This window comes from Lysinibacillus sp. TE18511, assembly GCF_054062295.1.
This window is the reverse complement of sequence record NZ_JBSSFD010000004.1, coordinates 1-57671: the sequence shown is the minus strand read 5'-3', so window position 1 is coordinate 57671 and position 57671 is coordinate 1. Positions and strand designations below refer to the sequence as shown.

Below are 57671 nucleotides of genomic sequence, written 5' to 3'. Positions count from 1 at the left end.
TCTTATGAAGAGGTGCGAGTATTCACTGAATTTATTTGTCGGTTTTTATGTGAGCAAAAACCGGACTTGTATACAATCGAGCGTTTAAAGAAGAATAGACATCAAAAATTATATTTAGATTATGTGCAGCATGCAGAAGGTAAGACGATTATTGCTCCATATTCAACTAGAGGCAATGAAAAGGGATTAGTGGCGACTCCGTTACACTGGGAGGAGGTCAATGAACAGTTAACACCAGACCGCTTTACAATTCCAGCTGTACTGGAGCGAATGAAAAAAGTGGGTAATCCATTTCGGGATTTTCGAGAAATAGGGGAGAGCCAGGATTTTCGATCTGTCCTGGATCATTTAAATGAATAAAAGAGAAGGCCAAATTGCTAAGCCTTCTCTTTAACTAAACTTGAATATTGTGAATGCAATATTACAAAAACTAAAGATTTGACAACTCTCTTAATCGTTTTATATTTTGTTGGTAAAACTCCGGTGAACTCCATTCTTTAAAGATTTCAGGGATTTCAATATTCTCATTTGGGTTGCTCTTTTCTGCAATGGAAGTTAATTTAGAAATGTAATTGAGTATTTTTGAGATATCTTCTTTTGTACCCGTTGGACCGTGTCCTGGTACCGCCACATCAATTTCTAGTCTTTCAACCTTTTTTAAAATTTTGCTCCATTTCACAGGGTCAGACTCTTCAAAAAACGTTGGGTGACAATTCACAAATAATAAGTCACCCATAAATATTACTTTCTCATCAGGAATATAAAGCATAGCATCACAAAATGAATGACCACCTCCTAATGTGAAAAGCTTTGCACAGCGTTTCGTTCCTTGTAAGGTTATTTCATTGGTAAATGTTTGGTTCGGTAATACTAATTCCAAAGTGGGTAAAGAATCTTTTAACTCACTCAGTGAATTTATTTGATATTGTATTTTGATATCGTTGGTTTGATTTAGCTGGTCTTTTAAGGATTGAATATAGTTTTTTAAGCCTTGGATATCATTTTTCTGTTTACTGAATCTAGAAGGATGCATGTCTCTTATTTTTGAGTGTGTAATTTGGCTTGAAATAATAACACTATCTTTAAATGTTTGGTTGCCTCGAATATGGTCGCCATGCCAATGACTGTTAACAACCCAAGTAACGGTTTGATTTGTAATTTTTTCTGCTATGAGTCTTAGGTCTTCAGATGCTTGTTGTGTGTTAAATGTATCAAAAACGATAACTTTATCACCTAGATCCACAAAACCCGCATTTGCCACAGCCCCGCTACCTTCTTTGGCTATTGCTGCAAAGATAGTTTTACTAATTTGCTCTAGCGTAAAGTGTTTACTATAAAATGCATCGTTCATTTAACTCACCTCGTATTTTTTAACTTACCTATATTTTCTATATTCGATCATGATTAAAACAATACCTTTTAGATAGTAACAAAGCTGTTCTGCATCTTAATAAAAAGATTGTATGCATATTCGTCTTGCACTTTAATGAATGGTGTTTTTATATGGTAAAATATGAGAAACAATTAAATTGAGTGTAGTCTATGCTTATTTATCAGGGGAGGGAGGAAAGCTTACTCTAGTTTTGAATCTTTAAAGCTCGCTGTCGATGGATATATTCACTACTACAACAATAAGCGTATTAAAAATAAACTCAAATGTAGTCCTGTGCAATATCGAGAAAAGATGGCTACATAGAGTGATAAAGTTAACATTTGAAAGGCAGGAGATTTAGATGGATAAGCAAAAGCAAGACATTACATTCTCGACTAAAGATGGTGTATTCAATATGAGGGTGGGCGCAATAATTCTCCGTGATGGTAACGTGCTGATGGTTAAAAATAGTCGTGACCCTTACTACTATTCTGTCGGGGGAAGAGTAAAATTACAGGAAACGATGGAAGAAGCCATCATCCGCGAATGCTTTGAAGAAACCAAAGTGCATTTTGAAGTGGATCGTTTAGTGTTTATTCATGAAAACTTTTTTCCCGTTCAAAGTGGTCCATATGGAGAAACGCAATTTCATGAAATATCATTCTTTTATTTGATGAAATCAATTGAAGTCGAAGTAAAAAGTGAAAGCTACACCAATGAAGGTATGGAAGAAAGATTAGAATGGTTACCTATTTCGAATCTTAAGGATGCCTTTCTATTCCCAGAGTTCTTTAAATCAGAACTTACTTGCTTGCCTGCAGAAATCAAACATTTCGTAACGATTCAAGAAAAAAGAACATAAAAGAACCGGAGAGAATTTCTCCTCTCCAATTAAGTCTAAAATACAACATTGCCAATGCTTTAATTTTTGGAATTCTTTTTCTCTAAGTAATCGAGAATCCCCATTGCCGAAACATTTGTATCGAATGGGATGGTTTGATAAACGAGATGACTTTCTTCAATGCCATTTTCCTGTAAGTAGTTGTGTAAAAGCTTCTTTAAGCGAGTATCTAGAAATTGTACTTGTTCTTTCAAATCACTTGAGACAGTTAGTGCCTTTTCCCCTTCTGCTAGAAAGAACGGTGTCCAGTAACGCACTTGTCTATAAGCTTCAGCTGGATTTTTATACGCTCCGTAATGACCGAAATACAATTCTGTAGCATGGAGCTTCTCATAAAGCTGAATAGATTGTTCCATTGTATCTGGGTCGTACTGATTTGGTGAAGCGGAAGGAATGATTAAATCAATGGCCTCTCCATCCATCTCTGGGTAACGTACACCTGTTGTATCCCCAACAAACAAACCATTCGTCGCAGAATAAAGCATGGAAACATGATGCTTTGCATGTCCTTCTGTATGATAAAACGTTAGCTGATGTTGACCTAACGACAGTACTTCCTCATGTCCAATTTCTATAATACGCTCTGCATCGATAGGAACAATTGGATCAAATAGACGATCGAATTCGTCAGTATAAACACTTTTTGCACTTGCGATTAGACGACTAGGATCAACCATATGAGAGACACCTCGTGGATGTACAACGAATGAAGCATTTGGACAACTTTGTAAAAATAATCCCGCACCTCCAGCATGGTCTAAATGGATATGCGTAACAATTACATATTGAATATCCTCTAGAGAAATATGTAATTCCTCTAAACCCTCTATTATATAGGGTATAGACGGACTAGCAGAGGTCTCGATTAATGCAATTTTTTCATCGATTAGCAAATAGGAGCTTGTACGTTGTTCCCGATTTAAATCATGTGTATCAATACAATAAAAGTTTGGTGCAAGTTGTTGGACTCTCCCCATTTAAATAAACCCCTTTCGAATGTGTGTGAAATATTCTCTAATGTGCAATTTTTATCTTAAAAATTAGTTGTTATCTTTTATAATAATAGAAATACAATCTGAGTGTCTATTCATTTTTTCAGGGAGATATTAATGGAAAGAGAAGGCTCATCATCATAAGGTGTGGTTGATTTCCGTTCCGACTGGGCGCTTTCCTGGGGGCGTCCGATGAGCCGCTTCGCTTACGCTCCAGGGTCTCGGGCCAACACGATGTTGGTCACGAAGGCGTTATCACAGGACGTGATGCTCTTAGCCTTCGTTCCCCTATCACTGATCCCCGAGGAGTCGCCCAGCCTCCACTCCAATCAACTCATATACATGGCATATGTTTTATTAAATGTCATCCACAACTTTTAGTGATGAGTCCATGAAAAGTCAATCTTGTTAAAAAGAATACAAACAAAGATAGAAAGCTGAATAACATGACTGAGCAAAATGTAACTTCCACAGACCTTAGACTAAAGTCTTTTCAGAGGAGGGTTTTTAATTGCAGCCAATACAGATAGGTGAACTACCAGATGAAATAGGAGAATATCTAAAAAACATTAACTCTATTAAGTTTCCAAGACAAGGATACACCTCGGATGTTGGGATTATTCACAATCATCAAGGCTCTTATGTTCTCAAAAGAACAAAAGGTGAATGGTTTTGTTCTTTGTTAAAAAGAGAGGTTTCAGTACTAAACTGCTTGGCCAAGGAAACAAAACTACTTATTCCGAAAGTAAAGCTATTTGTTGAACAAAAGCAAAATAGTCAATGTTGGGCACTATTTGAGTTCTTACAGGGTGATACGATCCGACTTGCTTTAAAAGATGAGAAAAATAAGGAAACAAGACAAGAAATAATATTTAACTTTGGCAAACTTTTAGCTGATATTCATTCAACGCCTTGCCCAGAGGAACTAATACCCAATAAAAACTGGCTTGAGCAAATGATAAGTCAAGCACACAATAATCTTATGAATAATGAAGTAGATGGAACGAAGGAGTTATTGGAAAAGGTTATAAAGCATAGACCAGATCATTATAAGCAGACGTTCATTCACGGAGATTATACAATTGATAACGTATTAGTTTCCAACGGGAAAATCACAGGTGTGATTGATTGGGGGAGTGGGGCATATGGAGATCCAAGATATGATGTCTCACTAGCAATTCGACCGAAACCAAATGTCTTTGAAAACGAAATCGAAAAACAAATCTTTTTTGAAGGGTATGGTGAAAATATGATTGATGACAAAATATATGATTATTTTGTTAATGGATTATATGAGTTCTTTTAACGCTAAATTTTGGAGGTTGTTTGTTTAATTATGGATATATCTATAGCTGGATTTTTTTTATTTTTAATTTTTTTAACTAATGGTGTGTTTTTATATTTCTATAAATTGAAAAATATATCATTGATACGTATTGGATTATTCGGTGCATTTTTGATACCAGTTGTTCTCCTATCTTTGGTTAAATTAATCTCAAGTATTTTTAGTATTGGTGACGATTTTACTTATATTAGTATGTTTTTCATTATTATATTTTTTTTCAATAGTTTGATTTATGTATTAGTTGGAATTTTTTCTGTTTTAATAGGCTTTTTAAAGGTTCAGACTAAAGATTGATGTAAATGGAAAGTGTTTTTAATATATTTATTTCATGAAGAAAGATGAAATGGGAGAATATAAAAATGATTAAAGGTTTATATGAAGCACATTTACCGGTTAGTAATCTAGAAAACTCGATTGTATTTTATAAAAAGTTAGGGTTAGAACTCGCATATGAAAAAGGAAAAGTTGCATTCTTTTGGATCGTTAAAGGTGAAAGCTGGTTAGGTTTATGGGAAAGTGATAGTGTCCAATTAAAATACCATCCATCAATCCGACATGTAGCGTTTAAAATTGATGAAGAAGATCTTGAGCGTGTAGCAGTGTGGTTAAATTCAATTGGAATTGAAATTCGAACAGAATTTGGTTTTACTTCCGAACATCAACCTCTAGTACTACCAAACAATCCCCATGCGCATGCTGCAATCTATTTCTCAGACCCAGATGGGAATTCATTAGAATTAATAACACCATTGAGATTAGATGTTGATGAAGAATTTAAAATGATGTCTCTTGGAGAGTGGAGAAAGCGTTAAAGCCATTTAACAGCATCCTGAAGTAACTGTAGGTAGCAAGTATTTAAGAGCCTTATACCAATGAACAGTAAGGCTCTTATATGTACTTGAAAGTAAGCATTGTGGTGACATCCTTGACATCTCGAAAAGGGAACAAATTATTGGTGTTAGAGAGACAAAAGAATTCAATTCATAATCTATATTCTTTTTTGATCGAACAGTTACATTTTCATTTCATTGCTGTCATTTGTATATTTAAATGTGATCGCAAAAATTATGGCTAAAACGAAAGTATAGGCTCCAAAAAATAACCAAATATTATGCCAATTTCTTACTCCGTCAACTGTGAAATAGTCAACTACTGTTCCGCTAAAGATAGCCCCCACATAGGCGCCGATTCCATTGACCATTGTGCTGAATAATCCTTGAGCGCTTGCCCGAATTCGAGGATCGGCTTCTTTTTCTACAAAAATGGCCCCCGAAATATTAAAGAAATCAAATGCACATCCGTAAACAATCATCGATAACAATAACAAGAAGAATCCTACTCCGACTGGACTTCCATATCCAAATAATACAAAGCGTAATGTCCATGCCACCATGCTGATAAGTATTACTTTCTTAATACCAAATCTACGTAAGAAAAAAGGAATGGTCAGAATAAAGAATACTTCTGAAATTTGTGACACTGATAATAAAATAGCTGGGTATTTAACAGCAAAGCTATCCTTATATTCTGGGTTCAATGCGAAGTCATGTAAAAAAGGATCACCAAATGTATTTGCAATTTGAAGTGCAACACCTAATAGCATTGAAAAAAGGAAAAACAATGCCATTTTTTTTTGTTTAAAAAGAATAAAAGCGTCAAGTCCCAAAAGGCTTACCAACGACTTATCCTTTATTGCATTGGAAGTTGGGCAATTTGGAAGAGAAAATGAGTATAGTGCAAGTAACATCGACGCTCCACTAGCTATGAAAAGCTGAATATTACTTAATTCAAGTTTAGCAAGACTGATAATCCACATTGCAAGTATAAAACCAATTGTCCCGTAGACACGAATAGGTGGGAAGTCCTTTACAATATCAAACCCTTCTTTTTCTAGGCTAACATAAGAAATTGTGTTCGATAAGGCAAGTGTTGGCATATAAACGACGGAGTTAAAGAACATTATCCAAAACATGAAAGTTGGATCTGAAATTTGAGCAGCGACAAATAAGGTAATCGCACCGAGGAAATGTAATATTCCATATAAAATATTTGCTTTTACCCAACGATCGGCAATAATGCCTATAAGACTTGGCATAAAAATGGCAGCAAGACCAATTGAACTATACACAATTCCAACTTGTGAGCCAGTAAAATTCAACGTATTGATCATATAAGAGCCGAGTGTAACAAGCCACGATCCCCAAATAAAAAACTGCAGAAAAATCATTATTTTTAGACGTAATTTTATGTTCATTTTTTCCTCCTATAGAAGGTGATGAAGTGCTTTTTTTTGCTTAAAAATGGCACTAGCGCTATCCTGCGATATTTCCTTTTATAATTTGAGCTAATACTGTTGTTTTTATGAATTTTTTCATGCATTAATCGATCATCAATAAATTCTTTGTTCTTATTTGAGGAAATACAAAGTAACTTCTTCCACGGACTCTACAACTGTGGACATACCTACAGCCTTTACTACTAATCAGATTCATACGAATTTTTCATTTTGTACTCCATTACGATGTACATGGTCTGTTGCTTGATTTTCAATAGTAGGATTCCAAAGTTTTCATTTTTCCAGGGTGAAGTATTCTTTTAGCCCAACTATGATTTTTAAGCGTGATATATATATATATATATATATATATATATATATATATATATAACAATAATAATTTATCGTTTTTCGATAAAAAAATATTGACTAAGGATTGGAGTTTGGATATTATGTTTATAGAAAGTTGAGAAAGCGGTGGGGCATTAAATAGTAAGAATTGTCAAATTGGTTGAAATTTATAATTGTGTTTTGCGCATTAGTATGATTTTTCGATTCAAAATCCAAACAGGATAAAACAAATAAGTCGTATTAGAAAATAAACTAACTTTAATGGAGGAATATATGATGAAAATAAAATATGTAATTGCATGTACACCCATTCTTTTAGGAGTAATCTGCTTTCTTGCAAAGGCAATCATTGGAGGTAATGTAGCTGCTGATGGCACTTTAGAAGAACCTTTCTTCTTGATTCCAATTGGATATTTATTAGTTTTCTTAGGGATTGTGTCATTAGGTGGAGTGGCGCTGATTTCAATGTTTAAGAAAACACAAGTTTTAAACTAATAAAATGAATTCTTCTATAGCAGGCTACCAACTATAAAATATCTTTAAATTGAAATGATCAGGATTCTCTTAATGAGATCCTGGTCTTTTTTGTGTATTCATCATTAAAATTAATAAATTTGTAAGGAATGAGTAAGAAAAAAGAGAAAATCGATTCGTACTATTAAGGTACAAAATGAAAGGAGAGCGAATCCGTGCTTAAACTAATGGTTGTAGTAATTTCCCTAGCATCCAGTTTTATGGCATTAGGATCTACAGTTGGGATTGGACTGAAGGTTACAAAATATTTAGCATTCATGAATATACTCTTGAAATTCGCATTTATCATTTTTTTAGCTGTTATGTTTTTCCATATATTATTGGATGAATACAAGCATAGTGATGGTTTACCAATACTTAACATAATGAGTGTTACTTTAATGACCGTGCAGTGAGATGACTATATGGAAGAGGAGAGACATGTTACAGCTACTAAAGCAGGGAATGAAGAAATTTTAATTTTGGTTGGTATGTAAAAGGTGCGATTATCGCAAACATCCTAATAACTGCAATAACGTGTCATGTCATTTTTTAGCACAGAGTGAGGGCGGTTTCCCATTACAATGTATCCAGATGTTTACATATTGATTGGCTCAAGCGTGAGAGCAGAGTTTATAGTATTTGCCTCTGTATTGATTGCGAAAATAGTGATTGAAGAATATAAAAATAAAACAATTTTGCTGCTGTTTTTTATCCTCTCAGTCGAAAGAAAATTATCACAAGTAAACGGATGCTAATCGTATCATTGACGTTCATTACTATGATGCTGTCTAATATCGTTGTTGCAGGTTTATTTTCTATTTTTAATATTTATTTCCCTATAGTTTCGTTTACATTAACTGTAAATCAGTTTCCCGGAGAAGTCATAAACATGGTTCCTTTTGTTATCGCCTCTACGGGAATGAGTTTAATTCCATTGTATTTTGGAATGCGTAATCACTCTGTTTCCGCCACAATTAGATCATCACTCATCGTAGTGGTAATTACTTGTGCTTATAACCCAGTCATCTTCTTGGTGACCTCCATTCATTTAAAAATCTAAGTTTAAGGAGAGATTGAGATGCAAATAGAAAGTATTTTTTTCAATCCATCATTTAGTACTCCGTTTTTTATAATTTTATCAATAGTATCTATAATGATTGGATTAAGCTTGATCATTTTTGGTCTTGTAAAGCAAAAAAATTATAAAAAGAGTACGGTAGCGACATGTTGTATTGTTTTAGGTTCTTTAATTATTATTTCACATATAATTCAAATCATTGTGAGAATGGTCTAATTTAAAAAAAGGCTGTCCTAAAAGAGGATTTTAGCCAGGGAACAGTAAATAGGGAAAGGCAGAAACGTTGATTAACAACACTCCTGCCTTTTTAATTCACACAAATTATTTTAAAAGATACTTATTGGACAATCTTAACCGTTAAGATCTGCTTTTAAAATTAAAGAATCTGTGTTAACTCTGAGTTCACTACTCTTTGGGCAGTAATGATAACACCTGAAGCTGTTAATCCGTAAACGCTATATAATCCGCCAGGTTGATTTGGAGCAATTTCAACTTCATATTGAGCCGCATTTCCTACGCTGGCATTTATAAAAGTAGAAGAATTAGCACCTACGTTAAAAGCAGTCGTTGATAGTAATTGTCTAGTACCGTTCAGTCTAAAAACTCTGATTAATCCGGAAAGTAAGCCTCCAGTGAGATTGAGGACTTTAATACGAACGCTAGTAGCATCAGCTGGTAGATTTCCTGTGTTTTCAATTGGACCAGTAGTTAAAGGCATTTGAAATTCACCTCCTTGCCAAATCAAAGTTTTATAATCTGCAGATTACATTTTTATAGTATTCAAACTCTATTGAATTGCTTTAGTCATATTAATCAATTTGTTATAAATTAAAGGGAAGTGTGAGTGGTTTAAAGGAAAAATAATTTAAGATAAATCTGGATTCCGTGAGAAGAAACATATACTAAGCCTAGTTTCTAATTGAAAACAACCAGAATTTTTTTACCATCAAATATACAAAAGGAATATTAACCTAGTGACATTCTGAAATCATTGATTCGTGTTTTTGGATAATATGTGTAGCGAGCGGCGCTGGTTATGTGGGTATTCAAAAGAAATCTTGCTAGGATTGAATCTCAATGACCTTCGCAGTAAAATAATTAACAAAGAACCCGTAAAATAGACGGTCCATTCAGAAACTCCAGTTAAAAACATTCACATTCAAATGTATAAAAATGTCCTTTCAGCAAAACCTTCATATTATGCACAACCAAAAATCAAATACATTAGATTAGAAATTAAGGTCATAAGAATTACTTATTGAAAAAGATAATATTAATGTAATTTACTTATGAATATTAATGCGTTATCATGGGTATTGGAGAAAAGATGCTTTAATTTATTTTAAATAGGCCTTTTCAAAAAGATATTTAGGGGGATCCGCAAATGGCACAAGGTAATTTACACAACAGCCGCGCATCATTCGAAGTTAATGGTAAAACTTATAATTATTATGACTTAGCTGCGATTGAAAAAGCTGGCGTTGCAAAAGTTTCAAACCTTCCTTACTCAATCAAAGTATTATTAGAATCTGTTTTACGTCAATATGATGCATATGTTATCAAAGAAGAGCACGTAAACGAATTAGCAAAATGGGGTAACGGTGCTGATCCAGAAGCTGAAGTACCATTCAAACCTTCTCGCGTTGTATTACAAGACTTTACTGGTGTACCAGTAGTAGTTGACCTTGCATCTCTTCGTTCAGCAATGAAAGAAATGGGCGGCGACCCAAGCAAAATCAACCCTGCTATTCCAGTTGACCTTGTAATTGACCACTCAGTACAAGTTGACAAATACGGTAATGCATCTGCATTAGCAGCAAACATGGACCTTGAATTCGAACGTAACGCTGAGCGTTATAACTTCTTAAAATGGGCTCAAACTGCTTACAATAACTTCCGTGCTGTACCACCAGCAACTGGTATCGTTCACCAAGTAAACTTAGAGTATTTAGCTCCAGTTGTACACGTAAACGAAAATACTGACGGTACATTCGAAACATTCCCAGACTCAGTAGTAGGTACTGACTCACATACAACAATGATCAACGGTATCGGCGTTCTTGGATGGGGCGTTGGTGGTATCGAAGCTGAAGCAGGTATGCTTGGTCAACCTTCATACTTCCCAATCCCAGAAGTTATCGGTGTTAAATTAGTTGGCGATCTTCCAAACGGAACTACTGCTACTGACTTAGCATTAAAAGTAACTCAAGTATTACGTCAACGTGGCGTAGTTGGTAAATTCGTTGAGTTCTTCGGACCTGGCGTAACTAAATTACCACTAGCTGACCGTGCGACAATCTCTAACATGGCTCCTGAATATGGTGCTACATGTGGTTTCTTCGCAATTGACGAAGAATCATTAAACTACATGCGTTTAACTGGTCGTGACGAAGAGCACATCGCGGTTGTAGAATCTTACTTAAAAGCTAACCACATGTTCTTCGATCCAACTTTAGAGCCAGTTTACACTGACGTATTAGAAGTAAACTTAGCTGAAATCGAACCAAACCTTTCTGGTCCAAAACGTCCACAAGACTTAATTCCACTATCTCAAATGCGTACTCGTTACAAAGAAGCAGTAGTGGCACCACAAGGTACACAAGGTTTCGGTTTAACTGATGCTGAATTCGCTAAAACATCTGTAGCTAAATTTGCTGAAGGTGATGTAGAAATCCCAACAGGTGCTGTAGCAATCGCTGCAATCACTTCTTGTACAAATACATCTAACCCATACGTTTTAATCGCTGCTGGTTTAGTTGCGAAAAAAGCTGTAGAAAAAGGTCTAACAGTGCCTAAATGGGTAAAAACTTCTTTAGCACCAGGTTCTAAAGTAGTAACTGGTTACCTTGAAGATTCAGGTTTACAAACATACCTTGACCAAATCGGTTTCAACACTGTAGGTTACGGTTGTACAACATGTATCGGTAACTCAGGTCCATTACTTCCTGAAATCGAAGAAGCTATCAAAGATAACGACTTATTCGTAACATCAGTTCTTTCTGGTAACCGTAACTTCGAAGGTCGCGTACACCCACTTGTAAAAGCTAACTACTTAGCTTCTCCACCACTTGTTGTTGCTTATGCACTTGCTGGTACTGTGGATGTTGACCTACAAAAAGATTCATTCGGTAAAGACAAAGATGGCAACGAAGTATTCTTCGCTGATATCTGGCCTACAACTGAAGAAGTTAACGCTGTATTAGGTACTGTAGTTAACCGTGAATTATTCCAAAAAGAATACGAAACTGTATTCACAGCGAACGAAAAATGGAATGCAATTGAAACATCAACTGAGTCTCTATACACATTTGATGACAAATCAACTTACATCCAAAACCCACCATTCTTCCAAGGTCTTGCGAAAGAGCCAGAAGCTATTAAAGGCTTAGACGGCTTACGCATTATGGCGAAGTTCGGTGACTCAATTACAACTGACCATATTTCTCCAGCTGGTGCAATCGGTAAAGAAACACCTGCAGGTAAATATTTAATCGAAAACGGTGTTGCAATCCGTGACTTCAACTCATACGGTTCTCGTCGTGGTAACCACGAAGTTATGATGCGTGGTACATTTGCAAACATCCGTATCCGTAACCAAGTTGCTCCTGGTACAGAGGGTGGATTCACTACTTACTGGCCAACAGGCGAAGTAGAGTACATCTATGACGCATGTATGAAATACCAAGAGCAAGGTACTGGCTTAGTAGTACTTGCTGGTAACGACTATGGTATGGGTTCTTCTCGTGACTGGGCTGCGAAAGGTACATTCCTACTTGGCGTGAAAACTGTTATCGCACAATCTTACGAGCGTATCCACCGTTCTAACTTAGTAATGATGGGTGTTCTTCCACTTCAATTTATGCCAGGTGACTCTGCTGAAACTTTAGGCTTAACTGGTAAAGAAGAAATCTCTGTTAACATTACTGACAGCGTAAAACCACGTGAAATCTTAACAGTTACTGCGAAATCTGAAGACGGTTCAGTTAAAACTTTCCAAGCTTTAGCTCGTTTCGACTCAGAAGTAGAAGTAGACTACTACCGTCACGGTGGTATCCTACAAATGGTTCTTCGCGCAAAAGCTGCTGAGTAATCATTTAAATATAAAAACCGATCTCTTAGGAGGTCGGTTTTTGTCTATACATAGAGAAAAATTCGAATTGGGAGGGCTTTGTTTTGCACAAAGATGAACTAAAAGAACGGGCTTTATCAATGGTTCCATTAACAAGTCATTATAAACTAATGATAGAAGAGTATTCTGGAGATAAAATTGTGATGTTTTCGTGGGCAAATGAACAACAAGATGAAAGTATGACTGTAGAATTAGATTGCACTGGAAACCTCATATACTTATCAATTGAAAAAAATGATTCTGGTTCTGAGGCGGATTCTTTATCTATTGATGAAAAAAGAAAAAGTGCCGAACAATTTTTACTTAGTCATTATCCATCTGCTCTGGAAGATTTAACGTTTTCAAAAGCTAAAGAACTATCTAGAGTGGATCGTTTTTATTTTGAACAAATTGTCATGGATTTACCGTTAGAACATGCTAGTTGTTATATAGATGTTAATGCATTAGGAAATATTGTTCGATTTAGATACAACGGAGTGAAAATAAGTCCTACAATCCCTTCAAGGCTAGTTTCGAAGGAAGCTTTAATGGAGCATGTACGAAAAACATTAATGCTACAACTAGTAATTACAAATCTAAGTCATGATGTTTACAATGTGAAGAAAGACGGACTTCATCTAGTTTATGAAGTAAATTCAATTTTTAAGTATCATGCAGATTCACTAGAACCATCATTAACGATTATTCATGATGAAAATGAGCCTGAAAGTTATGCTGCTCTTCCTCCTTTGCCAACTAACTTAATTGCCAAAGAATTTACGAATGAAGCAATCATTGGCATAACAGATGAACTAGAGCTGATTCGAGAAGTGGACATGGGACCAGAGATAGGGATTGTGTGGCGTAAGCGGGATTGGGAGATGAGCGATAAAGATTTATCGATAAATAGCTTTTTTAAAATGCGGGCAGAAGATACAGTAAAAGCTATGATTTCAAAGAAAACTGGTAAAATACGAAGCTTTGGTTGGATGCATGAACGTTTAGGAAATCTACAGCTTAGTCAAGAAGCATGTTATCAAATTGCAATAGACTTTTTACTGAAAATAATTTCTGATTACTATCCGTATCTTCAACGATTAATTCAAGAAGATGAGGAAGAGGATGAAAGAAAATCAAAAACATTTATATTCCATGCCCATAATCAAGGCATAGCTATTCTTGATATGGTTATCGCCGTTGTTAATCGTACAACAGGTGAGATTGATTATTATAGTGGACCAAATTTTGATATGGATGAACTTAGCCAAATTCCTACAGTTCCAGCTATTTCTATGGAAGAAGCGTATCGTCTATTTCTAGAAAATGTCGATTTTCAATTGGCTTGGGACAAAAATTACGATGATGACAAAGAGTCCTATCACCTTGTCTATCAAGCTTGCGATCGGCATACTAGATCACCTATCCGGTATATTGACGCGACTACTGGCGAAATTATTGTCAGTGTTTAACTTTTAAGGGAATTGTTTTTTGTTGGATGAGGGTAATCATTAAAATATAAAACCGATTTCCTGGGAAGTCGGTTTTTTTATCCATTCCTGTCGAAATGAAATGGTCAGTATAGAAATCAATCAAGTAGCGAATAGAACTTCTGAAATGGCGAATAGAACTATGAGTGATGGATAGAACCTCCGAAATGGTGGATAGAATCTCTGAAATCGTGGATAGAAACGCCAAAGTGACGGATAGAACCTCCAAAATCGTGGATAGAATCATCAAAGTGATGGATAGAACCGCCAGCGAAGGAAGATCCCACCAAACCGACGGAAAGAATAGTCAGAGCGACGGATAGGACCATCGAAGCGACGGAAAGAACGGCTAAACTGACGGAAAGAATCTCCAACGACGGAAAGTCCCACCGAAGTGACGGAAAGAATAGTCAGAGCGACGGATAGGACCATCGAAGCGACGGAAAGAAACGCCTAAGGGACGGAGAAGGATAGAAACACAAAATAGCGATTCTAACCATCAAAGTGACGAATAGGATCATCAAATCCATAGTTAGAACCGTAATTATTAAACAAGTTTAAATACTAAATTTGCCCTTCAAACTATAGAACTGTAAACAAATTGCGAATAACATAGAGATTATCGCAAAATAAATCAATGTTATTGTTCCCATCTGTAAGGACAGTACAATCCCACCTAAGCTTGCACCGATTGCGCTGCCTAAATAATTTACAGAACTGTTTAAAGCCACTGCAGAACTCCCGTTTTTCGGCTGATATGAGAGTAAAATATATTGTTGAGGTGCTTGGCATGCCCAGCCCATTGCTCCCCATATAAAGAACGGTAAGTATTTTAATATAGGTATGTTAATCATTAATGGTATACAAATAATGGATAATGTTAAAATAAATAAAATGATTGTAACTAAAGTTTTTAGTTTCCTGAAATAGTCGATTAAGTAACCGATCATTAAACTTCCAAACAGGCCACCGAATCCCCATGCCCAAAGATACATCGTTAAATTACTGGAGCTTGTCATTTCTTCTAATAGGGGAGAAAGATATGTGTACAACCCAAGACTTGCAACGCTGGCGAAAAATGTTATACCTACAGTTAAAGTTACTTTTTTATCTAGGAACATCTTTAATCGTTCGTTTAGTGCAGGGGGAGGTGTTGTTGGGAAATTGGGTAGAAAAATATACATAAATAAAATAGAAATTACACCGATCAATACTAATAGCCAAAGTGTTAATTTCCAATCGAATAAATTTGATATATAAATACCTAAAGGAACCCCAAGTACTGTTCCCATACTCATTCCTCCAATTGTTAACCCTAGAGCTCGCCCTCGCTTATCACTTGAAACGAACTTTGAAGAGGCCGCAACAGCTAATGGTGAAAATAAACCAGCCCCTATCCCTGCAATTGCTCTCGATAGTAGAAGAATAGAAAAGGTTGGAGCTAAAGCTGTAATGCTATTCGCTATTGTGAAGATAAACATTGACCCTATTAAGATTTTTTTTATTGGTTTACCTGCGAGTAAAGAAGAAAACAACGGCGCTGAGATAGCGTAAAATAATGTGAAAATGCTCACTGCCTGGCCGACTTGTGATATGCTTTTTTGATATGTATCGCTAATTCCTGGGAGCAGCCCTGCGATTACATAGGCATCAAAGCCCAGGGCAAACATGCCGAATGATAATAATAAAACATTTTTCATATATTGAACCTCCATAAAATATTAAAGATGTTAAGTATAGATGACCTATAACGTTATGTTATAATCGAAGCACCTTTTATATTTAATAGATTACTAAAAAACTAAGAATATGGAACAATCACTATTTTATAAGGGTATAACAAATCGTTATAAGGTGTGGAGGAATATAATGAATGTAGAATGGTTACACAGTTTTATTGCCGCAGCCAATCAGAAAAGTTTTTCTAAAGCTGCTCAAATCACGAATATTTCCCAACCTGCACTAAGTAAACATATACGAAACTTAGAGAATAATCTTGGCATCGAGCTATTTCATAGGACATCTATTGGTATCGAATTAACAGAGGCAGGCGACCGTTTTTACACTCGCATTACACCAGTTCTGACTGAATTAACAGCCATTCGTGAAGAATTACAGCAATTTAGTCAGAGCAATCCAATTGCCATCGGTGGTCTGCCTAGTTTAGCTACTTACTATTTGCCAAACAAAATGAATGAACTTAAGCAACTAGATCGACCTATAACATTAATGATTCAAAATACTTCAAATGAACTGTTGCAATCTTTACAAAAAGGTAGACTTGATGCAGTCTTTGTGGATGCAAAATATTCGGAAGAATCTTTGTGGAGTTGTGAGTTGTTTACGGATCCTTACTATGCTGTGTTTCCGTTGAATCATCGTTTTAATTCAAAAACAGCAGTGGATCTGGAAGAATTGTGTGAGGAGCCGCTTATTGTTCATCAAGCTCCTTGTGATTCAAGGAAGGACATAGTAGAACAAATACAATCACTTGGCTACACACCTACTATCATAACTGAGGTGAACTTTGGGGATTTTATCTTTGGAGCAGTAAGTTCTGGGATGGGGATCACAATAGTACCAGAATTAATGGCTAAAAATATCGGTCATCTTCAGCTTTTTGCCTTACCAATTAATAATTTTGGAAGAACAAGAACAATTTCATTGGTTACAAAAAGCAAAGAATTTGGATCGAAGTTACATCATTTATTATCAAATTAAATGAAATGAAGCTGTCTCAATTTAACGCTATGAGACAGCTTCATTTAATTATTTAAACCCCATTAAATCCTTTACCTTTTTTGTATTTTCCGCAGAGGTCAGCAATTCCAGTAAGCTGAATGCAACGTCGAATGCAGTGCCAGGATTTGAAGATGTAATAATATGTCCAGTTTGAACAATCCGTTCATTTTCGATATCTGCACCATATGATTGTAGCTGAGCTAATCGTTTACTAGTTGGGTGATTATAAGTAGTAGCTTTTCGATTATGTAGTATTCCGCTATGACCTAAAATTAGGGAAGCTACACAAATCGTGGCAATAGGTTTTTTATGTTCATCAAAATGACGAACAACTGCCTGAAATTCCTCGCTAAAGGCATCATCATAAAATCCAGCTTCCTCAAAGCCTCCAGGAATCGCTAGAGCATCAAAGTCCTCTAATGAAATTTCGTGAAACAATTTTTCAGGGGTAACGTTAAAATTCCATGTACATTGCAATTGTTGATGCAACCCTACTGTCACGACCTCTGTTGTGCCGTCGCCTTCCCACTTATTCCAGCCAAGTACATCTGTAAAAACACTCGCTTCTACAGCTTCAAATCCATTAGCTAATAGTAATAATATTTTTTTCATATTGTTTTGCCTCCTTTTGTACGTTTAATTGTAGTGAATAAAGCTTTACATTTACAGAAGCTGTATAATGTAATTTGAATGATTTGCTTTATAATAAAAGGAATTTTAATTAATCTAATTTATAAAAAAAGGTGGATACATATGGACCAAATAGATACTGAAATTTTACAGCAATTGCAGCAAAATGCAAAAATCTCAATGAAGGAATTAGCGGCGACGGTTCATTTATCGTCTCCAGCTGTAATTGAACGTGTAAGAAAACTGGAAGAGCAGGGGATTATTGAAGGTTATAGAGCAAAAGTAAATTTAAAAAAGATCAATCGTGATATTCAAGCTATTATTTTATTTAAATCAATTGATTGTAAAAGTCTTTCGAATTTTTGTAACGCACATCCCGATGTCCTTGAATGCTATCGGGTAGCGGGTGAAATTAGTTATATTGTAAAAATTGCAACTAACTCAGTGGAAACATTAGAGCAATTTATCGATGATGCGATGCCGTATGGAACGCCATCAACAAATATTGTGCTGTCTTCAACTGAAAAAGGGGTCATAACGCCTTTTTCCGATAAAAAATTAGAAGAATGAGTCCAGAAATGCTCGGGTAAGGAAGAGATCAGCAATTAATACATCCTCAGAAAACCCAAAATCAAGAATTTAATTTAAAAAAATACAAAAAAGCAAACCTCTATACTGTGAGCACCGTTTATAGGGCAGAGAGGGGGAGAGATGTTGCTTGAAATTAAAGAACTCGAAGAAATAATGCAGCAGCATACAGAAAGGCTCATCCGACTTGCCTTTTATTACGTCAAGGATTTACAAAGTGCCGAAGATATCGTGCAAGATGTATTTATTAAATTTTACGATAATCAGCAAAACTATGAAGAAAGAGGAGAATTACGGGCCTATTTATCGAGGCTCGTCATTAACAAAAGTAAAGACTATTTACGCAGTTGGACATACCGTAAAATACAAGTGCAACAGAAGATTTTTACCAAGCAGGCTGTCACGAGAAGGGACATGCTAGTGCAGCAAGACGAACAAACTTTAATCGAAAACGCCATCTTAGCACTACCATTAAAACAACGTGAGGTCCTTATCTATTTTTATTTTGAGGAAATGCATGTTATTGAAATTGCCGAGCTTTTAAGTATTCCGGAGAGTACGGTGAAAACAAGGCTACGTCGTGGACGAGAGCTATTAAAGCCAAAGCTTCAGCATATTGAATGGGAGGTCCTACTGCATGAGTAAAGTAGATGTGAGGGTATTAAAGGATTTAACCGAAAGCAAAAAACGTGTTATGACCAATGTTGTACAGCATTTAGAACAGCGTGAAATAAAAAAAAGGTCTTGGCGTTGGCAATATAGTGTAATGTCTATAATATTGACAGTTTGTATTGGAATCTTTTTATATAATCAATTCAGTGGAAGTCAGGAGCAATCAGCAAGTATACCACTTGTTTTTGATGAAAAGTTATTAAAGTTCTCTCTGGGAATAGATCTCGAGGAAAAGGATCCAATATTAACGTCTGATGAAAAGCTAGAATTTGAATCCTATTTACAGTTTGAATCTTTATATGCTTACGCACAATCAAAGGGGATAGTACCTACTCAAGAAAAAATAGATAAAGAGCTTGAAACATTGATAGAACTTAGTATAAATGAAAACAATGCGAAATTCACTGACCAATTGGAAAAGGTGAATCTTACAAAAAAAGAATATATTGAACAATATACTAAACCAATGAATTATAAATATACTACTATCAATTCACTACTAGATCAGGAAAAAAATCGATACAAAGACGTAGAAAGAATGATGCTACTTTTCCTAGTGGAAAGAGATGCTTTGAACTATTTTGAAGAACATTATAGTCAAGAAATAGCATCCCTACGTGAAAAATATGATATTCCAGTGGGCGAAAAAGGAATCCATTCAAAACGTGGGGCAGTCGTAGCAATTAAAGAACATGAATTTTTAGTCGTTTCACATGCTGATGAATCAAATATTGGGAAATTATCAATAGATGAAATCGTTGAAAAACATGGTAATGGTATGTGGTTCCCGTTAATCGATCCTCCTAAAACATTGTCACCTGGGGATTATGTAGAAGTTAAATATAACCAAGATTTAAACATAGAAGGTAAAAATATAGTAAGAATTGCGGATATAGAGAGTATGGAAATATTGGAAGAGCATCAATGAATCAATGCTAGACATTCAAAAGTTTCAAGAATGTCTAGCTTTTTTTGTTAAGCTGTTTTTACATTTGCATTATGGTACAATTATTGTAAGTATTTGTATAATCAGGGGGAGTAGTAAAGGATGATTATGCAAGTTGTTTACCAAAACAAAAAGGTATGGGGAGAATGATTGAATATGATACTAAATAAAAACTGAAGGAAATTGAATTAAAAAAAATATTAACAGATATAAGCAATGGAAATAAAAAGTGGCAACAAGAAGACCGAACACATCTCGTACAATCAATGATGCTACATATCGGCTCACTAGATAGTGAACTACGAGATAACTTAATTTATGGATCGTTTTATGAATTGATCTATGAAAAAAACTTACTAGAGCATTCACTTTTAACGGAGCTTTTGGAGGATTCTTTGAATAATTTATTATGTAAGGGTATTGAAGAAAGTGAATCAGATTTAGTTTTTACCCGTACATTTACGTCGCTATTGATTGCCCTAATATTATTTAGAGATAACGCAGACGATTTTTTATCCCAACAGAAAATCGCTGATTGCAAAGATAAAGTACTAGCTTATTTAGCGGCAGAAAAGGATGTAAGAGGCTACGTGCCGGTAAAAGGGTGGGCTCATAGTGTTGCCCATATGGCGGATGCAATCGATGAATTGGTGAAAAATCCGAAATTAAATAAAGCCTCTTATAGTGAAATTGTAAGCGCATTATACAACGTCGTTTTGCAAGAAAATCATGCTTTCATACATAATGAAGATGAACGGATTTTAGTACCTATCTTCACAATGCTTGAGCATGGTTTAGAGGAGCAAGAAATCATTAGATTACTGCAAGAATTACCTGCAACTTTAAAAGTAAAAAAAGAACAGCTCGATGTACAGCATCACAGAATTTTAGTTTTTAACTGTAAATCCTTTGTGAAAAGCTTTTATATTCAAACAAATGGGAAGTCTAAGTTCGCAGCTCTTCATAAATGCATCGAAGCATGTCTCGATGAATTATAGGGAAATTACTACCAATATTAGTACTTTGAAATTATTGACAGACAAATTTTAGTTTGTTAAGATGAGTGACAATAAAAGCATACAAATTCGTTGATGAGAAAGAGTAGTGTTTCATTTTGTTCTACAGAGAGCCGACATAATGGTGGAAGTCGGTGTGCATATGATACATGAAGATCCTCTCTGAGAAGATTGGCTGAACATAGTAAGCTAATCCGGGTGTCTACCGTTAAAAAGAACACGTATGATTGTACGTTGCTGAGTGCTATTGAACGGTTGATTCAATAGAATTAGGGTGGTATTCGCGGTTAACCCCGTCCCTTGCTTGGGACGGGGTTTTTTGTATGCCTTTTATACATGAGTATAGGAGGGAATTACATGCAAGGTGAAAAGAAAAAAGAAACGGCTGTAGAGAGGGAAACGAGGATTCGCCAGTTGTGGGAACAAGAAAAAACGTTCCAAGCATCTGTTGCGAATCGTGCTGGTCATAAGCCCTTTGTATTTTACGAAGGCCCACCAACAGCAAATGGTTTACCACATGTAGGTCACGCATTTGGCAGAACAATTAAGGATGTCGTGGCTCGTTATAAAACGATGCAAGGGTATTTAGTTGAACGGAAAGCTGGCTGGGATACACATGGTTTGCCTGTGGAACTCGGTGTGGAAAAAAAGCTAGGTATCTCTGGGAAGCAAGAGATCGAAAAATATGGTGTTGAACAATTCATTCAGGAGTGTAAAGGAAGTGTCTTTACCTATGAGAAAAAGTGGCGTTCCTTTACAGAAGAGCTTGGCTATTGGATTGATATGGATGACCCATATTTAACGCTAAGTAATGATTACATCGAATCCGTTTGGCATATTTTAAGTCACGTGCACAAGGAAAAGCTTTTATATAAGGGGCATCGTGTCTCACCATATTGCCCTAGCTGTCAAACTTCCTTAAGTTCACATGAAGTAGCGCAAGGATACAAGGATGTAAAGGATTTATCTGTCACGGCAATGTTTAAACTGAAGGATCGAGATGAATATTTTCTAGGCTGGACAACGACGCCATGGACATTACCTGCTAATGTTGCATTAGCTATGAATTCTCAGCTCGTTTATGTTCGGGTGAAACAGCACGATAAAGTATATATTTTGGCAAAATCATTAGTGGAAAAGGTTTTTTCTGAACCTGTTGAACTATTAAGTGAGCATGAAGGGCATGAATTTGAAGGTGTATCGTATCATCCACCTTTTTCAGACGTAACCGTTAATAAAGGGCATGTTGTTGTGCTAGCAGATTATGTCACGGAGCATAGCGGTACAGGGATCGTCCATATCGCGCCTGCATATGGGGAGGACGATTATAAAACGGTTCAGCAAAATGGACTATCATTTGTAAATGTTGTTGATGTAAAGGGCTGCTATACAGAAGAGGTTCCGGAGCTTACAGGTAAATTTGTGAAAGATTGTGATGTCGATATAATAAAAATGCTCGCTAAAAAGGAGCTATTGTTTGATAAGGAGAAATATGAGCATAGCTATCCTCATTGCTGGCGCTGTGATTCACCATTGCTTTATTATGCAACTGACAGCTGGTTTATCAACATGTCTGCATTAAAAGACCAGCTTTTAGAAAATAATGACCAAGTAACGTGGTATCCTGAGCACATTAAACACGGTCGATTTGGAAACTTTTTAGAAAACTTAGTGGACTGGAATATTAGTCGTAATCGCTATTGGGGTACGCCACTTAATGTGTGGGTTTGTCAGGATTGTCATCATGAAGAGGCACCAAATAGTCTTGCTGCCTTAAAAGAATTAGCAAAGGGCACTTTACAGGATATTGAACTTCATAAGCCGTATATCGATGAGGTTGTTTGTACTTGTCCGAATTGCAATGGTGATATGGAACGTACACCTGAAGTGATTGATGTATGGTTTGACAGTGGTTCTATGCCGTTTGCTCAGCAACATTATCCTTTTGGAAATCTTAAAACTTTTAATAGTCAATTCCCTGCTGATGTTGTTATCGAAGGCATCGACCAGACACGAGGCTTTTTCTATAGTTTATTAGCTGTATCGACATTATTTACTGGAAAGGCACCTTATAAAAATGTCCTTTCATTAGGGCATGTTTTAGATGAACATGGACAGAAAATGTCGAAAAGTAAAGGAAATGCATTAGAGCCAGTTGAATTAATTCAACAATACGGGGCAGATGCTCTAAGATGGGCGTTTTTAGTAGATAGTTCTCCTTGGAATCCTAAACGTTTTTCAAAGAAAATTGTGATGGATGCGAAATCAAAGCTAGTCGATACGCTAGATAATACGTTCAAGTTTTATCAGCTTTATGCAGAAATAGATGGCTTCCAGTACGATGCTACCAAGACTGGCACACGCTCAAAGTTAGATGATTGGATCGTGTCTCGCTTACACCATACCATTCAGCTTGTGATAACTTGTATGGATGCTTATCAATTCACACAGGCAACACGTGAAATTGGCAAGCTTGTGGAAGAACTAAGTAACTGGTACATCCGACGCTCAAGAGCAAGATTTTGGGCAAATGGGCTGTCAGAGGATAAACGAGGAGCCTTTAGTACGCTGTATGAATTACTCACAGCAATTTGTCAATTATTAGCTCCATTTACACCGTTTATTGCCGAGGATTTATATCGACAATTATCTGGAAAAAGTGTGCATTTACAAGACTACCCTCACTACAACGAAGTACTCGTGAATGCTAAGCTTGAAAAAGAAATGGCCAATATTTTAACAATTGTAGAGCTAGGCCGAAGCATACGTAATAGTCAAAGCATCAAGGTGAAGCAGCCTTTAAGTGCAATCATTGTTTCTGTTGATGGGGAGCTAACAGATTATCAACCGTATAGCGAGCTCGTTCAAGATGAATTAAATATGAAAGAATGCATTTGGACAAATGATTTTTCAGCATACGAAACCGTTCAATATAGGCTTAATTTTAAAACAGCAGGTGCAGCATTTGGAGCTAAAGTGAACAAAGTAAAAGATTACGTAATGAATTTAAGTGAAGAGGAGAAAAATTTATTACAGCAAACAGGGTCAGTTACGTTAACGATTGATAGAGAACAGGTAACATTATTAAAAGCGCATGTGTTAACTGAATCTATTGTGAAAGAACATTACATCTTAGCCGAAGATGCTGCATGTCGAGTCCTTTTGAATGTACAGCTGACAACTAGCTTACTTGAAGAGGGGCAAATTAGAGAGCTAATTCGCACAATTCAAGATACACGGAAAAAATGGAAACTTCCTGTTGAACAGTATGTATCGATTTCGATTGCTGGAAGTTCCAAAGTAAAAACGATCATCCAGCGGCACGAATCGTTAATGAAAGCAAATGTATTGTTAAAAGATATTCACTATGTAAGTGACTGCAATGGTGAACAATATTTGCAGACTGAAGTGTTTGGTGAAAAGGTAACCGTATATTTTAAGCTGTGAAAACTATATTACTCAGGTCAGCAGAAGAAGTGATCAGGTAATCTCGGGAACGGATCGGTTCAGTAGGAGAAGTGATCGGGTAATCCCCCTCAAACGCTCTTTAAACGAAGGCAACGCTCAGGTACCCGAAGATTTGGGTATCCTGAGCGTTTTTATGTAAACAAATTTACAGTAAGCCAGTGACAAGATAAATAGCGGTTGCCCAGATAAAGATAGCGGAACATTTATTAAAAATTATCATTAGCTTTCCAGAGCTATCGAGTTTTTTAAATGCTGCTCCTACGACTGCGAGACCGAAAAACCATAACCAAGAAATCACAACGCATGCAGTAGTAAACAGGATTTGTTCGGTGCCGCTATATTTTAAAGCACTCGTCCCAATAACGCCGATTGTGTCTAAAATGGCATGTGGATTTAAGAGAGATACAGAGAGTGCGAATAAAATTTGTTTTTTGACAGGGAGTGCTTCGTTTTGATCGGTAGTTGCCGGTTTTGAACGCCAAATTGAATAGCCCATATAAAGTAAAAAAAGTATACCAACAGTCATTAAGGTAATACGTAACCACTCAAATTGTAGCACGATCAGAGATAATCCCAAAACAGCTAGTATGATAAGTAGCGTATCACAGATGGCAGCTGTTATGCTGGCCGGCAAGGCTCGGGCTAGATGTGGCTGTGTAGCACCCTGTGAAAAAACAAAGACATTTTGTACGCCTAAGGGCAAAATAAGGCCAAATGCTAAAATCATTCCATGAAGAAATGCTTCCAATGAAATTCCTCCTTTCATTACATTAATCATTCTAGTTGTGTTATAACTAAAAGAAAACGACCAATTGGTTGGTTTTTCACCCATCCAATTTTGAGGTGATACATATGAACTGGCAGCCAAGCAGACAGGGCGAAATTACATTACAGCAACAAATCGAGACGTGGATTACGGAGCAGATAGAACGAGGAGATTGGGTAGCAGGAACAAAACTGCCAACACAAAGACAGCTTGCTATGCAGCTCGGGGTAAATCGTAGTACCGTTCAGCAGGCATTAGAGGAGTTAAAGGCGGCTGGAATATTGGAGGCAAAGGTAGGATCAGGTATTTATGTAGCTCATAATTCTTGGCATTCGCTCATTAAACAAACACAGCCAAATTGGCAAACCTATATTGACACAAGTCTCCATAAGCCGAATTATCATACGATACAATTAATTAATGAATACGAGCAGCGAGATGATGTCATCCGATTAGGTACGGGTGAGCTCGCACCAAGTCTATTGCCAACTGCAGAAATTGAGGCATCGTTAAAGGAGCTTTCCTTACAGCCAAAAGCTTTAGGTTATTCCTCACCACAAGGCAGCAATCAACTTCGAGAAGCGATTTGCGAATATGTGAAAAAAAGAGGGATCCATGTAAAGCCTCAAAATGTTTGTATTGTATCTGGTGCACTACAGGCATTGCAGCTCATTGCTGTTGGATTGCTTGAGCAGGGTTCCATTGTGTTCCAGGAACATACGTCTTATTTAAATTCAGTCCATCCATTTCAATCAGTCGGGATGCAAATGATGCCGATTAATCGTGATGAACAGCTTGCTCAAACCTTAGTCCAAAGGAAAAGAAAAAGACAGGCTGTATATTATGCAGTTCCTACGTTAAACAATCCGACTGGAGGGGTGTGGACAGAGCTTGAAAAAAAACAGCTTTATGAAGCATGTAAACAATCTCGCATTCCCATTATTGAGGATGACGTCTATCACGAATTGCTCTTTGAAGCGGCAACTTCTCCCATAAAATCAATGGATGATAGCGGGCAAGTCCTTTACATTGGAAGTGTCTCAAAAACATTAAGTCCTGGACTCCGCATTGGCTGGTTAATCGGTCCAACAACTGTGATTGAGCGGTTAGCAGATATAAAAATGCAAACAGATTATGGTTCAAGCGCCATCTCGCAGGAAATTGTGCTGCATTGGCTGCAAACTGGAAAGTACGAAAAGCATATCAAGAGTTTACGAAAAGAATTAGTACGAAGAGCTAATTTTGTTGAGGGGATATTGCAAGAGAGTTTTTCGGAGATTGCTAGCTGGAGTCAGTCCAAAGGGGGCTTTTATAATTGGCTAAAGTTTGATGAACCAATCGTGGATAAAGAATTGTTTACCAAACTATTGCAGCGACAAATCCTCATTAACCCTGGCTATATTTACGATCCGCAAGATACCCAGCATATTCGATTATCATATGCTTATGCAACAGATGAAGAGTTGAAGATTGGCTTGCAAATAGTACACGAATGCGTGGTTGAAGCGGTTGTAAAACGACATAAAGAATAAAGCATCTGTGAAATAAAAAAATTGTTTGTTTACAATAAAATTGTGTAAAGCATGTGAGTCATTCTATATTGTTTAGTAAAAAATTTATAAGTGAAATGGAATTCTCTTAAAATGGAACCAATTTACAGCTCATTCGTAATATTAGATAGTAGGATATATCAAAAAAATAGCTGGCTCACATATATAAGGGGAGGGTTTCGAATTGAAGAATACTACGAAAGTAATTGAATGTCCAAAATGTGGTGGGAAGGAACTGGGCAAAGGCAAGCATAGTGGATATGGAGTTATGTACCCAGAAAATAAAATGAGTTTAGGTTCAGATGTTGAATACATTATTTGCACAGAATGTGGATTTATAATCGAAAGCTATGTAAAAAAGCCAGAAAAATTTAAGGGTACATTTTTTTGAGGTAATATTTATAAATAAGACCAAACACATAAAGGAATATCTTTAAATTAGCATAGAAATTATTCAAGTAACGTACGGTCTTCCACAACTTTTAGTGACGAGCCCTAAAATGAATTAAATTCTAATTTTCATGTGGATAAACCCTCGTTTTTTCTTAATTTTCAGAAGAAATAAATAAAAAATTTTGTTACAATAAATTGGAAATTGAATTGATTTTTCTGAAGGGAGCTTTTAAATGTTTAGCAAACTATCCATTATTTTTGCAGTAATTGGTGCTGTTGTATTAAGTTCCTCTTACATTTATTCAACCAACTTTGAGATTCTTATGATATCTGGATTCAGTTTATTATTTATCAGTTTATTGTTAAGTTTTGGTGCTGTTTTCAAAAGAGAACAAGGAAAAATAAAGTTTTTACCTGTTCTAACATTTTTCCTTTTTAGTTTCATCATTACTTGGTACGACCCATTTCAAATTGTGAGATTACTTACTTGGATGAAAAATTAATCGTTGGACTCACTCATGTTTTATTTTTTTAATGAGTGACTTTTTACTTTTGTTAAAACGTATGCCATGTAAATATGTTGATTGATAAGGGTTTTAGAAAGTGAGGTTTATCATGTTAGAAACTAAAAGATTGAAACTTAGAGATTATAACGAAGCGGATTTTGATTTTTTACAATCACTTTTATCAAATGAACAGGTGATGCAGTACATTGGAAGCGGCGAAACTCGTAACGAAGAACAAGCTAGAAGTTTTTTTAATTGGATTGTTGAGTCTTATGAAAAGAATGAAGCATATGGATTGAAAATAATTGAATTAAAAGCAACCAACGAACGAATCGGACATGCCGGTCTTGTGCCTCAAAGAGTTATTGAGGAAGAACAAATCGAAATAGGCTATTGGATTGCACCAAATTTTTGGGGGATGGGTTATGCAACAGAGATGGCGAAAGCATTGAGAGCTTATGGTGAAAAAGAATTATCTTTAAATAAGTTAATATCCCTTATTCAAATTGGCAATTCAGCATCTCAAAAAGTAGCAATTAGTATGGGCATGAAAAAGGAAAGAGAGATTGAACTAAAAGGGAAACAAGTCATCATTTTTTCAACACTGGGTGGTTTTATTTCGTGAACCACGTAAAGAATAATTCAAGTAATGAATCCATACTTTTTTTAATAACGATTTCTTTATGAAGAGGTGGATCATTGGAGAACAGGGCCAAGAAGGTGAGCATACAGAAAAGCAGGTGAAGGTACAATGTCTTCACCTGCTTGTTTTTTAATATTGATATTTATTTCTAGTAGTAAGTAAAATAACGATTGCTGGGATCGTACAAATAAGCATTGCGCCAAATGATAGTCCAGGCGAAATTTCGTATAAATAGCCGCCTAAAAATGTAAGGATCGCTGTACTTAATCCCATTGCTAATGCTGAGTAAAGACCTTGAGCATTTGGAATTTGTTCCTTCGGCAATGTTTTTGTTAAATAGCCAATAAAAGCGAAATGTGCGAGTGCAAATGATAATGCATGCAAGGTTTGAGAAGCGATAAATACCCAGACATTAGGGAACAGGTAAATCAGTAACCAACGTAATGAGGAACCACCTGCTGCTAAAAGTAATAAAGAAGATGAGCGCCATTTTTTAAATAGTGTATCAGCCTTTAGAAAATATAAAATTTCGCAAATAACGGCGATATTAATAATCATTCCCATATAGAATGGATCGACATGTAGATCACCTAAATAGATATAGCCGTAGCTGTAATAAGAAGCATGTGCGCCTTGCAATAGAGTAACGATTAATAAAACAATGGGGAAGCCTTTGATACTCCATAAAGTTTTCATCGACAACGATTTTGCACGTTGTTCTTTTGTTGGGACAACAAGTAACTCTTTTGGTGTAGCCAATTGTTGCATGAACAGCATACCAATAAGGCTAATGACCAAACTCCAATAGATAACGTTCTGACCAAATACACCAGTTAGCATACTAATAATTAATACTGCAATGACAAAACCAATAGAGCCATATGAGCGACTTTTACCATAGTGTACATGTCCATGCTGTACTAGTGTTGCAGCACTACTTTCTACAGCAGGTAACAATGCTGGATAAAAAATGCTAAATAAAAGGGTAACGATAAGAAGTGAGATAAAGTTTGTGCTTGGTATGTAAAGTAAAGTTGTAATTAGGGCTCCTATTGCTAGGATGCTAATGAGTCGTTTATTATGCACATATTTAGCAAGAGTCGGGAAGAAAAAAAGATTTGAAATGGCTCGTGCTAAAAGACCACAGCCCATCACGACACTTGCCTGTGATACTGTAAGGTGTTTAACATCTACAAGCCAACCTGTCCAATAAGGTAAGAAAATACCCCATGTAATAAAAAATGCAAAGAAATTTTGAGAAAGCCATCGTTGATTGTTCATTTATTACGTACCTCCATTAACTATGTTGAATAATAGCACGTTCAACGCTACAATAATGTGAGATATCTCACATTTTATTTTAGGAGAGAGTAATAAATGCATATACTGACAGCTGAAGCACGTTCCTACTATCTGGAAAAATATCCGATTGATGATTTTTTCTCCTTTGATATTGATCCATTTCTGGAAGTATGTAAATTTGAAAAAGGCGAATGGATTTTTAAGGAAGGATCATTTCCAGATACGCTGTACTACATGATCGAAGGAAAAGCGAAACTATATATGACGCATAAAAACGGTAAAGTTTCGCTTATTGAGTATCTTGAGGCTCCACTTTTTATGGGTGAAATTGAGTTGCTTAATGAAGCGAGATATACGAAGGGGATTCAGACCGTGACCGAAACGATTTGTCTTTCTATTTCCCAGTCCTGTAAAAAAAAGTTACTTACTGATGTGCTATTTTTACGTAAACTCTGTTTATTTTTAGGGGAAAAGGCGACAAATATGACTTCTAAATATACACAAAATCAGGCATATCCACTTGAAAATCGGCTAGCTGCATTTATCCAATTATCGTCTGATCAAGGGATTTATAAGGAAAAGCATACTGAAATCTGTGAATATTTAGGGGTTTCCTATCGACATTTATTATATGTACTTGCACAATTTTGTGACGAAAAAATTTTAGAGAAGAGAAAGAATGGCTATCACATTATTAATGAGAAGCGTCTTGCGCACTTGGCACAGGAAATTCAGTGAGGAATACTAAAGCTTATTGTATTCACTTTTTTTAACTAACCAGCGTGCAATCTCCTTGCCGCTATGGTAGAAGTTTATTTCATGGACTCTTTGTTTTTGTGTGGAGGTGTCTAGGGTTTCTTCCATAACGCCAAAAGGTATAACCCCTATACATTGGTATTGATCGGTTGAAAATCTTTTACGCATTGCCTTATTTTCGATGTTTGTACCATGAGTTTTAGCAGATTTCTGTGCATTTTGGAATGGACAAGCAAGTAATTCTCCTTGTTTCAATGTTGTGCTTGGTGAGTAACAATTACTTTTCATTCATCATGCCCCCTTTTGTCGTTAGTTTTATTGTACAAGACATGTGGTAAGAAAAGTCTTTATTTACAAGGCTTTTACGAAAACTTAAAGGTTAGTCAATCAATTATGCCTTGGTATAATTGCGTCCGGAATCGGTTTTGTGCTTAGGCCTGCAGATGTTTTTTGTGCGAAAGCGTAGCGGCAGCGGCAGATGTTTTTTGTGCGAAAGCGAAGCGACAGCGGCAGATGTTTTTTGTGCGAAAGAGCAGTGCTAACGTAGCGACAGCAACAAATGTTTTTTGCGCGAAAGCGAAGCAGCAACGGCAGATGTTGTTTGTGTGAAAGCGCAGTGCCAACGTAGCGTCAGCAGCAACAACATGATGTTGGTCACTCAATCGTTGCCACAGGACGTGGTCGTTCTTAGACTGAGTTCCTATATTTCAGCGGATGTTTGTACACTCGGTGTAAGAAGTTGTAACCGTATTCATGTCATGAATGGATAGATATCATAGAAAATTTGCATAATTTACTAGACAAAAATACGTACTCAAACTATTGTGAATTTTCCTAACACAACGTATTATTGTAAGTAGATTTAACGTGAAGGGCTTCACATAGTCACGTAATCGTGAGGAGGAATTTTAATGAGTGCAATTCGAGTAGGTATTGTAGGGTATGGAAATTTAGGGCGCGGAGTAGAATATGCTATTTCACAAAATCCAGATATGGAATTAGTAGCGGTATTTACACGTCGTGATCCTTCAACTGTAAACGTTGCAAGTAATGCCAACGTATATTTAGTGGATGATGCTGAAAAATTCCAAGATGACATTGATGTAATGATTTTATGTGGTGGCTCTGCAACAGATTTACCAGAGCAAGGACCACACTTTGCACAATGGTTTAATACAATAGATAGCTTTGATACACATGCGAAAATTCCTGAATTTTTTGAAACGGTAGATGCAGCAGCACAAAAATCTGGTAAAGTGTCAGTCATTTCTGTTGGTTGGGATCCAGGTTTATTCTCATTAAATCGTTTGCTTGGTGAGTCCGTTTTACCAGTAGGTACAACATATACATTCTGGGGAGATGGCTTAAGTCAAGGTCACTCGGATGCTGTGCGTCGTATTGAGGGCGTTAAAAACGCTGTACAATACACTTTACCAATTAAAGATGCTGTAGAACGCGTTCGTAATGGTGAAAATCCTGAGCTGTCGACACGTGAAAAACATGCTCGTGAATGTTGGGTTGTTCTTGAAGAAGGTGCGGATGCAGCAAAAATTGAGCAAGAAATTGTGTCAATGCCAAACTATTTCGACGAATATAACACAACGGTTAACTTTATTTCTGAAGAGGAATTTAAAGCGAATCACACAGGTATGCCACATGGTGGTTTCGTTATTCGCAGTGGCGATAGCGGCGCTAACGATAAACAAATTCTTGAATTTTCATTAAAACTTGATAGCAATCCAAACTTCACGTCTAGTGTTCTAGTTGCTTATGCTCGTGCGGCGCATCGTCTAAGCAAAGCTGGAGATAAAGGTGCAAAAACAGTATTCGATATTCCATTCGGTCTGTTATCACCAAAATCTGCTGCTGAATTACGTAAAGAACTTCTATAATAGTAAACTATTTAACTACCCGATTATCATATTATTTGATAATCGGGATTTTTCGTTTTAAGCAAGTCACTCAACTTTCGGAGTGAAATAAATGGTTCTAAAACTTGATATACCAGCATGCCTACAACAAATGATTCTTTAAACAAACTGAGTTGAAAGCTCAAAGGTAAAAGTTGAAAGCCCAAAGTTTACGTTTCAAAGTTTTTTTGAATAAAGTTAAAAACTTAAAGTATAAAAAATCTTTTAAATCCTGGGTTATTGGTTTAGGTGCTGATTTTTCTGGACCGTCCGTCATCCACCAGGCAGTAAGTATAATTATTGTATATCTTGTGATGAATCCAGATGAAATGTTTCATATTGGCGATAGGGTAAAAGTAGGATATGATGGTAAAATAAAGGATAAAGCGCCGATTGGAATTATTACACTTACTATGGAATTGGTTTGGTAATATCTACTAAATTGGTTGTGCCATGTATCGTTGCTGCTTTGTAGAAAAAGGGGAGATTTGGGGGGAGTTTTATATGGAGAAAGTAAATTTTTTTAACAGTGAACTATTTCATAAAAATGCTGAGAAAGCTTTTTTGATACACAAAAATAAAATAACAGAATTACTACCAGCGGTTGATATCCAGCATGTTGGTAGTTCGGCAATTCCTAATAGTGTTACTAAAGGTGATATAGACATCCAAGTACGTGTTAGTGCTGAACAATTTTCGAAAGCTATAGAACTTCTATCTATTTTATATGAAAGAAATGATGAAAGTGTCAAAACAGATACATTTAGGGCGTTTAAAGATGATACAAGTAATCCTCCTTTAGGAGTTCAATTAACTGTAATTGATTCTGAGTTTGATTTCTTTTGGAAATTTAGAGAAGTTTTACTGGCAAATAATAAATATCGAGATGCATATGATAATTTGAAGAAAGAATACGAAGCCAAATCAATGGATGCTTACAGGGAAGCCAAAGATATCTTTTTCCAAAGACTAATGGAAACGCCTGAGTTTAAGGATTACGACAAGTAATTTTTGAATGGAACAATTCCGCGTTATGGTGATGGGCTCATAATTTTAAACTTTGAAGATTTGTAACCTTACATAACCAGTTGAATGGGGAGGTTATCACAAAATGACCACAGACATTATTATCCAATCGAAATGTATTCCACCGCGGCCGTCCAATCATTGTATCAGTAGAGCTACACTAATGAGAACATTAAAAAAAAGCCTAGACCATTCTTGCACACTTATTCATAGTGGTGCTGGATATGGCAAAACAACCATCCTTACACAATTTCTACACACTGGAGCTAGCAGATTTTCTTGGTATAGTGTGTCGGAGGAAGATGATAATATATTGCCGTTTTTAAGGCATTTGTTTTTTAGTATTAAACGAGTCGTTCCGGGTTTCGGTGAAGGATTTGATGCATGGAATCTATTATCACGTTTTCCGAAAATAGAAGAACTCAATCGCTTGTATAAATTATTTGTTAATAACTTATGTGAAATTGAAGAGCCAATTTTAATCGTCATCGACGACTACCATCTCATTGACCATGAATTTCATATTAATTATGTGATGGAAAAAATTATCGAATTTTCACCACCGAATGTACATTTTATAATAGCGTCTAGAACACTGCCAAATTGGGATATTACAAGAAAATTAAAGCTGCAAAAAAAATTACTCGTTATTTATGAAGCAGAATTAGCATTTTCTTCAGAGGAGATTGCTGTTTTTTTTGAGGATTATGTAGCTGTGCGTTTAACAGAAGATGAAATTGCTAAGATATTGGAAATTACAGAGGGATGGGCAATTAGTATTTCTTTATTAGCTGAGCAATGGAACAACGAGACATTAGATCATTGGTTAAATATCTCTACAAATGATCTTTTCACTTATTTATCGGAGGAAGTTTATCTTAAGATGTCTACATTCGAGCAAGAGACATTATTAAAGTTGGCGATTTTCCCCACTTTTTCAGAGGAGTTTATTACACAATTTTATGGTATTGAAATAGCGGAGGCGCTCAGTCAATTTGTACAACGGCACTTATTTATTCAAACTATAACAACAGATGGTTTATATCGTTTCCATGCCTTGTTCAGTCGATTTTTAGAGTTGAAATGGCAACAACATGCTTTACAGTATATTGCATTACATAAACAAGCAGCATTGTATTATGTAGAGCAAAACAATATTCAAGCTGTTCTTCATCATGCATTTAAAACGAATGATCAGAACTTTTGTGGTGAACTATTACAAAATCATGCTGAAAGTCTTGTCCGTGCTGGGCAATTTGAGTGGTTATTAGAAAAAATAAATCGATTTACAGCTGCTGAAAAATCGGAATATTACAAAATATATTATTTTGAAGGTGAGTGCCATCGCTACCGTGCGTATTATGAAAAAGCGAAGCAATCCTATGAAAATTGTGCAAAGTTCGCGAAAAGTAAGAATGATTATCTCTTTATGACAAAAGCGCAGGCAGGTTTAGCGCATATTTACCTCGATACAATCCAGCCAGCATTGGCAGAGCCGCATTTAAAAAAGGCATTAGAGTTAGCGAATCATACACCGGTAAATAAAGAGGAACTTTTAGAATTACAGCGTCAATATGCGGAAAATTTAGTGAATTTAGGGAAAGCGAAACGTGCGCATATCTTTACAGAGGAGGTTGCCTTGACGGAGGATGTGCTACAAAGAGCGAATGTCGATGTTCGAATACTGTTAAGAACTGGGCAGTTACTGGAAGCTAAGACTCTGCTGGCGAAGAGATTGGAATTACCTCCACAGCTAGTGGCGACACATAGAGAGAGTGAGTTGTTAGCATCATTTGTCTATGCGCTATTAGGGCTGGGCAAGGATGCTTGGTTTGCCGCTCAGCATGGGATTCGTAGGGGGCAACGTGAAAAGTCTATTTTTATTGAGGCGGTTGGCTATATTCGCAAAGCACATGCTTTATTATTAGTAGATTTTCCTGACTATCAAGGCGCCTGTAACGCTTATGAGATGGCCCTAACATTGATGAATACCATTAATATTTCTCGGGTTAAGGCTGAACCATATATGGGACTAGCAATTGTCAAGCATGCGCAAGGAGATATGATCTCTGCTAAAAAATATTTAGCACTTGGCCTACAGGAAACGGAGCAAGTACAAGATGCATGGATGACTGCCCTTATATTAATTGCTGAGGTGAAAATCATTCTTTCTCAACATGAATTTACACGAGCAGAGCAATTATTAATAAAAGCACAGCGACTTTTTCATGATTGTGGCGACCAAAACGGTGAGATGCATGTACTATTCTATCAATCTGTGATTGCCTATAAAGAAAATGATGTTCAACAATTCAATCTTTCTTTTCAGCAATTTGCACAACTGTGTATCACCAATGGCTATGACTATTTTTTACAAAGAAAAACCATTCTTGGTCCGCCTAATAGAATGATTTTTTATGAGCTTTTACAATTTAGTAGAAATAGTGGTGGTGAAAATGCGGCTATTTCGGCAATGTGTCGTTATTTTCAAGTAGAGGAAAGTGTCGTTTATCCACATGAAGAGGTGCAAGTAAATTTTTTAGGAAGTTTAGACTTAATCAGAAAGAATCGAAAGCTAGAGGATAAAGAATGGCAGCGCGATAAATCGAAGGAGCTCTTCGTTTATTTATATTGTCATCGCAATCGATTTACGCCAAAGGAAGAGATTGCACAGGCTTTATGGCCAGAGCGGAATGTTGATTCACTAGATCGGGATTTTAAAGTGGTATTGAATGCATTATTAAAGGTTCTCGAGCCAACTAGAAGTGCTCGTCAAGATAGCTTTTTTATTCAGCGAAAAAATAATATGTATCAATTACAGCATATTCAATTTTTGCAGATTGATGTTGAACGCTTTCTCTATTTTTATGAATTAGGGATGGAGGAGTTCGATCCACAATTGTCAAATGACTGGCTGCATCTTGCTGAGATGAGTTATACCGATGCACTCTATGCTGAAAAAAAGCAGTTAGATTGGCTCATGCAGGATCGCGAAAAGCTGCAATCGTCATATATTGAAGTACTTGAGAGATTAGCGCAAAATGCGACAAGGCAACAAAATTATAAGCAAGCTATTTTTTATGCAGAAAAAATGCTTCGTGAGGATGCGTTATGGGAAGAAGGCTATCGATTGTTGATGTATAGTTACTATCAATTACAAAACCGTTCCCTTGCGTTGAAATGGTATGAAAAATGTGTACAGTTATTAAAAAAAGAACTAAATACAACACCAATGGAATCGACGATGGTTGTTTATGATTTAATAATGGGTTAGTGTATATTTGGAATAAAGACCATTTTTTATAATAATATTTGGAGGAACTACTATGGCATTTTGTAAGGTAAGGAAGGCGAATATTTACTATGAAATCATTGGGACTGGAACACCAATCGTGATGCTTCACGGCTATTCGCCTGATCATAGATTAATGAAGGGATGTATGGAGCCTGTTTTTGCAGAAAGAGAAGGCTGGAAGCGAATTTATATTGATCTCCCTGGTATGGGCAGGACTACAGATTATGAAAAAATCAATAACTCGGATGAAATGCTAGTGGCCGTAGTAGAATTAATACACTCTTTAATACCAAATGAACGTTATTTATTGGTGGGGGAATCTTATGGTGGATATTTAGTGCGAGGGATTCTGAGGGAGTATCATGAACAAATATTAGGGGCTGCATTTATTTGTCCATTGATCATTCCTGATAAACCAAGTCGAACAGTACCAGAACAAAGTATTGTCTCGGCAGATAAGGCATTTTTATCAACATTGACAAAACAGGAACTTGATGATTTGAGCTCACATCAGGTTGTTTTAGATGAAAATAATTGTCATCGATACACAAATGAAGTGTTAGCAGGTCAGAAAGTGGCGGATGTGGGATTTTTAGAAAAAGTCCAAAAAAGCTATGGTTTTTCTTTTGCTGTTGACGAAATGATTTTTGACAAACCTAGCATTTTCTTGCTTGGCAAACAGGACTCTATGGTTGGCTATAAAGATGCTTTTGACATTATCGATAAGTTCCCAAGAGCGGCCTTCACAATTTTAGATAAGGCTGGACATAATTTGCAAATTGAACAAGCAGATCTATTTAATAGCCTTATGCATGAATGGTTAGATAGGGTAAAGGAATATAATGTTTAATCTTTAGTCCAAACTAAAAGGATTCACTGAATTAGGTGAGTCCTTTTTATTATGCCCCATCATGAACGAAATTTATAGAAGATAATCCCGGAAGCTCGAAGACTGTAGAAGGGCGGGTTTTACTGGTGAGCGCAAAGTAGATCAGGAATGACAAGAAATCTATTTGTAGCATGCGCATTATTTATTACATGATGTTCAGTTTCAATCTGAGAGTGCTAGTGTATCAACATATCAAAAGTTTGAAGTGCCTAGTAAAAACAACAACAGGAAATATACAATTCCTGCTAAACAGATAGCGTGCATGAAGTAGATGTCGATATTTTTCAAAAGTTGGGTGATAAATTAAAAAAGTTGGTCGATAAATCGATAAAGTTGGTCGATAAACAATCAAAAGTTCTCGATAAATCTCAAAACTGTTTCAATAAACCCTCATCCCCGGAAAAAAACACACTTTCGTCGCAGAAAAATGAGCTCCCCATTTTGCAGTTGCCATTGCGCTAAAGCTTCACTTTCGCTGCAGAGAACACTTGCGACTGCCGTTGCGCTCCGCTGCACTTTCGTCGCAGAAAAATGAGCTCCCCATTTTGGGCAGCTCATTAAAGATTTTTGTCGCTGTCGTTGCGCTCCGCTACACTTTCGCGACAGAGATAGTTGGCTCAGTAACCTGACCCAACTATCTTGTAACTAATTTGTAACTACAGTTTTATATAGTGGATTTAGCAACGAAAGCGCTTTCTTTTTAACTTATTATGAAAGGGGTTATGGGATGAAGAAGCATTGGTTATTTGTGCTTTTATTGATGATGACGATGTTGATGGTGGCTTGTAATTCAGATGGGTCGAAGGATAGTTCTACAGATGGTAAGGCCTCGGAGGATGATACAAAGGGGACTGCTGAGGAAGGGGGTACTATTAAAATTGGTGTGCTTGCGTCATTGACGGGAGCTCTTGAGTCGTATGGGAAACAAACGCAGCGTGGCTTTGAATTAGGGATTGATTATGCTACTGGCGGTACGATGGAAGTTAACGGTAAGAAAATTGAAGTTGTATATGAAGATACAGAAACAAAGCCTGAGGTTGCCGTACAAAAAGCGACAAAGCTATTGGAAGATGACAAGGTGGATTTCTTAGTAGGTTCCTCTAGCTCAGGTGATACGCTCGCTGTATTACCATTAGCTGAAGAATACGAAAAGATTATGGTTGTGGAGCCTGCGGTAGCGGATAGTATTACGGGTGCAGAATTTAATGAATATATTTTCCGTACAGGTCGAAATTCTTCTCAGGATGCCTATGCAGCTGCCGCGGCAATCGCTGGGAAGGGTGTTAAGATTGCCACTTTTGCACCGGATTATTCTTTTGGTTGGGACGGAGTGAATGCATTTAAAAGCGCTGCTGAAAAGCTGGGCGCAGAAATTGTCTTAGAGGAATATGCTGATCCAGCAGCAACGGATTTTACATCGAATTTGCAAAAAGTAATTGATGCAAAACCAGATTATTTATTTGTTGTATGGGCAGGAGCAAACTCACCTTGGAATCAAATCGCGGATCTAAAAATTCAAGAGAAGGGCATTAAAATTTCTACAGGTGCACCTGATATTATCGCACTGAAATTTATGAATCCGTTAATAGGTATGGAAGGCTTCTCAGTTTATTATCATACGTTACCACAAAATGATGTGAATAAATGGTTAGTAGAAGAACATCAAAAACGCTTTAATGAGGTGCCTGATTTATTTACGCCAGGAGGGATGTCAGCTGCAATTTCTATTGTAGAGGCTCTGAAAAAATCAGAGGGGGATGCAGATGCGAAAAAACTGATTGGCATTATGGAAGGAATGTCATTTGAAACGCCAAAAGGCACGATGACTTTCCGAGAAGAAGACCACCAAGCATTACAGTCGATGTATTCGATCCGTCTTGAAAAACAAGAGGGTGTAGATTATCCGGTACCAGTTCTAATTCGCGAGCTGAGTCCTGAAGAAACGGCACCTCCAGTTATGAATTAGTGAAAGTGGAGACAGAAAAAATTCTGTCTCTCTTCATCTAATCTCAATGAGAATGGATGAAGAGTGATAGAAGTGCTAGAAAGGAGAATATGATGGAGCCTATTTTACGAACAGAAAATTTAACGATTCGTTTTGGCGGACACACAGCTGTCGACCATGTGAATTTTAATATGCCAGAAAAGCATTTGAAATCAATTATCGGACCGAATGGTGCTGGTAAAACAACCTTTTTTAATTTAATCAGTGGGGAATTAATGCCGTCTGCTGGGGATGTCTATTTTAAAGGACAATCACTTGCGGAAAAATCGGCTATAGAAAGAACTCGTATGGGGCTAGGGCGATCGTTTCAAATCACCAATGTTTTTCCGAACTTGACGGTTTTAGAAAATGTCCGTTTGGCTGTGCAATCTAAGGAGAAAGTGCGTTATCAATTATTACGCCATTATAAAAGCTATAAGGCGATTACAGAAAAAGCAGAGGAACTATTAACGCTTGTATTACTCGACAATAAAAGAGATGCCCTAACAACCATGCTGTCTCATGGAGAAAAGAGAAAGCTTGAAATTGCGATGTTATTAGCACTGGATACAGAAATCCTTTTGCTTGATGAACCAACGGCCGGCATGTCCTTAGAGGAAGTACCAACGATTTTAGAGATCATCCGCACGATAAAAAAACAGGGGGATAAAACCATTCTCCTTATTGAACACAAGATGGATATGATTCTAGATTTGTCGGATTCGATTATGGTGTTGTTTAATGGCCAGCTTCTTGCAGATGGAACCCCGGAGGACATCATGAAAAACGAAACCGTACAAAATGCATATTTAGGGGGTCTGTACGATGAACACCTTACTGAAATTAAATGATGTCCACACATATATCGGCCAATACCATATTTTGCAGGGAGTCAATTTTGAGGCAAAGGAGGGGCAGGTAAGTGTACTTCTTGGAAGGAATGGAGCAGGGAAAACGACTACTTTAAAAACGATTATGGGATTAACGCCTGCCTCAAAGGGAGAGGTAAACTTCCACTCACACTCTATAAAAAAAAGCCCGACTTATAAAGTGGCAAAATTAGGTATAGGTTATGTGCCTGAAAACCAAGGGATTTTTGCAGATTTAACCGTAGAGGAAAATATGAAAGTGGCGATGCGCAAAGAGGATGCGGTTACCTTAGAGCGACAAAATTATGTGCTAGAGCTGTTTCCTGATTTAAAGAAATTTTGGAAAAAGGCTGGTGGACATCTTTCAGGTGGTCAAAAGCAAATGCTGTCCATGGCAAGAGCATTTATAAATGATAGTAAGTTAATTTTGATTGATGAGCCATCAAAAGGACTGGCGCCAATAGTGGTAGAGAAAGTAATGGAGGCTATTGTTGAAATGAAGAAACAAACGTCCATTGTACTTGTTGAGCAAAACTTTATTATGGCGAGTCGAATTGGCGATACGTACACATTGATTGATGACGGGAGAACGGTTCACTCAGGTAAAATGCAGGATCTTATCCATAATGAAGAACTAAAAAGAAAATACCTAGGAATAGGATAAGGGTGGTGTACTTCATTGGAGCTATTCGTAAATTTAGTCGTTAATGGCCTAGCGACGGGCATGTTAATTTTTTTATTGGCAGCCGGTCTTACGTTAATTTTTGGATTAATGGATGTTTTGAACTTTGCGCATGGTGGATTATTTGTCTGGGGGGCTTATGCTGGAATATTTACGTATATGTTCACCGAGAGCTTTTTAATCGGCATTATAGGGGCCGTTGTCACAGGTGCACTTTTAGGACTTATTACAGAGAAGTTAATTATTACCCCTGTTTATGGCAATCATATTCAACAAATTTTAATTACTTTAGGGCTCATGCTTGTGTTACAGGAGATGATTAAAGTTGTCTTTGGGCCTAATGGTGTGGCAGTGAAAACGCCAAGTTATTTAGCAGGTAGCTGGGAAATTGGAGACGTTATTATCATTAAATATCGATTATTTATTATTGTAGTAGGTTTTGTGATTTTCGGTATTTTCCAGTACATGTTGAAGCGCACAAAGATTGGGCTAATCGTTCGGGCCGGTGTACAGGATAAAGAAATGGCACAGGCACTCGGGATTCATATAAAGCGAGTATTTTTATATGTCTTTATGGTTGGTGCATCATTAGCGGCACTTAGCGGCATGTTAATGGCTCCGTATTCTGGTGTTATCTATGCAGAAATGGGCATGGAATATGCGATTTTGGGCTTTATCGTTGTCGTTATCGGAGGAATGGGTAGCTTTTCGGGCTCTCTACTTGCGGCAATATTAGTCGGTTTAGCAGGTAGCTTTATGGCTTATTATGTACCCGTATTATCGCTTGCGGTCAATATGATTTTAATGGCTATCGTCTTAATTTTCCGACCACAAGGCTTATTTGCCATGCGAAAGGAGCGATCAACATGAAAAATAAGCTGTCATTAAAGTATGTAGGCTTTTTCCTCATGCTGGCAATTTTAGTGCTCCTTCCTTTCGTCAATGATTCAAGAACACTCATGATTTTATTAACACAGATTTTTATTTTCGGCATTTTAGCGATGAGTTATGACATTCTATTAGGCTACACAGGCATTGTGTCATTTGGTCACGCCATGTTTTTTGGTATAGGTGCGTACACAACAGCTATCATGCTGAAACAAATGGATAACACGCTTTCGATCTTTCTATTGTCAATCGTTGTCGGCATATTGATCGCAGGGTTCATTAGCTTCTTAGTGGGGTTACTAACACTTCGGTTAAAAAGTCATTTCTTTGCAATGTTGACGCTAGCCTTTTCGGGACTATTTTTAGTGGTGGCGGAAAAATGGCGCTCTATCACATACGGAAATGATGGCTTTACATTTAGAGCACCAGAAATATTTAGAGACAGAATAACGTTTTATTTCTTTGTATTAGCATGCTTAGTCTTTATTTTTATCGCACTATATCGCTTCGTTAACTCACCAACAGGGCGGATTTTAATCGCTGTTCGAGAAAATGAACAACGCACAAAATCATTAGGCTACAACACCTTGCATTATAAAGTGATTGCATCCGTTGTCGCAGGTACCGTTGCCAGCTTAGCGGGCGCCTTATATGCTGTATCACTTCGCTTCGTTAATACGAGTGTGATGACAATGGATATCACATTAGATGCATTACTAATGACAATTATTGGTGGTGTTGGCACATTAGTTGGACCATTGCTCGGAGCGGCTGTTATTGAATATGCACAACATACACTCTCGGGGTTAGCCCGTGATTATCCAATATTTGAGCGTTGGATTATTTTCTTTGGGATTCTTTATATTTTAGCTGTTATCTTTTTCCCGAAAGGAATTATTGGTTCACTTCGCATGATGTATTGGAAATGGCGATTAAAGCTAAAGGAAAAAGACAAAACATCAGTTGCCCAGCCGCAGGAAAAGGAGCGATTTGAATGACTGTAGGTATTGTAAGTACCGGAATTTATATTCCACAAACAAAAATGACATCTAAAGAAATAGCAGCCCGTTCTATTATTCCAGAAGATATTATTCGACAAAAAATGGGTATCCATGAAAAGCCTATTCCGGGTGAGCATGATCATACAGTGCAAATGGGTGTGTGGGCAGCTCAGGAGGCAATACGCAAGGCTAATATAGATCCGAAGGACATTGACGTTGTTATTTATATGGGGGAGGAGCATAAGGAGTATCCTCTGTGGACGGCCTCTATCAAAATGCAGGAGGAGCTTGGGGCCGTCAATGCTTGGGCATTCGATGTGCAATTAAGATGCGGCACGACGATTATGGCACTTAAACTAGCAAAAAGTTTAATGGCATCAGACGATTCTATTCAAACCATTCTATTAGCAGGTGGCTATCGAAATGTTGATTTTATCGACTATAGCAATCCGAGAACACGGTTTATGTATAATTTAGCGGCTGGTGGAGGCGCCATCCTTTTACAAAAGAACTATGACAAAAATCATTTATTAGAGGCAGCTATTATGACGGATGGCTCGTTTTCGGAAGATGTTGTCGTGCCTGTTGGTGGTACTAAGAAACCGTTGACGTCTTTTGATTTAGAGAATAATTTATATCAACTTGATGTCATTGATCCAATAGGGATGAAGGAACGTTTAGAACAAAAATCTTTAAGCAATTTTTTGAAGGTTATTCGAACATCTTTAGCGAAAAGTGGATTAAACGAGGGAAGTATAAGCTATTTAGCGATGCTTCATATGAAAAGATCTGCTCATGATTATATTTTAGCTGAACTTGGTCTAAAGCAGGAGCAGTCCATCTATTTACAGGAGTATGGTCATATCGGACAGATTGATCAAATATTATCATTGCAGCTGGCGCTAGAAGAAGGTCGTATCCACGCTGGGGACATCATCACACTTGTGAGTGCTGGTATTGGCTATGTATGGGGAGCTATGACAATTCGATGGGGATAAGGGGGCAATGCGATGTTAAAAACGGTTCAACTATCAAATGGAGAAACGATTGCATATCGTAAACGTCAAGGGGGAGAACATGTTTTATTACTTATTCATGGCAATATGACATCCTCTAAGCATTGGGATGTTTTAATAGATTCATTGGATGAGAAATATACCATTTATGCGATGGATTTACGAGGATTTGGTAGTTCATCTTATCATAAACCAATTTCTGCGATTAAAGATTTTAGTGATGATGTAAAGCTATTTGTGGATGCCATTGAATTGCAACAGTTTGACATGATTGGCTGGTCAACGGGCGGAGCAGTATGTATGCAGTTTGTCGCAAATTATCCAGGCTATTGTCAGCAACTTATTTTACTAGCAACTGCATCTACGAGAGGCTATCCATTTTACACAGATTCAGGTACTGGCCATCAAACATCATTGAAGAGAGCATGTACCTATGAAGAGGTGCTCGTTGATACATCTAAAACAAAATTAGTACAAGGCTTCTATGATTCGAAAAATGTGCCAGGCTTACAGTCGATTTGGAACGCACTGATTTACACACATCAGCAGCCTAGCGCGGAACACTATCAGGAATATGTGGAGGATATGCTGACGCAAAGAAATTTAGCGGAAGTTTATCATGCATTAAACGGCTTTAATATTAGTGCAGTTGATAATGAATTCGCAAAAGGTACTCAAGAGGTACAACAGATTACCATTCCAGTCTTAGTGTTAAGAGGGGATCGTGATTATGTCATAACGGAAGAAATGAATGATGAAACAGTGCTCGATTTAGGTGCACATGCACAATTTGTCAGCTTGAAAAACTGCGGTCACTCCCCATTAATAGATGATTTGCCACAGCTTACATCTGAAATCGAAGCTTTTTTAGAAATTGGAGGAAAGAATTATGCGTTTAAACAATAAGGTTGCCATTATTACAGGAGCTGCGAATGGGATTGGCTATGCTGCTGCTGAACGATTTATAGAAGAAGGTGCATTCGTTGTCATTGCAGATTTTAATGAAGAGGCTGGTGTTTCTGCGGCACAGCAATTAGGGGATGAGGCATTATTTGTGCAAGTAAATGTTGCGGAAAAAGAGTCTGTTAAGAAACTGGTGTCAACCGTTATAGAGCAAGTAGGCAGAGTTGATATATTAGTAAATAATGCAGGCATTACTCGTGATGCGATGCTATCTAAAATGACAGAGGAGCAGTTTCAACAAGTACTCGATGTGAATTTGACAGGTGTTTTTCACTGTACACAAGAGGTGATTCCACATATGGTGGCAGCCGGTGAAGGCAAAATTATTAATACATCTTCCGTTAGTGGTGTATATGGAAATGTTGGCCAAACCAATTATGCTGCAACAAAGGCTGCTATCGTCGGCATGACCAAAACATGGGCGAAGGAATTAGGGCGTAAGGGTATCAACGTTAATGCAGTGGCACCTGGCTTTACAGAAACAGACATGGTGAAAAAAATGCCAGAAAATGTGCTGGCACAAATGCGCTCTATCGTGCCACTGCAAAGATTAGGCACACCTAGAGATATTGCCAACGCTTATTTATTTTTAGCATCTGATGAGGCTTCCTATGTCCACGGTCACACGCTTCATGTGGATGGAGCAATTATGATGTGATAAGGGGGCTTTCAAGATGTTTGTAGAGCAAGCCTGGATTTTAAAACGAGCATCGTTAACACCTAAGCGTATAGCATTGGTGAATTTAGAAACACAGGAACAGTGGACTTATCAGCAATTAACAGAGGAAATTACAAAATGGAGTTGTTTTTTTGAGCGTCAAAATTTACAGGCAGGGAGTCGTGTAGCTGTATTTTCGAAAAATCACATCCAGCTTTTAGCGATCGTATTTGCCTGCGGATTACGAGGTCTAATCTACGTACCATTAAATTGGCGTATGAGTACGAAGGAATTAAATGATATTTTAACGGATGCTACGCCTTCCTTACTGCTTTACGATGAAGAAATGAATTGCCCTTTATTTTTAGAAAACATGCATCCCCTTCGTTTAGCTAATGAAGTAGGTGCGCTCAACATTAAAGAAGTAGACCTTAATGATCCTTGGTTTATGATTTATACAGGGGGCACAACTGGCAAGGCAAAGGGAGTTGTCCTATCCTTTAATTCTATTAATTGGAATGCGATCAATACAATTATTAGCTGGGGCTTAAATGATACTGATTGTACGTTAAATTATATGCCGTTGTTTCATACAGGAGGTTTGAATGCCCTATGTATTCCACTGCTAATGGCTGGCGGTACGGTTGTTATTGGTGATAAGTTCGACGCAGAAACCGCACTTAAAGCAACTAATCAGTATAAGGCGACGATTTCGCTTTTTGTGCCAACGATGTACCAAGCGATGATTGCGACGGATTACTTTAAGGAGAGTAATTTTCCTTCCGTGAAAGTATTTTTATCAGGAGGGGCACCATGTCCGTATCCGATTTATGATGAATTTTATAAAAAAGGGCTATTTTTTAAAGAGGGCTACGGCTTAACGGAAGCAGGTCCAAATAATTTTTATATTTCTCGAGAGGATGCTTATTTGAAAAAGGGTGCTGTGGGGAAGAGCATGCAATTCAATGAAGCTAAAATTATCAATAGTGCGGGAGAAAGCTGTGCGCCAAATGAAGTGGGAGAGCTATTGGTCAGAGGAAAGCATATGTTTTGCTTTTACTGGAATAATCAGCAGGAAACGGAAAAAATCATGCATGATGGTTGGTTAATAACCGGTGATTTAGCCATGATGGATGTGGATGGCGATTTTTATATTGTCGGGCGCAGTAAAGAGATGATTATTTCAGGTGGTGAAAATGTTTATCCTCAGGAAGTAGAGCAATGTATTTTGCGCCATCAGCTAGTGCAAGAGGTTGCAGTGATTGGAGTGGCTGATGAGTATTGGGGAGAAATCGTGACGGCAATTATTGCTTGCAAGGATCAGGGAGATTCGATAATAGAGGATATTAAAGAAATCTGTAGTAAGCATCTAGGTCGCTACAAAATTCCAAAAAAGATTATTTTCATCGACGAATTGCCAAAAACAAGTGTCGGGAAAATTGATAAAAAGGCATTACAAATGTATGCGAAAGCTGCGAATTAACAAAAAACGCTTGGAGATCCAGGCGTTTTTTTTGTTTCTATAAATGTTTCCTTAATTCTCTATTCGAAGAAGTCTCTTAATGATGGAGATAAACGTATATAAGACGCTATTCAACTGCGCCAGATTGTTGAGAATCTCCTGTCTAATTATGATAAAATATTGCGAGTGAAATCAGATTTTTAACGATTTTCAGTATCAAAGAATATATGAAGAAAGGGTAGTACTATTATGGAAAACGTAACAAATGGAGAAAAATTGGAATCAATAAAGTCTTTACAATCGACAATCCGCAAACTCGAAAATGCCTTGTCACAGATGACCCAGAAAGGCGCAAATACTACCTTAGTAAAGAAACGACTCAAAGCTGTATGCATTGGTTTAGCAATGCTAGAAAACGTTTGGAATCAAAGCCCCCATCATTATACCCAAGAAGATTTAGCCAAATCGCGCAATGTTCTCGCTGGTTTATTACCATCAATTGAGAACATATATATGAAGTCAAAGGTTGGTAGTCCCCAAAGAACGCTTTTAGAAAGAAGAATTAAAGCGTTGAAACTAGCTGTTCAAGCGATTGATGAACATTCAATAACTAAATAGAGTATCAGGAGCTTTAATAAGAAATCATAGTAATCCTTTTGAAGAACATATACTGTTACTTCCTTTGCGCTACGCTTTCGCAAATAAGCCATTTTTGCCCATACGCCCCTAGGAGGAATGGAAATCAACCCTACGTTGTGAATTTATTGTCTTCCCGCTGCTCACTAACAACCTTTACTATTTATAATACAAATGAGTTGTTAGTGAGCAGTGGCTATGAAAAAATAATATCAAAGGGAATAGAAATATTTCCATCTTCAATAATTTCATACAATAATTGACAATGCGATAACAGTTAAGTAAACTGAACTTAACTAAGGGTGAAATGGGGCTGATAATTCTGTGGATGATTATTTAAGAATGATAGACCAAATCAATCAAAAGTTTGAGCAGTTCAAGTTGTTAGTTTTACAAGAAATCAAAGAGGCTGAGGAATTAGAGAACTTTCACTTAACCCCTCAACAAGAAATTATAATATTTTATATTATTCGCAATGAGCCCGTAATCGCGAATGATATTGCAAATCATTTTGGTATTTCAAAAAGTGCGGTTAGCCAAGTAATTTCAAAGCTAGAAGAAATGAAAATGATCTATCGTCAAGAGAATTCAATAAACCGTAGAGAGACCTTTATTTATCTCGGGGATAGAGGTCAAGAGTTTCATCAGCTTCTAAATAAAATTGATGCCATTCTTGTGGAAAAATATTATTCGAAAGTTAGCTTAACAGAGTTAAAAAATGTTCTTGATACATTAAATAAGATTGTCGGAACTAATGAAAACAAAGGGAGTTAAGAAAATGGAGAAAAATTTGAAACAACTAACCAATCGAATACATTATTTACCGCATGATTCTGAAACAGATCGACCAATATTGTCAGCCATTTGTGGGGATGACGAAACATTAATTATAGATGCAGGAAATTCTGATAAACATGCTAAGTTATTTCTTGGTGAACTAAATCAAAATCAAATTGCTAATTATCATTCTGTAGTATTAACACATTGGCATTGGGATCATTGCTTTGGAACAAATCAGATGAATCTCTTAACCATAGCACATGAAAACACAAAAATGCATCTTGAAAAAATGATGGAATATGATTGGTCAGATGAAGCTTTAGATATTCGTGTCGAAAAAGGCCTAGAGAATCAGTTTTGCTCCGACATGATAAAAAAAGAATTTAGAGAAAACAGAAATATCACCATCACTTTACCTAATACTACTTTTAAAGATAAATATGAGATTGATTTAGGTGGTATTCGGTGTGTAGTCAAACATGTAGGTGGGGATCATTCTGATGACTCATCACTTATTTTTGTAGAGGAAGAAAAGGTACTTTTCTTAGGGGACTGCTTGTATCCAAGTGTTTACGCACAACAACCACAATATAAAATTGAAAATGTTAGACATCTATTAGAAAACATCGAAATGTTTGATGCCGAAATTTATGTACTTTCGCATGAACACCCATTTTCTAAAGACGATTTTATGGGGTATATCATGCTGTTGAAGTTAATTTGTGATTTAACAGAAAAACATCAAAGAAACCACTCGAATTTGGTTAATGAACTATCTACTCAATTAAATCGAGAATTAAGTCAGTTAGAAGAAGAAATAGTATTTTGTTTTATTAATGGGTTATCAGTAGATTAAAATAAAGTTACAAGTGGTATGTAGTTCCATTATAGAACCGAAAAAACGCTTGGATATCCAGGCGTTTTTCAGCTTTATAAATGAAATGCTTCCTTAATATTCAAAGCAACTTTTTCTGCACTCAAGTTGGTGTTATTAATCTTTAGATAGTTTGCATAATTTATTTCGCCCTCTATAGAATTTAATCTGTATTTTTCCATCGAGCTTTTCAAGTCTTTTTCAGACCATTCAATATCTCTTTTTGAAGGTTTATGCTCAAGTCGATTACCGCTTTTATTTCGTTCCAATCTTTCTGCTACATCAGCTTCAAGCTCTACAAAGTAGACAGTTCCGCCTCTAGACTCAAAAAGCTTAGCGAGATTGTCCACATAGTCCCAATCCTCCTGCATATCAAAAGCCCATACATAAGTGAAAATTAACCCATATAAATTACTTTTTGATACCTCTTCAAATATTTGCTGACGAAACAAATTTACTAATCTTTTTCCTTCAGTCGTACTATAACTAAAAAAATGACTAACTAAATCTATCGTCATATGGTTATGAAAAAGTTTCAAATCTGTTATTTTAGCTAATTCTTGTCCAACAGTCATTTTACCCACTGCTTGCGGACCAAATATTAAAACAAGTTTCATAATCTCTCCCCTTTTTAATAATATATTAACATAAATTTCAAACTTCCCCGAAAATTGAAGAATTTTTCAGTTCGCCAGCGAGAGTTGGTGGTGACATTTTGTTAAAACATACGTTATGGGGATATGTTGATTGGAGTGGAGACTGGGCGATTCCTTGGGGATTAGCGATAGAGGAACAAAGGCTAAAAACATCACGTCCTGTGATAACGCCTTCGTGACCAACATCCATTTGGCCCAAGCGGCTCATCGGACGCTCCCCGAAGAAAATAAAAATGATTCTGACTAGGACATATTCTTCTTCTAGAAAGAGCCTACCTAGAGAAAAGCAATTTCAAATCGACATAACACAAATTTATACCTTCAAGAAAATGCTTAAAAAAATCAATCCTAATATTGTCATATCTTGCTTAAGAGGAGATTTCAATCAACGATTGGAGTTTCATAAGCAATTGGCGATAGATGTAAAGAATAGCAAAGGGATCTTTGTATTAAAACTCAAAGTCGATTTGAATCATGTTTTTTGTGGAAAATCGACTTTTTTCAGTGCTCTCGATTAGCGTCACAGATGAGAACTTGGAGCGAAGCGGCTCATCGGACGCCTCAAAGAAAGCGCCAAGCCGGAACGGAAATCAACCCCACGCTTGAAAATTAAGGGGAAATCTCTGTTTATAGTTATTTAAATTAAATGATTGTGATAACTGTTATTTATTTTTCTCACAAAGGTTCCCATAATACGAACATACCAGTAAAATAGTGTAGGTTAGGGGGATTTTATTTTGAAAGATCAACGCTTTAAAATTGCGCATCGAGAGGCGCTTATCGGCATCGGGCTTGTTATCGTCAACTTTGCCATTTGGTTTGGCTTTGCTTACGGACTAGGCTCTGGTGATCCGACAAACTATACGTATGTATTCGGTTTCCCTGCATGGTTTTTCTATAGCTGCATCGCAGGGACAGGATTCATGATTATTTTAATTTGGGTCGTCTTGAAACTCTTTTTCAAAGAGGTACCATTTGACGATGAGGAGGTGGATCAATAATGCATTGGCAAGTTATTTTTCCACTGTTATTATTTTTAGTCATCATCTTTGGTATTGGTATCTGGTCAAATAAGCATATACGCTCTTCCAATTCATTTTTACAGGAATACTTCCTCGGTGGTCGTGAAATGGGAGGTTTCATCCTTGCTATGACCATGATTGCTACGTACGGAAGTGCAAGTAGCTTTATTGGTGGTCCAGGTGTTGCTTACACTAAAGGGCTTGGCTGGGTATTGTTGGCGATGGCGCAGCTTCCTGCAGGTTATTTTGTTTTAATGATTTTAGGGAAGAAATTTGCTATTATCGCAAGACGTTATCAAGCCATCACATTAATTGATTTTTTACGAGAACGCTATAAAAGCCATGTCATTGTTATCCTATCAGCCATTAGTATTATCGTCTTTTTATTTTCCGCGATGATGGCACAATGGGTAGGTGGTGCTCGTCTAATCGAATCATTAACTGGCTTAAACTACACAACTGCACTCTTTATTTTTGCCATTTCTGTATTAGTTTATGTTATCATTGGGGGCTTCCGTGCTGTTGCATTAACAGATACAGTACAAGGCTCGATTATGGTCATCGGAACGATCATTTTATTAATTGGGACAATCATCGCTGGTGGGGGAATCGATAATATTATGGCCTCCCTTGTTGCGGAAAACCCAAATCTTGTGTCTCCTTTTGGAGCAGAAGGTGAATTAACGCCATTATACGTTTCTACATTTTGGATTTTAATAGGGGTTGGCGTTGTAGGCCTCCCACAAATAGCAGTTCGTGCCATGAGCTACAAAGATTCAAAAAGCATGCATTTAGCCATTATCATTGGCACTATTGCCATTGGGACTATAATGTTTGGGATGCATTTAATTGGTGTATTTGCGCGACCAGTTTTACCGGGCATAGAAATTGGTGATAAAGTTATGCCACTGCTGACATTGGAGGTTTTACCGCCGTTTTTAGCGGGCATTGTCTTAGCAGCACCAATGGCAGCTACAATGTCTACCGTCAACGCGCTACTGATGCTTGTAAGCTCCACTGTAGTAAAAGATATTTACTTAAATTATATTAAGCCGACAGCAAACGATACGGAAATTAAGCGTGCAAGCTTTATTGTCACAACAGTTATTGGTTTAGCCGTCGTCGTGTTTGCACTAAATCCACCAGATTTATTAGTATGGCTGAATTTATTTGCTTTCGGTGGACTTGAGGCTGTCTTTATTTGGTCCGTTGTATTAGGACTATACTGGAAAAAGGCCAATAAATATGGTGCTATTGCGTCGATGATTTCGGGTATGACCTTATATATTATTATTGATCGTTTTTACCCATCCGTCTTTGGTATGCATACCGTAACAATTCCAATTGTCGCTTCTTTATTCATATTTGTTTTAGTTAGCTTATTAACAAGTCATAAATTTAAAGATGAAAAGCTATTTATTTAACTAAGAAAACGCCGTAGAGATAGAAAATCTACGGCGTTTTATATTAGAGATGGATAGAACGTCCAAAGTCGTGGATAGAACCTCTGAAATGACGGATAGCCCCTGGAGCGACGGAAAGAATCTCCGAAGTGACGGATAGAACCACTGAAGCGACGGATGAAACCTCTCAAGTGACGGAAAGAACCATTGAAGCGACGGAAAGAACCATTGAAGCGACGGAAAGAACCTTCGAAATGACGGATAGAACCTCCAAAGTCGTGGATAGAACCTTCGAAATGATGGATAGAACGTCCGAAGTCGTGGATAAAACCTCTGAAATGACGGATAGACCCTGGAGCGACGGAAAGAACCACTGAAGCGACGGATAGAACCTTTGAAATGATGGATAGAAAGTCCAAAGTCGTGGATAGAACCTTCGAAATGAAGGGTAGAACGCCCCGAAAGTTTGTCGACAAGCAAAAACGCCGTAGATAATATATCTACAGCGTTTTTTAATGAACTATTATGTAATCATAAGCATTTTTAGTTAGCAATGTAATCGTTACGATAATAAACAGCACACGTACAAAGCCGCTCCCTTTTTTTATCGCTACGCGCGAGCCTACCATTGCGCCACCAATTTGAGCTACCCCCATCAATAATCCATAAGCATAATGAATGTGCCCTAAGTAGGCGAACATCAAAAGACCCGCAACATTACTTGCTAAATTTAAAAACTTCGCATTTCCCGCCGCTTTTAAAAAATCAAACCCGATGAGTAAAAAGCTAAAAATTAAAAAAGAGCCAGTTCCAGGACCGAGAAACCCATCATAAAATCCAATGCTAAATAACAACAGCATAAATAAAAGTAAATGAGTACGTGATAAATGTTTAACTGCAGATACAGAGCCCCAATCTTTTTTAAAGATTGTATAGATCGCAACAGCAGCAAGCATGATGAGCATGAGTGGTTTTAATAATTCAGGATTGATTAAATGAACTGTCCATGCCCCAAGTAGCGATCCGACAAAAGCGAGTGGAAAGTATTTGAGAACGGAACGGATCTCTAGTTGTCCAGAACGATAAAAGGAAATAGTTGATGTTAAAGCGCCCATTGTACCGGCAAGTTTATTGGTCGCCACGGCTGCAGCCGGATTTAAACCAGCAAACATAAGGGCAGGCAAGGCAATTAAGCCACCCCCTCCAACAACTGCGTCTACAAATGCGGCTAGAAATCCGAAAGATATTAATAAGATTACTAAATTTAAATCTAATTCAAATGCCATGTTTGCACCTCTATATTTAGTTACTACTGAAATAGTAACTAAATTTCAAGTGGCTGTAAAGACTTTTTCGTAAGTAAATGATCTACAAAATTTAGATTCATGTAAACTGATTGAGGGTATTATTATTTTAAAAACGATACTATTAAATTAAGTCTAGACTGTATTTGTAACTAAGTTGAATTAAAGAGATTTCCATCACTTGAAGTAAAGGGAAAAGAGGATAGGGATAGGGTTAAAAAGGCATATATTGCGAAGTAGCCTTTGAATAAAAGGAAGAATAAAAAATATGGAGTGAAATTAGATTTCGCTCCATACTTTATATAAAAATAATAGTGTTGGTACTGCCATAAAGAGTGATAATTTTGGCTAATTAAAAAATACTTGCAACTTTAACAGCCTTTTCAAGTCCTGTTGCAATAATTTCTTCCGCTTTATCAGGGAATTGATTGTGACCTTCAATCACTATTTTCTCTAGATATTTTACACCGAAAAAGTTCATCATGCATGCTACATATTTAACAGCCATTTCTAACTCGGCTTTTGGTCCTTCAGAATAGACACCGCCACTTGCGTTTAATAATGCAATTTTCTTATCTCCAATTAGACCTACTGGACCGTCTGGTGTATATTTAAATGTTTTGCCCGCGCGGTTTAAATAATCAATATAAGTGTGTAATACAGCTGGAATTGTTAAGTTCCATAATGGGAAACCAAACACAACTTTATCAGCTGCAAGGAATTGATCTAAATATTTATCAGCAACAGCAACAGCTTTTGCTTCTTCTACTGTTAAATCTAATCCTCTACTAGCCTTGAATGTACCGTTAATCATATCTACTCCTACATATGGCAATTCTTCATTGTATAAATCAAGTTCTACCACTGTATCATTTGGATGTGATTCTTTATAGCTTGCTAAAAATGTTTCATATAATTTCACACTCACCGCTTGGTCTGCGGGACGATTGTTCGCCTTTACAAATAAAACTGTTGTCATTTTCTTTTCCTCCTGGTACTAACTCTTATGTTGTTTTAAATAGGCTGTTTTAAATAGGGAACCAAATATCTTTACAATTTCTTTGTGAAACTATACTCCATGTCTCCACCTAGAGCTTCAGCAGTATCACCAGTTTCTCTGAAGTCATGTGTATGAATTTTCTCAAAAGGACCAAAATTTACTTGCTTATAAAATTCAAAACAAGGGAATCCGTCATGTTCACCGTGAATATCGACAGTACCATCTTTTTTTACATGTACAGTTAATAGATAATCAACGGGAGGTGCATATACATTTAATGGGTTGCTGGCACTAGCACTCATTTGAAATTTGACGTCATCTGATCCCCATATAATATCAGTGCACAAAATACCGTCAGTACTAGCTTTTCCATTTTTTTTAATAATGGATCCATCGGGAGTTATAATTCTTTCCGTTGTTATGCCTGTATTTGCATATGTGAATATGTCTTTTTTATAAAAATCTACAACCGCTTCTTGTTCAATTCTGGAACGCATAGCGTTTACAGCATATGGTGTAAATTCACGTGAGTCACCTTCAAATTGAATCACGTTTCCTGTTTGAGTATCCTTCTTAGGTTCAGTCCAAGACATTGGAATAAATACACTTGCTCTAACTTTAACGATAGTATTCATGGAAACCTCCATAATTTATTTGATTAATTTACTAAATTTGTTTGGGTGTATCCTATTTCTTTTGTAATCGAATTATAGTCAACTTGATTGACTATATTGTGTATAGTACAATGTGTTTCAAATAAAGTCAACCTAATTGACTTTGTTTGAGGAGGGTTTAAGTATGAATCATGAAGGATTTAATGAGTTGGATCTTACATCACTTTTATCATTATCCTTAAGCACATCAATTAATGAACTGCATGACAGATTGAGTGTATTGGGATTTGAGGATATTAGACCTGTACATGGCTTTATGTTTAAAAGCATCATTCCCAATGGAGCTACAGGTATAGAAATAGCCGAATATTTAGGCATTACAAAGCAAGCTGTGAGCAAAATGGTGGATTATCTTGAGCAACGTGATTATGTAATGCGCAAAGCTCATCCCACTGATAAGAGAGGGAAAATTATTGTTTTGACCGAACGAGGTTGGTTAGTAGTTAATGCAAAAGAGAAGATACTAGATGAGATTGAGCAACAGTGGATTAAAAAAATAGGTGTGGAACGACTACAAATGCTCAAAGAAGATTTAAGTAAATTAGTTTATGAAATAAATGAAGGTGAATTACCAACGAAAATAAGACCTGTCTGGTAATTATTATAGAGCTTATTACAGGAACTATTTGTACACCCAAAAATAAGCGTTTTTTTCAAAATCTGGACGCAATTACGCCAAAGCGAAATTGATATAGGTTGATTGATGTGGAGACTGGGTGACTTCTTAGGGATCAGCGATAGAGGAACGAAGGCTAAAAGTATCATATCCCGTGATAATGCTTTCTGGACCTACATTGTGTAGGTCCAAGTTGGCTCATCGGACACCCCCAAGAAAGCGCCCAGTGGGAATGGAAATCAACCACACGTTATGATGAGGAGTCCGAAATATAGTTATGGAGGAATTGGATGGATGCATTAATCGCCCAATTAAAAGAACTGGGATTTACAGAATATGAAGCAAAGGCCTATACAGCACTCGTACAAAATAGTCATGTAAGTGCCTATCAAGTGAGCAAAAACTCCGGTATTCCACGGGCTAGAATATATGACATACTTGGTGTACTTGTTGAAAAAGGGCTAGTACTGAAAGAAGAAACGACAGATCAAACGACTTACTCTTCCATTCCTGTCGCTGTGTTTTTACAACAAATTCAGCAACATTGGCAATCGAGTTTCACGTCGATTAGTGCTCAATTAGAAAAATTAGAAACGAAAGAGCAAGAAGCGGAACATAAGGTTGTCATGCTAAAAGGGAAACAGGCAATTGTCAATTATTGTCAATCGTTACTAAAAAAAGCAGAAAAAAAAGTTATTTTATCGATGTGGGAAGATATGTACGATGCGTTACGGGAAGACATTCATCAGGTGGCAAAGCATATTCCTGTTCATGGGATTACCTTGTATGTGGAGGATAATGAAGCTTCCATTGACCAGCACCGTATTACTCAATATACGAGGAAAGCTTCCACGCCCCATTGGTTTATCTTATCTGTAGATGGTCAGGAAATGATTTACGGCCATTCACCGTCCAATCAAGAAACGGCTTTTATTACAAATGATCCTGTTCATATTTATTTATTAGAGGATTATATATGGCATGACGTCCTAGTCAATCGTTTGTTAAAGCGTGATGATAAGGGGCTTGAGGAATGGATTACAAAAGAACGTAAAGCCTTTTTCTTAGAGTAAATAAAATGGTATTTAAAAAAGAATCTGTAAGACATCTGAGATATTTGATTAGATGGTGCGCAGATTCTTTTATTTTTATGTAAAATATGGCTAATCACCAAAGTTGTGGATGGCATTTGTTGCTTTGAAATAAAGTTTGATCAAAAAAATCCCACAAAACAGCATTTTACAATAAATATAAAGAATCCAGTTTGAAAAAAGATTGATCATTTCGTAATGGTGTTGCTCAACAATCGCGCCCGATTGCTTAACAAGCACTTTACATTCTCCTCTTGGAAATTCATTTCCACATTAGAAGACTTCAAAAAAAATACTACAAAAAGGGGTAGCGCCAGAAAAATACAGACTTACAACGTTTAGAAATATACACGGTTTTTTACACACTAAACGGTAAGCCCTAAACGTGTAAATATTGATGTATCCAGTGTTTGCGCTTCCTGTATAAAAAGCAGTATAAATAATGTTCATAGGAAAAGCCACGAAACGTTGATTTGATATGCTCCCCATTAGGTAGACAGATTAAAAAATAAAATCTGTTTAACAAAATGGGGAGTTTTTTTCATGCCTAAAAAATCATTTTCACCAGA

The 57671-nt window shown here is 36.8% G+C and carries 61 protein-coding genes, 1 pseudogene and 1 other annotated feature (1 of these 63 running past the window's edge); of the genes and pseudogenes, 46 read left to right on the top strand and 16 right to left on the bottom strand.

All coding sequences use genetic code 11. The features are described from left to right. Window positions 1-360 carry the end of a DNA ligase D gene (locus ACVWXS_RS04085; RefSeq protein ID WP_456956277.1) on the top strand. Its footprint begins 1461 nt before the window's first position, so only the last 360 of its 1821 coding nucleotides appear in the window; its start codon lies beyond the left edge, outside the window; the stop codon is at window positions 358-360. A gap of 70 nt (window positions 361-430) precedes the next feature. Here ACVWXS_RS04085 and ACVWXS_RS04080 read toward each other — a convergent pair whose 3' ends face one another. Continuing rightward, window positions 431-1351 (bottom strand): MBL fold metallo-hydrolase, encoded by a 921-nt coding sequence (locus ACVWXS_RS04080; protein ID WP_456956275.1) that lies wholly within the window; start codon window positions 1349-1351, stop codon window positions 431-433. A 177-nt stretch (window positions 1352-1528) separates the two neighbouring features. Here ACVWXS_RS04080 and ACVWXS_RS04075 point away from each other — a divergent pair, with 177 nt between their 5' ends. Then, window positions 1529-1696: an IS3 family transposase gene (locus ACVWXS_RS04075; protein WP_456956569.1), complete on the top strand. Its 168-nt coding sequence runs from the start codon at window positions 1529-1531 to the stop codon at window positions 1694-1696. A gap of 37 nt (window positions 1697-1733) precedes the next feature. Further along, window positions 1734-2234, top strand: a complete 501-nt coding sequence (locus ACVWXS_RS04070) for an NUDIX hydrolase (protein WP_456956273.1) — start codon at window positions 1734-1736, stop codon at window positions 2232-2234. 59 nt (window positions 2235-2293) lie between these two features. Here the strand turns inward: ACVWXS_RS04070 and ACVWXS_RS04065 are convergent, their stop codons facing one another. Next, window positions 2294-3250 carry an MBL fold metallo-hydrolase gene (locus ACVWXS_RS04065; RefSeq protein WP_456956271.1) on the bottom strand — a complete coding sequence of 319 codons (957 nt, stop codon included), beginning with the start codon at window positions 3248-3250 and terminating at the stop codon, window positions 2294-2296. A 221-nt stretch (window positions 3251-3471) separates the two neighbouring features. Next, the gene (locus tag ACVWXS_RS04060) at window positions 3472-3594 is read right to left on the bottom strand and encodes a hypothetical protein (RefSeq protein ID WP_456956269.1); all 123 of its coding nucleotides are present in this window, start codon (window positions 3592-3594) and stop codon (window positions 3472-3474) included. Window positions 3595-3776: 182 nt separating this feature from the next. Between ACVWXS_RS04060 and ACVWXS_RS04055 the strand changes: the two genes are divergently transcribed. From ACVWXS_RS04055 to ACVWXS_RS04045, 3 genes are all read left to right on the top strand, one after another. Next, window positions 3777-4571, top strand: a complete 795-nt coding sequence (locus ACVWXS_RS04055; protein WP_456956267.1) for a phosphotransferase family protein — start codon at window positions 3777-3779, stop codon at window positions 4569-4571. A gap of 30 nt (window positions 4572-4601) precedes the next feature. Beyond that, window positions 4602-4904 (top strand): hypothetical protein, encoded by a 303-nt coding sequence (locus ACVWXS_RS04050; protein ID WP_456956265.1) that lies wholly within the window; start codon window positions 4602-4604, stop codon window positions 4902-4904. A 65-nt stretch (window positions 4905-4969) separates the two neighbouring features. Next, window positions 4970-5422, top strand: coding sequence for a VOC family protein (locus ACVWXS_RS04045; protein ID WP_456956263.1), 453 nt, complete (start codon window positions 4970-4972; stop codon window positions 5420-5422). A gap of 200 nt (window positions 5423-5622) precedes the next feature. Here ACVWXS_RS04045 and ACVWXS_RS04040 read toward each other — a convergent pair whose 3' ends face one another. After that, window positions 5623-6864 carry a nucleoside permease gene (locus ACVWXS_RS04040; protein WP_456956261.1) on the bottom strand — a complete coding sequence of 414 codons (1242 nt, stop codon included), beginning with the start codon at window positions 6862-6864 and terminating at the stop codon, window positions 5623-5625. 648 nt (window positions 6865-7512) lie between these two features. Here ACVWXS_RS04040 and ACVWXS_RS04035 point away from each other — a divergent pair. The 3 genes and pseudogenes from ACVWXS_RS04035 to ACVWXS_RS04025 form a co-directional block, all read left to right on the top strand. Further along, window positions 7513-7731 (top strand): DUF3955 domain-containing protein, encoded by a 219-nt coding sequence (locus ACVWXS_RS04035; protein ID WP_456956259.1) that lies wholly within the window; start codon window positions 7513-7515, stop codon window positions 7729-7731. 194 nt (window positions 7732-7925) lie between these two features. After that, a complete protein-coding gene (locus ACVWXS_RS04030; protein ID WP_456956257.1) occupies window positions 7926-8165 on the top strand; it encodes a hypothetical protein in 240 nt (79 codons plus the stop codon). A 192-nt stretch (window positions 8166-8357) separates the two neighbouring features. Beyond that, window positions 8358-8558: pseudogene (locus tag ACVWXS_RS04025) on the top strand (ABC transporter permease); the annotation flags it as partial. Window positions 8559-9206: 648 nt separating this feature from the next. Here the strand turns inward: ACVWXS_RS04025 and ACVWXS_RS04020 are convergent. After that, window positions 9207-9548, bottom strand: a complete 342-nt coding sequence (locus tag ACVWXS_RS04020) for an ATPase (protein ID WP_456956567.1) — start codon at window positions 9546-9548, stop codon at window positions 9207-9209. Window positions 9549-10214: 666 nt separating this feature from the next. Between ACVWXS_RS04020 and acnA the strand changes: the two genes are divergently transcribed. After that, on the top strand, window positions 10215-12920 hold the full coding sequence (gene acnA / locus ACVWXS_RS04015; RefSeq protein WP_456956255.1) for an aconitate hydratase AcnA: 2706 nt from the start codon (window positions 10215-10217) through the stop codon (window positions 12918-12920). A gap of 83 nt (window positions 12921-13003) precedes the next feature. After that, window positions 13004-14407, top strand: a complete 1404-nt coding sequence (locus ACVWXS_RS04010; RefSeq protein ID WP_456956253.1) for a YcdB/YcdC domain-containing protein — start codon at window positions 13004-13006, stop codon at window positions 14405-14407. 158 nt (window positions 14408-14565) lie between these two features. Here the strand turns inward: ACVWXS_RS04010 and ACVWXS_RS04005 are convergent, their stop codons facing one another. Both ACVWXS_RS04005 and ACVWXS_RS04000 read right to left on the bottom strand, forming a co-directional pair. Then, a complete protein-coding gene (locus ACVWXS_RS04005; protein ID WP_456956251.1) occupies window positions 14566-14799 on the bottom strand; it encodes a hypothetical protein in 234 nt (77 codons plus the stop codon). Between the two features lie 183 nt (window positions 14800-14982). Continuing rightward, on the bottom strand, window positions 14983-16125 hold the full coding sequence (locus ACVWXS_RS04000; protein ID WP_456956249.1) for an MFS transporter: 1143 nt from the start codon (window positions 16123-16125) through the stop codon (window positions 14983-14985). A gap of 169 nt (window positions 16126-16294) precedes the next feature. Between ACVWXS_RS04000 and ACVWXS_RS03995 the strand changes: the two genes are divergently transcribed. Continuing rightward, window positions 16295-17146, top strand: coding sequence for a LysR family transcriptional regulator (locus tag ACVWXS_RS03995; protein ID WP_456956247.1), 852 nt, complete (start codon window positions 16295-16297; stop codon window positions 17144-17146). Window positions 17147-17194: 48 nt separating this feature from the next. Here the strand turns inward: ACVWXS_RS03995 and ACVWXS_RS03990 are convergent, their stop codons facing one another. Further along, the gene (locus ACVWXS_RS03990; RefSeq protein ID WP_456956245.1) at window positions 17195-17779 is read right to left on the bottom strand and encodes a DJ-1/PfpI family protein; all 585 of its coding nucleotides are present in this window, start codon (window positions 17777-17779) and stop codon (window positions 17195-17197) included. A 141-nt stretch (window positions 17780-17920) separates the two neighbouring features. Between ACVWXS_RS03990 and ACVWXS_RS03985 the strand changes: the two genes are divergently transcribed. The 5 genes from ACVWXS_RS03985 (at window position 17921) to ileS (ending at window position 24466) form a co-directional block, all read left to right on the top strand. Then, a complete protein-coding gene (locus ACVWXS_RS03985; RefSeq protein WP_456956243.1) occupies window positions 17921-18367 on the top strand; it encodes an Lrp/AsnC family transcriptional regulator in 447 nt (148 codons plus the stop codon). Window positions 18368-18511: 144 nt separating this feature from the next. Then, window positions 18512-19030: a sigma-70 family RNA polymerase sigma factor gene (locus ACVWXS_RS03980; protein WP_456956241.1), complete on the top strand. Its 519-nt coding sequence runs from the start codon at window positions 18512-18514 to the stop codon at window positions 19028-19030. Beyond that, on the top strand, window positions 19023-19985 hold the full coding sequence (locus ACVWXS_RS03975) for a DUF3221 domain-containing protein (protein ID WP_456956239.1): 963 nt from the start codon (window positions 19023-19025) through the stop codon (window positions 19983-19985). Before ACVWXS_RS03980 ends, ACVWXS_RS03975 begins: the two co-directional genes overlap by 8 nt. A gap of 284 nt (window positions 19986-20269) precedes the next feature. Beyond that, a complete protein-coding gene (locus ACVWXS_RS03970; protein ID WP_456956237.1) occupies window positions 20270-21001 on the top strand; it encodes a DUF2785 domain-containing protein in 732 nt (243 codons plus the stop codon). An 81-nt stretch (window positions 21002-21082) separates the two neighbouring features. Then, window positions 21083-21323 (top strand) — a binding site (T-box leader). 53 nt (window positions 21324-21376) lie between these two features. Further along, entirely contained in the window at window positions 21377-24466 is a 3090-nt protein-coding gene (gene ileS, locus ACVWXS_RS03965) for an isoleucine--tRNA ligase (RefSeq protein ID WP_456956235.1), read from the top strand. Window positions 24467-24632: 166 nt separating this feature from the next. Here the strand turns inward: ileS and ACVWXS_RS03960 are convergent, their stop codons facing one another. Next, window positions 24633-25235: a LysE/ArgO family amino acid transporter gene (locus ACVWXS_RS03960; RefSeq protein WP_456956233.1), complete on the bottom strand. Its 603-nt coding sequence runs from the start codon at window positions 25233-25235 to the stop codon at window positions 24633-24635. Between the two features lie 104 nt (window positions 25236-25339). On the opposite strand from ACVWXS_RS03960, the gene ACVWXS_RS03955 reads away from it, so the two are divergent. The 4 genes from ACVWXS_RS03955 to ACVWXS_RS03940 all read left to right on the top strand — a co-directional run bounded on the left by ACVWXS_RS03955 (window position 25340) and on the right by ACVWXS_RS03940 (window position 28327). Beyond that, window positions 25340-26785: an aminotransferase-like domain-containing protein gene (locus tag ACVWXS_RS03955; protein ID WP_456956231.1), complete on the top strand. Its 1446-nt coding sequence runs from the start codon at window positions 25340-25342 to the stop codon at window positions 26783-26785. A 202-nt stretch (window positions 26786-26987) separates the two neighbouring features. After that, on the top strand, window positions 26988-27194 hold the full coding sequence (locus ACVWXS_RS03950) for a transcription initiation factor TFIIIB (protein ID WP_368634910.1): 207 nt from the start codon (window positions 26988-26990) through the stop codon (window positions 27192-27194). 235 nt (window positions 27195-27429) lie between these two features. Then, the gene (locus ACVWXS_RS03945) at window positions 27430-27699 is read left to right on the top strand and encodes a hypothetical protein (RefSeq protein ID WP_456956229.1); all 270 of its coding nucleotides are present in this window, start codon (window positions 27430-27432) and stop codon (window positions 27697-27699) included. Between the two features lie 112 nt (window positions 27700-27811). Continuing rightward, on the top strand, window positions 27812-28327 hold the full coding sequence (locus ACVWXS_RS03940) for a GNAT family N-acetyltransferase (protein ID WP_456956227.1): 516 nt from the start codon (window positions 27812-27814) through the stop codon (window positions 28325-28327). Between the two features lie 147 nt (window positions 28328-28474). Here ACVWXS_RS03940 and ACVWXS_RS03935 read toward each other — a convergent pair whose 3' ends face one another. Beyond that, window positions 28475-29626 carry an MFS transporter gene (locus ACVWXS_RS03935; RefSeq protein ID WP_456956225.1) on the bottom strand — a complete coding sequence of 384 codons (1152 nt, stop codon included), beginning with the start codon at window positions 29624-29626 and terminating at the stop codon, window positions 28475-28477. A 96-nt stretch (window positions 29627-29722) separates the two neighbouring features. Between ACVWXS_RS03935 and yeiL the strand changes: the two genes are divergently transcribed. Continuing rightward, a complete protein-coding gene (yeiL, locus tag ACVWXS_RS03930) occupies window positions 29723-30385 on the top strand; it encodes a transcriptional regulator YeiL (RefSeq protein ID WP_456956223.1) in 663 nt (220 codons plus the stop codon). Window positions 30386-30391: 6 nt separating this feature from the next. Here the strand turns inward: yeiL and ACVWXS_RS03925 are convergent, their stop codons facing one another. After that, window positions 30392-30691 (bottom strand): hypothetical protein, encoded by a 300-nt coding sequence (locus tag ACVWXS_RS03925; protein ID WP_374966548.1) that lies wholly within the window; start codon window positions 30689-30691, stop codon window positions 30392-30394. A 162-nt stretch (window positions 30692-30853) separates the two neighbouring features. Here ACVWXS_RS03925 and ACVWXS_RS03920 point away from each other — a divergent pair, with 162 nt between their 5' ends. From ACVWXS_RS03920 to ACVWXS_RS03830, 19 genes are all read left to right on the top strand, one after another. Beyond that, the gene (locus ACVWXS_RS03920; RefSeq protein ID WP_456956221.1) at window positions 30854-31012 is read left to right on the top strand and encodes a hypothetical protein; all 159 of its coding nucleotides are present in this window, start codon (window positions 30854-30856) and stop codon (window positions 31010-31012) included. Then, window positions 30970-31173 carry a hypothetical protein gene (locus ACVWXS_RS03915; protein WP_456956219.1) on the top strand — a complete coding sequence of 68 codons (204 nt, stop codon included), beginning with the start codon at window positions 30970-30972 and terminating at the stop codon, window positions 31171-31173. Before ACVWXS_RS03920 ends, ACVWXS_RS03915 begins: the two co-directional genes overlap by 43 nt. Window positions 31174-31314: 141 nt before the next feature. Then, entirely contained in the window at window positions 31315-32295 is a 981-nt protein-coding gene (locus ACVWXS_RS03910; protein ID WP_456956217.1) for a diaminopimelate dehydrogenase, read from the top strand. Between the two features lie 206 nt (window positions 32296-32501). Beyond that, window positions 32502-32744 (top strand): hypothetical protein, encoded by a 243-nt coding sequence (locus ACVWXS_RS03905; protein ID WP_456956215.1) that lies wholly within the window; start codon window positions 32502-32504, stop codon window positions 32742-32744. A gap of 73 nt (window positions 32745-32817) precedes the next feature. Continuing rightward, entirely contained in the window at window positions 32818-33321 is a 504-nt protein-coding gene (locus ACVWXS_RS03900; protein WP_456956213.1) for a GrpB family protein, read from the top strand. Between the two features lie 181 nt (window positions 33322-33502). Then, entirely contained in the window at window positions 33503-36613 is a 3111-nt protein-coding gene (locus ACVWXS_RS03895) for a BTAD domain-containing putative transcriptional regulator (protein ID WP_456956211.1), read from the top strand. Between the two features lie 52 nt (window positions 36614-36665). Next, complete coding sequence (locus ACVWXS_RS03890) at window positions 36666-37484, top strand: alpha/beta fold hydrolase (protein ID WP_456956209.1); 819 nt, start codon at window positions 36666-36668, stop codon at window positions 37482-37484. A 766-nt stretch (window positions 37485-38250) separates the two neighbouring features. Further along, window positions 38251-39489, top strand: coding sequence for a substrate-binding domain-containing protein (locus ACVWXS_RS03885; RefSeq protein WP_456956207.1), 1239 nt, complete (start codon window positions 38251-38253; stop codon window positions 39487-39489). Window positions 39490-39581: 92 nt separating this feature from the next. After that, window positions 39582-40358: an ABC transporter ATP-binding protein gene (locus ACVWXS_RS03880; RefSeq protein WP_456956205.1), complete on the top strand. Its 777-nt coding sequence runs from the start codon at window positions 39582-39584 to the stop codon at window positions 40356-40358. Then, the gene (locus tag ACVWXS_RS03875) at window positions 40333-41040 is read left to right on the top strand and encodes an ABC transporter ATP-binding protein (protein WP_068984344.1); all 708 of its coding nucleotides are present in this window, start codon (window positions 40333-40335) and stop codon (window positions 41038-41040) included. Before ACVWXS_RS03880 ends, ACVWXS_RS03875 begins: the two co-directional genes overlap by 26 nt. A 15-nt stretch (window positions 41041-41055) precedes the next feature. Continuing rightward, a complete protein-coding gene (locus ACVWXS_RS03870) occupies window positions 41056-41928 on the top strand; it encodes a branched-chain amino acid ABC transporter permease (RefSeq protein WP_068984343.1) in 873 nt (290 codons plus the stop codon). Further along, the gene (locus ACVWXS_RS03865; RefSeq protein WP_456956202.1) at window positions 41925-42944 is read left to right on the top strand and encodes a branched-chain amino acid ABC transporter permease; all 1020 of its coding nucleotides are present in this window, start codon (window positions 41925-41927) and stop codon (window positions 42942-42944) included. The genes ACVWXS_RS03870 and ACVWXS_RS03865 overlap by 4 nt, the downstream gene beginning before the upstream one ends. Beyond that, window positions 42941-43945 (top strand): 3-oxoacyl-ACP synthase, encoded by a 1005-nt coding sequence (locus ACVWXS_RS03860; protein WP_456956200.1) that lies wholly within the window; start codon window positions 42941-42943, stop codon window positions 43943-43945. The genes ACVWXS_RS03865 and ACVWXS_RS03860 overlap by 4 nt, the downstream gene beginning before the upstream one ends. A 12-nt stretch (window positions 43946-43957) precedes the next feature. After that, window positions 43958-44869 carry an intracellular short-chain-length polyhydroxyalkanoate depolymerase gene (gene phaZ, locus ACVWXS_RS03855; protein WP_456956198.1) on the top strand — a complete coding sequence of 304 codons (912 nt, stop codon included), beginning with the start codon at window positions 43958-43960 and terminating at the stop codon, window positions 44867-44869. Beyond that, entirely contained in the window at window positions 44853-45584 is a 732-nt protein-coding gene (gene fabG / locus ACVWXS_RS03850; protein ID WP_456956196.1) for a 3-oxoacyl-ACP reductase FabG, read from the top strand. The genes phaZ and fabG overlap by 17 nt, the downstream gene beginning before the upstream one ends. Before the next feature lie 16 nt (window positions 45585-45600). Beyond that, on the top strand, window positions 45601-47067 hold the full coding sequence (locus ACVWXS_RS03845) for a class I adenylate-forming enzyme family protein (RefSeq protein ID WP_456956194.1): 1467 nt from the start codon (window positions 45601-45603) through the stop codon (window positions 47065-47067). 228 nt (window positions 47068-47295) lie between these two features. Beyond that, window positions 47296-47664: a hypothetical protein gene (locus tag ACVWXS_RS03840; RefSeq protein ID WP_427107601.1), complete on the top strand. Its 369-nt coding sequence runs from the start codon at window positions 47296-47298 to the stop codon at window positions 47662-47664. Between the two features lie 342 nt (window positions 47665-48006). Next, entirely contained in the window at window positions 48007-48456 is a 450-nt protein-coding gene (locus tag ACVWXS_RS03835; RefSeq protein WP_456956192.1) for a MarR family winged helix-turn-helix transcriptional regulator, read from the top strand. A gap of 4 nt (window positions 48457-48460) precedes the next feature. Next, window positions 48461-49318, top strand: coding sequence for an MBL fold metallo-hydrolase (locus tag ACVWXS_RS03830; RefSeq protein ID WP_456956190.1), 858 nt, complete (start codon window positions 48461-48463; stop codon window positions 49316-49318). A 74-nt stretch (window positions 49319-49392) separates the two neighbouring features. Here ACVWXS_RS03830 and ACVWXS_RS03825 read toward each other — a convergent pair whose 3' ends face one another. Beyond that, a complete protein-coding gene (locus ACVWXS_RS03825) occupies window positions 49393-49953 on the bottom strand; it encodes an AAA family ATPase (RefSeq protein WP_456956188.1) in 561 nt (186 codons plus the stop codon). Window positions 49954-50083: 130 nt separating this feature from the next. Here ACVWXS_RS03825 and ACVWXS_RS03820 point away from each other — a divergent pair, with 130 nt between their 5' ends. The 3 genes from ACVWXS_RS03820 (at window position 50084) to panF (ending at window position 52438) form a co-directional block, all read left to right on the top strand. Beyond that, window positions 50084-50239 carry a hypothetical protein gene (locus tag ACVWXS_RS03820; protein ID WP_456956186.1) on the top strand — a complete coding sequence of 52 codons (156 nt, stop codon included), beginning with the start codon at window positions 50084-50086 and terminating at the stop codon, window positions 50237-50239. A 490-nt stretch (window positions 50240-50729) separates the two neighbouring features. Further along, the gene (locus tag ACVWXS_RS03815; RefSeq protein WP_368634886.1) at window positions 50730-50993 is read left to right on the top strand and encodes a YhdT family protein; all 264 of its coding nucleotides are present in this window, start codon (window positions 50730-50732) and stop codon (window positions 50991-50993) included. Then, complete coding sequence (gene panF / locus ACVWXS_RS03810) at window positions 50993-52438, top strand: sodium/pantothenate symporter (RefSeq protein WP_368634885.1); 1446 nt, start codon at window positions 50993-50995, stop codon at window positions 52436-52438. Before ACVWXS_RS03815 ends, panF begins: the two co-directional genes overlap by 1 nt. Window positions 52439-52476: 38 nt before the next feature. Here panF and ACVWXS_RS03805 read toward each other — a convergent pair whose 3' ends face one another. The 4 genes from ACVWXS_RS03805 to ACVWXS_RS03790 all read right to left on the bottom strand — a co-directional run bounded on the left by ACVWXS_RS03805 (window position 52477) and on the right by ACVWXS_RS03790 (window position 55356). After that, window positions 52477-52836, bottom strand: a complete 360-nt coding sequence (locus ACVWXS_RS03805) for a hypothetical protein (RefSeq protein WP_456956183.1) — start codon at window positions 52834-52836, stop codon at window positions 52477-52479. A gap of 93 nt (window positions 52837-52929) precedes the next feature. Beyond that, on the bottom strand, window positions 52930-53703 hold the full coding sequence (locus ACVWXS_RS03800) for a TSUP family transporter (protein ID WP_456956181.1): 774 nt from the start codon (window positions 53701-53703) through the stop codon (window positions 52930-52932). Window positions 53704-54073: 370 nt separating this feature from the next. Beyond that, window positions 54074-54700, bottom strand: a complete 627-nt coding sequence (locus ACVWXS_RS03795) for an FMN-dependent NADH-azoreductase (protein ID WP_456956179.1) — start codon at window positions 54698-54700, stop codon at window positions 54074-54076. 71 nt (window positions 54701-54771) lie between these two features. Next, the gene (locus ACVWXS_RS03790) at window positions 54772-55356 is read right to left on the bottom strand and encodes a DUF3238 domain-containing protein (RefSeq protein WP_456956177.1); all 585 of its coding nucleotides are present in this window, start codon (window positions 55354-55356) and stop codon (window positions 54772-54774) included. A gap of 163 nt (window positions 55357-55519) precedes the next feature. Here ACVWXS_RS03790 and ACVWXS_RS03785 point away from each other — a divergent pair, with 163 nt between their 5' ends. Then, window positions 55520-55993 carry a MarR family winged helix-turn-helix transcriptional regulator gene (locus tag ACVWXS_RS03785; RefSeq protein WP_456956175.1) on the top strand — a complete coding sequence of 158 codons (474 nt, stop codon included), beginning with the start codon at window positions 55520-55522 and terminating at the stop codon, window positions 55991-55993. 308 nt (window positions 55994-56301) lie between these two features. Next, complete coding sequence (locus ACVWXS_RS03780; protein WP_456956173.1) at window positions 56302-57084, top strand: TrmB family transcriptional regulator; 783 nt, start codon at window positions 56302-56304, stop codon at window positions 57082-57084. The last annotated feature ends 587 nt before the right edge of the window (window positions 57085-57671 follow it).

Excerpts from the sequence above, each read along its gene's own strand:
- ACVWXS_RS04080 (WP_456956275.1), bottom strand. The coding sequence starts at position 1,351 with ATGAACGATGCATTTTATAGTAAACACTTTACGCTAGAGCAAATTAGT.
- ACVWXS_RS04070 (WP_456956273.1), top strand. The coding sequence starts at position 1,734 with ATGGATAAGCAAAAGCAAGACATTACATTCTCGACTAAAGATGGTGTA.
- ACVWXS_RS04065 (WP_456956271.1), bottom strand. The coding sequence starts at position 3,250 with ATGGGGAGAGTCCAACAACTTGCACCAAACTTTTATTGTATTGATACA.
- ACVWXS_RS04050 (WP_456956265.1), top strand. The coding sequence starts at position 4,602 with ATGGATATATCTATAGCTGGATTTTTTTTATTTTTAATTTTTTTAACT.
- ACVWXS_RS04045 (WP_456956263.1), top strand. The coding sequence starts at position 4,970 with ATGATTAAAGGTTTATATGAAGCACATTTACCGGTTAGTAATCTAGAA.
- ACVWXS_RS04040 (WP_456956261.1), bottom strand. The coding sequence starts at position 6,864 with ATGAACATAAAATTACGTCTAAAAATAATGATTTTTCTGCAGTTTTTT.
- ACVWXS_RS04035 (WP_456956259.1), top strand. The coding sequence starts at position 7,513 with ATGAAAATAAAATATGTAATTGCATGTACACCCATTCTTTTAGGAGTA.
- ACVWXS_RS04020 (WP_456956567.1), bottom strand. The coding sequence starts at position 9,548 with ATGCCTTTAACTACTGGTCCAATTGAAAACACAGGAAATCTACCAGCT.
- acnA (WP_456956255.1), top strand. The coding sequence starts at position 10,215 with ATGGCACAAGGTAATTTACACAACAGCCGCGCATCATTCGAAGTTAAT.
- ACVWXS_RS04000 (WP_456956249.1), bottom strand. The coding sequence starts at position 16,125 with ATGAAAAATGTTTTATTATTATCATTCGGCATGTTTGCCCTGGGCTTT.
- ACVWXS_RS03995 (WP_456956247.1), top strand. The coding sequence starts at position 16,295 with ATGAATGTAGAATGGTTACACAGTTTTATTGCCGCAGCCAATCAGAAA.
- ACVWXS_RS03990 (WP_456956245.1), bottom strand. The coding sequence starts at position 17,779 with ATGAAAAAAATATTATTACTATTAGCTAATGGATTTGAAGCTGTAGAA.
- ACVWXS_RS03985 (WP_456956243.1), top strand. The coding sequence starts at position 17,921 with ATGGACCAAATAGATACTGAAATTTTACAGCAATTGCAGCAAAATGCA.
- ACVWXS_RS03975 (WP_456956239.1), top strand. The coding sequence starts at position 19,023 with ATGAGTAAAGTAGATGTGAGGGTATTAAAGGATTTAACCGAAAGCAAA.
- ACVWXS_RS03970 (WP_456956237.1), top strand. The coding sequence starts at position 20,270 with ATGATGCTACATATCGGCTCACTAGATAGTGAACTACGAGATAACTTA.
- ileS (WP_456956235.1), top strand. The coding sequence starts at position 21,377 with ATGCAAGGTGAAAAGAAAAAAGAAACGGCTGTAGAGAGGGAAACGAGG.
- ACVWXS_RS03955 (WP_456956231.1), top strand. The coding sequence starts at position 25,340 with ATGAACTGGCAGCCAAGCAGACAGGGCGAAATTACATTACAGCAACAA.
- ACVWXS_RS03945 (WP_456956229.1), top strand. The coding sequence starts at position 27,430 with ATGTTTAGCAAACTATCCATTATTTTTGCAGTAATTGGTGCTGTTGTA.
- ACVWXS_RS03940 (WP_456956227.1), top strand. The coding sequence starts at position 27,812 with ATGTTAGAAACTAAAAGATTGAAACTTAGAGATTATAACGAAGCGGAT.
- ACVWXS_RS03935 (WP_456956225.1), bottom strand. The coding sequence starts at position 29,626 with ATGAACAATCAACGATGGCTTTCTCAAAATTTCTTTGCATTTTTTATT.
- yeiL (WP_456956223.1), top strand. The coding sequence starts at position 29,723 with ATGCATATACTGACAGCTGAAGCACGTTCCTACTATCTGGAAAAATAT.
- ACVWXS_RS03925 (WP_374966548.1), bottom strand. The coding sequence starts at position 30,691 with ATGAAAAGTAATTGTTACTCACCAAGCACAACATTGAAACAAGGAGAA.
- ACVWXS_RS03910 (WP_456956217.1), top strand. The coding sequence starts at position 31,315 with ATGAGTGCAATTCGAGTAGGTATTGTAGGGTATGGAAATTTAGGGCGC.
- ACVWXS_RS03900 (WP_456956213.1), top strand. The coding sequence starts at position 32,818 with ATGGAGAAAGTAAATTTTTTTAACAGTGAACTATTTCATAAAAATGCT.
- ACVWXS_RS03895 (WP_456956211.1), top strand. The coding sequence starts at position 33,503 with ATGAGAACATTAAAAAAAAGCCTAGACCATTCTTGCACACTTATTCAT.
- ACVWXS_RS03890 (WP_456956209.1), top strand. The coding sequence starts at position 36,666 with ATGGCATTTTGTAAGGTAAGGAAGGCGAATATTTACTATGAAATCATT.
- ACVWXS_RS03885 (WP_456956207.1), top strand. The coding sequence starts at position 38,251 with ATGAAGAAGCATTGGTTATTTGTGCTTTTATTGATGATGACGATGTTG.
- ACVWXS_RS03880 (WP_456956205.1), top strand. The coding sequence starts at position 39,582 with ATGGAGCCTATTTTACGAACAGAAAATTTAACGATTCGTTTTGGCGGA.
- ACVWXS_RS03875 (WP_068984344.1), top strand. The coding sequence starts at position 40,333 with ATGAACACCTTACTGAAATTAAATGATGTCCACACATATATCGGCCAA.
- ACVWXS_RS03865 (WP_456956202.1), top strand. The coding sequence starts at position 41,925 with ATGAAAAATAAGCTGTCATTAAAGTATGTAGGCTTTTTCCTCATGCTG.
- ACVWXS_RS03860 (WP_456956200.1), top strand. The coding sequence starts at position 42,941 with ATGACTGTAGGTATTGTAAGTACCGGAATTTATATTCCACAAACAAAA.
- phaZ (WP_456956198.1), top strand. The coding sequence starts at position 43,958 with ATGTTAAAAACGGTTCAACTATCAAATGGAGAAACGATTGCATATCGT.
- fabG (WP_456956196.1), top strand. The coding sequence starts at position 44,853 with ATGCGTTTAAACAATAAGGTTGCCATTATTACAGGAGCTGCGAATGGG.
- ACVWXS_RS03845 (WP_456956194.1), top strand. The coding sequence starts at position 45,601 with ATGTTTGTAGAGCAAGCCTGGATTTTAAAACGAGCATCGTTAACACCT.
- ACVWXS_RS03840 (WP_427107601.1), top strand. The coding sequence starts at position 47,296 with ATGGAAAACGTAACAAATGGAGAAAAATTGGAATCAATAAAGTCTTTA.
- ACVWXS_RS03830 (WP_456956190.1), top strand. The coding sequence starts at position 48,461 with ATGGAGAAAAATTTGAAACAACTAACCAATCGAATACATTATTTACCG.
- ACVWXS_RS03825 (WP_456956188.1), bottom strand. The coding sequence starts at position 49,953 with ATGAAACTTGTTTTAATATTTGGTCCGCAAGCAGTGGGTAAAATGACT.
- panF (WP_368634885.1), top strand. The coding sequence starts at position 50,993 with ATGCATTGGCAAGTTATTTTTCCACTGTTATTATTTTTAGTCATCATC.
- ACVWXS_RS03800 (WP_456956181.1), bottom strand. The coding sequence starts at position 53,703 with ATGGCATTTGAATTAGATTTAAATTTAGTAATCTTATTAATATCTTTC.
- ACVWXS_RS03795 (WP_456956179.1), bottom strand. The coding sequence starts at position 54,700 with ATGACAACAGTTTTATTTGTAAAGGCGAACAATCGTCCCGCAGACCAA.
- ACVWXS_RS03790 (WP_456956177.1), bottom strand. The coding sequence starts at position 55,356 with ATGAATACTATCGTTAAAGTTAGAGCAAGTGTATTTATTCCAATGTCT.
- ACVWXS_RS03785 (WP_456956175.1), top strand. The coding sequence starts at position 55,520 with ATGAATCATGAAGGATTTAATGAGTTGGATCTTACATCACTTTTATCA.
- ACVWXS_RS03780 (WP_456956173.1), top strand. The coding sequence starts at position 56,302 with ATGGATGCATTAATCGCCCAATTAAAAGAACTGGGATTTACAGAATAT.